The 54,520-nt window shown below is 67.7% G+C and carries 57 protein-coding genes (2 of these 57 cut by a window edge); 27 read left to right on the top strand and 30 right to left on the bottom strand.

The genetic code is table 11. The features are described from left to right. Positions 1-252: the 5' end (the start) of a 4-hydroxy-tetrahydrodipicolinate synthase gene (dapA, locus tag Sp245p_RS08755; RefSeq protein ID WP_014240389.1), read on the bottom strand. Its footprint begins 624 nt before the window's first position; the window shows 252 of its 876 coding nt (coding positions 1-252); it begins with the start codon at positions 250-252; the stop codon falls past the left edge of the window. 78 nt (positions 253-330) lie between these two features. Between dapA and Sp245p_RS08760 the strand changes: the two genes are divergently transcribed. Together Sp245p_RS08760 and Sp245p_RS08765 are read left to right on the top strand one after the other, a co-directional pair. After that, entirely contained in the window at positions 331-2,307 is a 1,977-nt protein-coding gene (locus tag Sp245p_RS08760; protein WP_014240388.1) for a lytic transglycosylase domain-containing protein, read from the top strand. Positions 2,308-2,570: 263 nt separating this feature from the next. Further along, entirely contained in the window at positions 2,571-2,798 is a 228-nt protein-coding gene (locus Sp245p_RS08765) for a hypothetical protein (protein ID WP_014240386.1), read from the top strand. A gap of 49 nt (positions 2,799-2,847) precedes the next feature. Here Sp245p_RS08765 and mltG read toward each other — a convergent pair whose 3' ends face one another. The 5 genes from mltG to fabD form a co-directional block, all read right to left on the bottom strand. Next, a complete protein-coding gene (gene mltG / locus Sp245p_RS08770; RefSeq protein ID WP_014240385.1) occupies positions 2,848-3,849 on the bottom strand; it encodes an endolytic transglycosylase MltG in 1,002 nt (333 codons plus the stop codon). A 26-nt stretch (positions 3,850-3,875) separates the two neighbouring features. Then, a complete protein-coding gene (gene fabF, locus Sp245p_RS08775; RefSeq protein WP_014240384.1) occupies positions 3,876-5,138 on the bottom strand; it encodes a beta-ketoacyl-ACP synthase II in 1,263 nt (420 codons plus the stop codon). Positions 5,139-5,224: 86 nt separating this feature from the next. Beyond that, the gene (locus tag Sp245p_RS08780) at positions 5,225-5,464 is read right to left on the bottom strand and encodes an acyl carrier protein (protein WP_014240383.1); all 240 of its coding nucleotides are present in this window, start codon (positions 5,462-5,464) and stop codon (positions 5,225-5,227) included. Positions 5,465-5,633: 169 nt separating this feature from the next. Next, positions 5,634-6,371, bottom strand: a complete 738-nt coding sequence (fabG, locus tag Sp245p_RS08785; protein ID WP_014240382.1) for a 3-oxoacyl-[acyl-carrier-protein] reductase — start codon at positions 6,369-6,371, stop codon at positions 5,634-5,636. 8 nt (positions 6,372-6,379) lie between these two features. Next, on the bottom strand, positions 6,380-7,336 hold the full coding sequence (gene fabD / locus Sp245p_RS08790) for an ACP S-malonyltransferase (protein ID WP_014240381.1): 957 nt from the start codon (positions 7,334-7,336) through the stop codon (positions 6,380-6,382). Positions 7,337-7,729: 393 nt separating this feature from the next. Here fabD and rpsF point away from each other — a divergent pair, with 393 nt between their 5' ends. The 10 genes from rpsF to Sp245p_RS08845 all read left to right on the top strand — a co-directional run bounded on the left by rpsF (position 7,730) and on the right by Sp245p_RS08845 (position 16,241). Further along, positions 7,730-8,167, top strand: coding sequence for a 30S ribosomal protein S6 (gene rpsF / locus Sp245p_RS08795; RefSeq protein ID WP_014240380.1), 438 nt, complete (start codon positions 7,730-7,732; stop codon positions 8,165-8,167). Further along, on the top strand, positions 8,168-8,440 hold the full coding sequence (rpsR, locus tag Sp245p_RS08800) for a 30S ribosomal protein S18 (protein ID WP_014240379.1): 273 nt from the start codon (positions 8,168-8,170) through the stop codon (positions 8,438-8,440). A gap of 33 nt (positions 8,441-8,473) precedes the next feature. Continuing rightward, positions 8,474-9,430 carry a DUF2232 domain-containing protein gene (locus Sp245p_RS08805; protein ID WP_014240378.1) on the top strand — a complete coding sequence of 319 codons (957 nt, stop codon included), beginning with the start codon at positions 8,474-8,476 and terminating at the stop codon, positions 9,428-9,430. Continuing rightward, positions 9,430-9,996 carry a 50S ribosomal protein L9 gene (gene rplI, locus Sp245p_RS08810; RefSeq protein WP_014240377.1) on the top strand — a complete coding sequence of 189 codons (567 nt, stop codon included), beginning with the start codon at positions 9,430-9,432 and terminating at the stop codon, positions 9,994-9,996. Before Sp245p_RS08805 ends, rplI begins: the two co-directional genes overlap by 1 nt. Positions 9,997-10,246: 250 nt before the next feature. Next, positions 10,247-11,500, top strand: coding sequence for a cyclopropane fatty acid synthase (locus Sp245p_RS08820; RefSeq protein WP_014240376.1), 1,254 nt, complete (start codon positions 10,247-10,249; stop codon positions 11,498-11,500). A 182-nt stretch (positions 11,501-11,682) separates the two neighbouring features. Next, positions 11,683-13,215, top strand: coding sequence for a replicative DNA helicase (locus Sp245p_RS08825; RefSeq protein ID WP_014240374.1), 1,533 nt, complete (start codon positions 11,683-11,685; stop codon positions 13,213-13,215). Further along, the gene (gene alr, locus Sp245p_RS08830) at positions 13,193-14,329 is read left to right on the top strand and encodes an alanine racemase (RefSeq protein ID WP_014240373.1); all 1,137 of its coding nucleotides are present in this window, start codon (positions 13,193-13,195) and stop codon (positions 14,327-14,329) included. The genes Sp245p_RS08825 and alr overlap by 23 nt, the downstream gene beginning before the upstream one ends. After that, a complete protein-coding gene (locus Sp245p_RS08835) occupies positions 14,329-15,105 on the top strand; it encodes an MlaE family ABC transporter permease (RefSeq protein ID WP_014240372.1) in 777 nt (258 codons plus the stop codon). Before alr ends, Sp245p_RS08835 begins: the two co-directional genes overlap by 1 nt. A 22-nt stretch (positions 15,106-15,127) precedes the next feature. Next, the gene (locus Sp245p_RS08840; RefSeq protein ID WP_035673597.1) at positions 15,128-15,919 is read left to right on the top strand and encodes an ABC transporter ATP-binding protein; all 792 of its coding nucleotides are present in this window, start codon (positions 15,128-15,130) and stop codon (positions 15,917-15,919) included. Positions 15,920-16,022: 103 nt separating this feature from the next. Then, positions 16,023-16,241: a hypothetical protein gene (locus Sp245p_RS08845; protein WP_014240370.1), complete on the top strand. Its 219-nt coding sequence runs from the start codon at positions 16,023-16,025 to the stop codon at positions 16,239-16,241. Positions 16,242-16,244: 3 nt separating this feature from the next. Here the strand turns inward: Sp245p_RS08845 and Sp245p_RS08850 are convergent, their stop codons facing one another. Both Sp245p_RS08850 and map read right to left on the bottom strand, forming a co-directional pair. After that, a complete protein-coding gene (locus Sp245p_RS08850) occupies positions 16,245-16,835 on the bottom strand; it encodes an NUDIX hydrolase (protein ID WP_014240369.1) in 591 nt (196 codons plus the stop codon). Then, the gene (gene map / locus Sp245p_RS08855) at positions 16,832-17,659 is read right to left on the bottom strand and encodes a type I methionyl aminopeptidase (protein WP_014240368.1); all 828 of its coding nucleotides are present in this window, start codon (positions 17,657-17,659) and stop codon (positions 16,832-16,834) included. The genes Sp245p_RS08850 and map overlap by 4 nt, the downstream gene beginning before the upstream one ends. 159 nt (positions 17,660-17,818) lie before the next feature. On the opposite strand from map, the gene radA reads away from it, so the two are divergent. The 5 genes from radA (at position 17,819) to Sp245p_RS08880 (ending at position 23,044) form a co-directional block, all read left to right on the top strand. Beyond that, positions 17,819-19,219 carry a DNA repair protein RadA gene (gene radA / locus Sp245p_RS08860; RefSeq protein ID WP_041811042.1) on the top strand — a complete coding sequence of 467 codons (1,401 nt, stop codon included), beginning with the start codon at positions 17,819-17,821 and terminating at the stop codon, positions 19,217-19,219. 56 nt (positions 19,220-19,275) lie between these two features. Next, the gene (locus tag Sp245p_RS08865; RefSeq protein ID WP_014240366.1) at positions 19,276-19,962 is read left to right on the top strand and encodes a CvpA family protein; all 687 of its coding nucleotides are present in this window, start codon (positions 19,276-19,278) and stop codon (positions 19,960-19,962) included. 100 nt (positions 19,963-20,062) lie between these two features. Continuing rightward, a complete protein-coding gene (purF, locus tag Sp245p_RS08870) occupies positions 20,063-21,511 on the top strand; it encodes an amidophosphoribosyltransferase (protein ID WP_014240365.1) in 1,449 nt (482 codons plus the stop codon). A gap of 90 nt (positions 21,512-21,601) precedes the next feature. Then, positions 21,602-22,312, top strand: coding sequence for an SDR family NAD(P)-dependent oxidoreductase (locus Sp245p_RS08875; protein WP_014240364.1), 711 nt, complete (start codon positions 21,602-21,604; stop codon positions 22,310-22,312). A gap of 42 nt (positions 22,313-22,354) precedes the next feature. Beyond that, on the top strand, positions 22,355-23,044 hold the full coding sequence (locus Sp245p_RS08880; RefSeq protein ID WP_014240363.1) for an RluA family pseudouridine synthase: 690 nt from the start codon (positions 22,355-22,357) through the stop codon (positions 23,042-23,044). 19 nt (positions 23,045-23,063) lie between these two features. Here Sp245p_RS08880 and Sp245p_RS08885 read toward each other — a convergent pair whose 3' ends face one another. Both Sp245p_RS08885 and Sp245p_RS08890 read right to left on the bottom strand, forming a co-directional pair. Continuing rightward, positions 23,064-23,504: a DUF4383 domain-containing protein gene (locus Sp245p_RS08885; RefSeq protein ID WP_014240362.1), complete on the bottom strand. Its 441-nt coding sequence runs from the start codon at positions 23,502-23,504 to the stop codon at positions 23,064-23,066. 85 nt (positions 23,505-23,589) lie between these two features. Further along, a complete protein-coding gene (locus Sp245p_RS08890) occupies positions 23,590-23,889 on the bottom strand; it encodes a 4Fe-4S dicluster domain-containing protein (protein ID WP_014240361.1) in 300 nt (99 codons plus the stop codon). A 151-nt stretch (positions 23,890-24,040) separates the two neighbouring features. Between Sp245p_RS08890 and Sp245p_RS08895 the strand changes: the two genes are divergently transcribed. Continuing rightward, positions 24,041-25,504 carry an ATP-binding protein gene (locus Sp245p_RS08895; RefSeq protein WP_014240360.1) on the top strand — a complete coding sequence of 488 codons (1,464 nt, stop codon included), beginning with the start codon at positions 24,041-24,043 and terminating at the stop codon, positions 25,502-25,504. Here the strand turns inward: Sp245p_RS08895 and Sp245p_RS08900 are convergent. The 3 genes from Sp245p_RS08900 to Sp245p_RS08910 all read right to left on the bottom strand — a co-directional run bounded on the left by Sp245p_RS08900 (position 25,481) and on the right by Sp245p_RS08910 (position 28,078). Further along, positions 25,481-26,125 (bottom strand): response regulator transcription factor, encoded by a 645-nt coding sequence (locus Sp245p_RS08900; RefSeq protein WP_014240359.1) that lies wholly within the window; start codon positions 26,123-26,125, stop codon positions 25,481-25,483. The genes Sp245p_RS08895 and Sp245p_RS08900 overlap by 24 nt on opposite strands. 274 nt (positions 26,126-26,399) lie before the next feature. Continuing rightward, positions 26,400-27,440, bottom strand: coding sequence for an OmpA family protein (locus tag Sp245p_RS08905; RefSeq protein WP_014240358.1), 1,041 nt, complete (start codon positions 27,438-27,440; stop codon positions 26,400-26,402). Between the two features lie 422 nt (positions 27,441-27,862). Continuing rightward, positions 27,863-28,078 carry a hypothetical protein gene (locus Sp245p_RS08910; RefSeq protein WP_041811040.1) on the bottom strand — a complete coding sequence of 72 codons (216 nt, stop codon included), beginning with the start codon at positions 28,076-28,078 and terminating at the stop codon, positions 27,863-27,865. 196 nt (positions 28,079-28,274) lie between these two features. Here Sp245p_RS08910 and Sp245p_RS08915 point away from each other — a divergent pair, with 196 nt between their 5' ends. Beyond that, the gene (locus Sp245p_RS08915) at positions 28,275-28,526 is read left to right on the top strand and encodes a hypothetical protein (RefSeq protein WP_014240355.1); all 252 of its coding nucleotides are present in this window, start codon (positions 28,275-28,277) and stop codon (positions 28,524-28,526) included. Between the two features lie 115 nt (positions 28,527-28,641). On the opposite strand, the gene Sp245p_RS08920 is transcribed toward Sp245p_RS08915, so the two are convergent. From Sp245p_RS08920 to Sp245p_RS08950, 7 genes are all read right to left on the bottom strand, one after another. Further along, positions 28,642-29,742, bottom strand: coding sequence for a branched-chain amino acid ABC transporter substrate-binding protein (locus Sp245p_RS08920; protein ID WP_014240354.1), 1,101 nt, complete (start codon positions 29,740-29,742; stop codon positions 28,642-28,644). A 173-nt stretch (positions 29,743-29,915) separates the two neighbouring features. Then, the gene (locus Sp245p_RS08925; protein ID WP_014240353.1) at positions 29,916-30,275 is read right to left on the bottom strand and encodes a DUF6867 family protein; all 360 of its coding nucleotides are present in this window, start codon (positions 30,273-30,275) and stop codon (positions 29,916-29,918) included. Then, positions 30,275-30,985 carry an ABC transporter ATP-binding protein gene (locus Sp245p_RS08930; RefSeq protein WP_014240352.1) on the bottom strand — a complete coding sequence of 237 codons (711 nt, stop codon included), beginning with the start codon at positions 30,983-30,985 and terminating at the stop codon, positions 30,275-30,277. Before Sp245p_RS08930 ends, Sp245p_RS08925 begins: the two co-directional genes overlap by 1 nt. A 3-nt stretch (positions 30,986-30,988) precedes the next feature. Continuing rightward, a complete protein-coding gene (locus Sp245p_RS08935; protein ID WP_014240351.1) occupies positions 30,989-31,873 on the bottom strand; it encodes an ABC transporter ATP-binding protein in 885 nt (294 codons plus the stop codon). Beyond that, a complete protein-coding gene (livM, locus tag Sp245p_RS08940) occupies positions 31,873-33,390 on the bottom strand; it encodes a high-affinity branched-chain amino acid ABC transporter permease LivM (RefSeq protein ID WP_014240350.1) in 1,518 nt (505 codons plus the stop codon). The genes Sp245p_RS08935 and livM overlap by 1 nt, the downstream gene beginning before the upstream one ends. A 4-nt stretch (positions 33,391-33,394) precedes the next feature. After that, on the bottom strand, positions 33,395-34,300 hold the full coding sequence (locus Sp245p_RS08945; RefSeq protein ID WP_014240349.1) for a branched-chain amino acid ABC transporter permease: 906 nt from the start codon (positions 34,298-34,300) through the stop codon (positions 33,395-33,397). Positions 34,301-34,701: 401 nt separating this feature from the next. Continuing rightward, positions 34,702-35,496 (bottom strand): hypothetical protein, encoded by a 795-nt coding sequence (locus tag Sp245p_RS08950; protein ID WP_014240348.1) that lies wholly within the window; start codon positions 35,494-35,496, stop codon positions 34,702-34,704. A gap of 257 nt (positions 35,497-35,753) precedes the next feature. Here Sp245p_RS08950 and Sp245p_RS08955 point away from each other — a divergent pair, with 257 nt between their 5' ends. After that, positions 35,754-36,722 (top strand): ROK family protein, encoded by a 969-nt coding sequence (locus tag Sp245p_RS08955; protein ID WP_109138463.1) that lies wholly within the window; start codon positions 35,754-35,756, stop codon positions 36,720-36,722. Here the strand turns inward: Sp245p_RS08955 and Sp245p_RS08960 are convergent. The 5 genes from Sp245p_RS08960 to Sp245p_RS08980 all read right to left on the bottom strand — a co-directional run bounded on the left by Sp245p_RS08960 (position 36,694) and on the right by Sp245p_RS08980 (position 41,665). Continuing rightward, a complete protein-coding gene (locus Sp245p_RS08960) occupies positions 36,694-37,077 on the bottom strand; it encodes a hypothetical protein (RefSeq protein ID WP_144019107.1) in 384 nt (127 codons plus the stop codon). The genes Sp245p_RS08955 and Sp245p_RS08960 overlap by 29 nt on opposite strands. A 141-nt stretch (positions 37,078-37,218) precedes the next feature. Then, complete coding sequence (locus tag Sp245p_RS08965) at positions 37,219-38,904, bottom strand: ArnT family glycosyltransferase (protein WP_014240343.1); 1,686 nt, start codon at positions 38,902-38,904, stop codon at positions 37,219-37,221. Continuing rightward, on the bottom strand, positions 38,901-39,236 hold the full coding sequence (locus tag Sp245p_RS08970) for a lipid-A-disaccharide synthase N-terminal domain-containing protein (RefSeq protein ID WP_014240342.1): 336 nt from the start codon (positions 39,234-39,236) through the stop codon (positions 38,901-38,903). Before Sp245p_RS08970 ends, Sp245p_RS08965 begins: the two co-directional genes overlap by 4 nt. Positions 39,237-39,267: 31 nt before the next feature. Further along, entirely contained in the window at positions 39,268-40,026 is a 759-nt protein-coding gene (locus Sp245p_RS08975) for a glycosyltransferase family 2 protein (protein ID WP_014240341.1), read from the bottom strand. Between the two features lie 103 nt (positions 40,027-40,129). Next, positions 40,130-41,665 (bottom strand): Do family serine endopeptidase, encoded by a 1,536-nt coding sequence (locus tag Sp245p_RS08980; RefSeq protein WP_014240340.1) that lies wholly within the window; start codon positions 41,663-41,665, stop codon positions 40,130-40,132. 548 nt (positions 41,666-42,213) lie between these two features. Here Sp245p_RS08980 and Sp245p_RS08985 point away from each other — a divergent pair. Then, positions 42,214-43,038: a helix-turn-helix domain-containing protein gene (locus Sp245p_RS08985; RefSeq protein ID WP_109138464.1), complete on the top strand. Its 825-nt coding sequence runs from the start codon at positions 42,214-42,216 to the stop codon at positions 43,036-43,038. Positions 43,039-43,258: 220 nt separating this feature from the next. Further along, positions 43,259-43,483 carry a ChaB family protein gene (locus Sp245p_RS08990; protein WP_014240339.1) on the top strand — a complete coding sequence of 75 codons (225 nt, stop codon included), beginning with the start codon at positions 43,259-43,261 and terminating at the stop codon, positions 43,481-43,483. Between the two features lie 39 nt (positions 43,484-43,522). On the opposite strand, the gene phoU is transcribed toward Sp245p_RS08990, so the two are convergent. Continuing rightward, entirely contained in the window at positions 43,523-44,233 is a 711-nt protein-coding gene (phoU, locus tag Sp245p_RS08995; RefSeq protein WP_014240338.1) for a phosphate signaling complex protein PhoU, read from the bottom strand. A gap of 182 nt (positions 44,234-44,415) precedes the next feature. On the opposite strand from phoU, the gene Sp245p_RS09000 reads away from it, so the two are divergent. Beyond that, positions 44,416-45,726 (top strand): pentapeptide repeat-containing protein, encoded by a 1,311-nt coding sequence (locus Sp245p_RS09000; protein WP_014240337.1) that lies wholly within the window; start codon positions 44,416-44,418, stop codon positions 45,724-45,726. 55 nt (positions 45,727-45,781) lie between these two features. On the opposite strand, the gene Sp245p_RS09005 is transcribed toward Sp245p_RS09000, so the two are convergent. Continuing rightward, positions 45,782-46,225: a MarR family winged helix-turn-helix transcriptional regulator gene (locus Sp245p_RS09005; protein WP_244439283.1), complete on the bottom strand. Its 444-nt coding sequence runs from the start codon at positions 46,223-46,225 to the stop codon at positions 45,782-45,784. 465 nt (positions 46,226-46,690) lie between these two features. Between Sp245p_RS09005 and aguB the strand changes: the two genes are divergently transcribed. Continuing rightward, positions 46,691-47,587 carry an N-carbamoylputrescine amidase gene (gene aguB, locus Sp245p_RS09010; RefSeq protein ID WP_014240334.1) on the top strand — a complete coding sequence of 299 codons (897 nt, stop codon included), beginning with the start codon at positions 46,691-46,693 and terminating at the stop codon, positions 47,585-47,587. Positions 47,588-47,611: 24 nt separating this feature from the next. Here the strand turns inward: aguB and Sp245p_RS09015 are convergent, their stop codons facing one another. Continuing rightward, positions 47,612-48,259 (bottom strand): putative metalloprotease CJM1_0395 family protein, encoded by a 648-nt coding sequence (locus Sp245p_RS09015; protein ID WP_014240333.1) that lies wholly within the window; start codon positions 48,257-48,259, stop codon positions 47,612-47,614. Between the two features lie 312 nt (positions 48,260-48,571). Between Sp245p_RS09015 and Sp245p_RS09020 the strand changes: the two genes are divergently transcribed. The 3 genes from Sp245p_RS09020 to Sp245p_RS09030 all read left to right on the top strand — a co-directional run bounded on the left by Sp245p_RS09020 (position 48,572) and on the right by Sp245p_RS09030 (position 52,875). Further along, complete coding sequence (locus Sp245p_RS09020) at positions 48,572-51,460, top strand: SLBB domain-containing protein (protein WP_244439282.1); 2,889 nt, start codon at positions 48,572-48,574, stop codon at positions 51,458-51,460. 29 nt (positions 51,461-51,489) lie between these two features. Next, on the top strand, positions 51,490-52,287 hold the full coding sequence (locus Sp245p_RS09025; protein ID WP_244439395.1) for a glycosyltransferase family protein: 798 nt from the start codon (positions 51,490-51,492) through the stop codon (positions 52,285-52,287). Between the two features lie 120 nt (positions 52,288-52,407). Then, positions 52,408-52,875, top strand: a complete 468-nt coding sequence (locus tag Sp245p_RS09030; RefSeq protein ID WP_014240329.1) for a helix-turn-helix domain-containing protein — start codon at positions 52,408-52,410, stop codon at positions 52,873-52,875. A 22-nt stretch (positions 52,876-52,897) separates the two neighbouring features. Here the strand turns inward: Sp245p_RS09030 and Sp245p_RS09035 are convergent, their stop codons facing one another. Then, entirely contained in the window at positions 52,898-53,749 is an 852-nt protein-coding gene (locus tag Sp245p_RS09035) for a glycosyltransferase family 2 protein (protein WP_014240328.1), read from the bottom strand. Next, on the bottom strand, positions 53,746-54,520 hold the 3' portion of the coding sequence (locus Sp245p_RS09040; RefSeq protein ID WP_109138466.1) for a hypothetical protein. Its footprint extends 197 nt past the window's final position; 775 of the gene's 972 nt are visible here — the last part of the coding sequence; the start codon falls outside the window, past its right edge; the stop codon is at positions 53,746-53,748. The genes Sp245p_RS09035 and Sp245p_RS09040 overlap by 4 nt, the downstream gene beginning before the upstream one ends.

Raw genomic sequence — 54,520 nt, forward strand, 5'->3', positions numbered from 1 at the left:
CGCCTCCTCGGTGGAGTTCGACCCGGTGCCGGCGACGACCGGAACCTTCCCGCCCGCGGCTTCGATGCACAGCTCGACGACCCGGTTGTGCTCCTCGTGGGAGAGGGTCGGCGACTCACCGGTGGTGCCGCAAGGCACGAGACCGTGGGTGCCCTGCGCAACCTGCCACTCGACGAAGGACTGGAAGGCGGCCTCGTCCACTTTCCCGTTTTTAAACGGGGTCAAAAGAGCGACGATGGAACCGTACAACATGCCTGCCACCTCCGACGGACTACAAGAAAAGTGTCGCGCACCTTAGCCGCACCCGTTCCCCCGAGCAAGAGCGCCCGGATGATCATCCGACATGCCACCCGTTCCGCCACCCGTTCCGCCATTGCCGCCGCCCTGCTGGGGCTGATCGTGCTGGCCCAGCCCGCCGGGGCGGCCAGCCTGACGGCGCAGGACCTCGCCGTCTACCGGCAGGCCTTCAAGGCCGCCGACAACGACCGCCACGACGAGGCGCTGCGCATCGCCGCCCAGGCGTCCAACAAGCTGCCGGCCAAGGTGATCCGCTGGATGGCCCTGGCGACTCCCGGCGGCGGCAGCTTCGACGAGATCGCCGCCTTCATCCGCGAGAACGGCGACTGGCCCAACCAGGCGCAGCTTCGCCGTCAGGCGGAGAAGGCGATGCCCATCGACCTGGACGAGGACCGGGTGCTCGCTTGGTTCAAGCAGTACCCGCCCCTGTCCAACGAAGGCTTCATGCGCCACGCCGACACGCTGCTGGCGACCGGCAACGCCGAGCGGGCGGTGCGGATGGTGCGCGACCGCTGGGTGGAGGCGAATTTCACCTCCGCGGACGAGGAGCAGTTCCTGGCCCGCTACCGCTCCCACCTGCGCCAGCAGGAGCACAAGGCGCGCATCGACCGGCTGCTGTGGGAGCGCCAGGAAGCCGCGGTGCGCCGCATGCTGCCCTTCTTCGACGAAGCCTACGACCTGCTGATCGAGGCGCGGATCGCGCTGGACGGCGACGCCAAGAACGCCGACGCGGCCCTCGCCCGTGTCCCCGCCTCCCTGCGCAATGACCCCGGCCTGCTGTTCGACCGCGCCCGCTACCGCCGCCGCAAGGGCGACGACGCAGGCGCGCTGGAGATCATCGCCCAGGCGCCCAAGGACATGGGCCGCCCGCAGGCTTGGTGGACGGAGCGCCACATCCTGGCCCGCCGCGCCATGGTGAACGGCGACCACAACCTCGCCTACCGTCTGGTGACGGCGCATGGGCAGACCGAGGGCAGCGGCGCGGCGGAGGCGGAATTCCTCGCCGGCTTCCTGGCGCTGCGCTTCCTCGACGATCCGTCGAGCGCCTTCAACCACTTCCACAAGCTCTACCGCTCCGTCGGCGCGCCGATCAGCAAGGCGCGCGGCGCCTATTGGTGCGGCCGCGCGGCCGAGGCGCTGGGCCAGACGGCGCAGGCCAAGGACTGGTACGCCAAGGCCGCCCAGTACGGGACGACCTTCTACGGCCAGTTGGCCGCCCGCCACGCCGGGAACGGGCGCATCGCCCTGCCCGCCGAGCCGCGCGTGTCCAACGCCGACGCCACCGCCTTCGAGCGGCGGGAGGTGGTCCGCGTGACCAAGCTGCTGGCGGAGATCGAGGGCAACACCGACGAGCGGGTGACCGCCTTCCTGCGCCGCATCAGCCTCGACGCCAAGGAGCCGGCGGATTACGTGCTGGCCGCCAAGCTGGCCCGCGAGGTCGGGCGCCGCGACCTCGCCGTCGCCGCCGCGAAGGACGCCGCGCAGAACGACGTGTTCCTGGTGGAAGCCGGCTACCCGATGATCGAGAGCCGGCCGGCCGCTCCGGAAATCGCCCTGGTGCACGCCATCATCCGGCAGGAGAGCACCTTCAACACCCGCGTGGTGTCGTCGGCCGGGGCGCGCGGCCTGATGCAGCTCATGCCCGGAACGGCGCAGCTGGTCGCCGGCAAGCTGGGCGTCAAGCACGACACCGCCAAGCTGATCAGCGACCCGGACTACAACGTGCGGCTCGGCTCGACCTATCTGGCGGACATGATCGACCGCTTCAACGGCTCCTACATCATGGCCATCGCCGCCTACAACGCCGGCCCGACCCGCGTGCGTCAATGGATCGACACCTACGGCGACCCGCGCGGCGAAGCCATCGACGCCGTGGACTGGCTGGAACTGATTCCGATTTACGAAACCCGCAACTACGTGCAGCGGGTCATGGAGGCCATGCTGGTCTACCGCGCGCGCATCCAGGGCGCCAAGGCGGAGCTGAATCTGGACAAGGAAATTCGACGATGAATTCCCGACGGTCCCTCGCCCATAACGGACGAGGGACCATCGCATCGATCAAAAACGAATATTCGAAAGTCACAAAAGCCGGCTTATCTCTGTCACATACCAAAATCGAAATCGTCCAATTTTTGACGTTTTCGTCTGAAGTGGTAACTCTTCTTCCTGCCCGGAAGATGAATTGCATTTAATGCTCTATTAACCACAACCCTACAGAATTCCCACGCACGGACGGACCGTGTTTCTCTTTATTCCGTGATTGGGAGCCTACCATGCCAGCACCGATGGTCGCCGATGAAGTCCGCCAGGCGTGCCGCATCCACGCGCGCCTTTTAGACGCCTTCATCTCCTTGACGGAACAGGAACTGGCGGAGCTCGCCCCTGGTTTCGCCGAGGAAAGCCTCATGGAATCGCTGGAGAAGATGCGCGCCGCCCGCAAGAGCTACGGCGCCCTGGGCGGTGTCGTCGCCCTGGAGGTGGTGGCGTCGAACGCCGCCTGACCAAGGGCGTTGCGTTCGGGTCGGCCTTCCGTTCGGGAACAGGGGACCGCTAATCCTGCGGCGTGTCCCCGTTGCCCGCACCGCCCGACTGCCGGCGCTGCACCTCGCGCCACTTGGCGACGTTGCGGTTGTGATCCGGCAAAGTCTTCGCAAAGACATGCCCGCCGGTGCCATCGGCGACGAAATACAGGAAGTCGTGCTTTTCCGGGTGCAAAGCCGCCTGGATGGACGCCCGCCCCGGGTTGGCGATCGGCCCCGGCGGAAGCCCTGCCGCGACGTAGGTGTTGTAGGGCGACTCGAATTTCCAGTCGTTGCGGGTCAAGGCCCGCCCCAACTCCCCGCTGCCATCGGTCAGCGCGTAGATCACCGTCGGGTCCGACTGGAGCTTCATGCCGGTCTCCAGGCGGTTGACGAAGACGCCTGCGACCTTGGCGCGCTCAGCCGCGACACCGGTTTCCTTCTCCACGATGGACGCCATGGTCAGCGCCTGCTGCGGAGTCTCGTAAGGCAGGTCCGGACCGCGGTTCTTCCAGGCGTCGTTCAGAGCCTGGGTCATGGCGTGCTGCATCCGCTCGACCAGGGCCGAGCGCGAATCGCCATAAGAATAGTGATAGGTTTCAGGCAGTACGGTCCCGTTCTTCGGAGCCGCCTTCACCTCGCCGGTCAACGCCGGCTCGGCGTCGAGCAGGGCAACCACCTGGGCGGAGGTCAACCCTTCCGGCACCGTGAAGCGGCGGACCACGGTCTTGCCCTGGCGCAGCATCTCCAGCACGCCATCGACGCTGATGCCCGCCGGGAACGCGTACTCGCCGGCCTTCAGCGGCCCCTGGAGCTTGGCGGCGAACAGGAAGAGAATTGGCGATTCGACGACCCCAGCGTCTTCGAGGGTCAGCGCAATGGCTTCCAGCCCGCTTCCACGTGGAATGACGACCGTCTCGGCGTGCTCAAGCGGTCCGGGGGCCATCACGCGGAGGGCACCCCAGAACACCAACCCGCTGCCCGCGGTGAGGACGGTCAACGCCCCCGCCGCGATTCGGAGGCCCCAACCCATCGGCGGTCTCCGCGATGCTTCGCCGCTCAGGCGAATTCCTTGAAGACCAGGGAGGCGTTGGTGCCGCCGAAGCCGAAGGAGTTCGACAGCGCGGCCCGCACGCGGCGCTCCTGCGCAACCTTCGGAACGAGGTTGACGCCGAGGCAGCTCTCCGAGGGATTCTCAAGGTTCAGCGTCGGCGGAACCAGGCTGTGGTTGATCGCCTTGATCGAGTAGATCGCCTCGACCGCACCGGCGGCTCCCAGCAGGTGGCCGATGGCCGACTTGGTGGAGGACATGGCGACGTTGTCCATCGCCGCGCCGAACAGCCGCTTCACCGCGCCCAGCTCGATCTCGTCACCCAGCGGCGTCGAGGTGCCGTGCGCGTTGACGTAGTCGATGTCCGACGGCTCCATCCCGGCCCGCTTCAGCGCGTTGCGCATGGCGCGGAAGCCGCCGTTGCCATCCTCCGCCGGGGCGGAGATGTGGTAGGCGTCGCCGGACATGCCGTAGCCGACCACTTCGGCGTAGATGTGGGCGCCACGCTTCTTGGCGTGCTCCAGCTCCTCAAGGACGACGACACCGGCGCCCTCGCCGATCACGAAGCCGTCACGGTCCTTGTCGTAGGGACGCGACGCCTTTTCCGGCGTGTCGTTGAAATTCGTGGACAGGGCGCGCATGGCGGCAAAACCGCCGACGCCCAGGCGGCTGACCGCCGCTTCCGTGCCGCCCGCGACCATCACGTCCGCGTCGCCCAGCATGATCAGGCGCGAAGCGTCGCCGATGGCGTGCGCGCCGGTCGAGCAGGCCGTGACCACCGCGTGGTTCGGTCCCTTGAAGCCATGCTGGATGGAGATGTGGCCGGACGCCAGATTGATGAGGCAGGCCGGAATGAAGAAGGGGGAGATGCGGCGCGGGCCTTTTTCGGCCAGGGTGACCGCACCATCGGCGATGCCCGGCAGGCCGCCGATGCCCGAGCCCACCATGACGCCGGTGAGTTCGCGCTCTTCCTCGGTCTGGGGAACCCAGCCGGAATCCTTGATCGCTTCGTGGGCGGCGGCGATGGCGAAGATGATGAAATCGTCCATCTTCCGCTGGTCCTTCGGCGGAACGAAGGCATCGGGGTTGAACAACCCGTCGCCATCCCCGCGCGGAACCTGCCCGGCAACTTTCGAGGCCAGATCGGAGGCGTCAAAACCCGTGATGGCGCGGATGCCCGATTGGCTGGCGGTCAGACGCTCCCAGTTGAGCTTGTGGCCGACACCGAGCGGCGTGACCAGACCAAGGCCGGTAACGACGACACGTCTCATGGGGTATTCCTTGACCTTTCCTCGGAAAACTCAGCGACGGCCAGGCCACTTTGGAAAGCTGCCTGGCCTTCTTGCGCCACGCCTGATCAGGCCGCGGCGTTCGCCTTGATGAAGTCGATGGCGTCCTTCACCGTCAGAATCTTCTCGGCGGCGTCGTCCGGAATCTCGCAGCCGAACTCTTCCTCGAAAGCCATAACCAGCTCGACCGTGTCGAGGCTGTCGGCGCCGAGATCGTCGATGAAGGAGGCGTTCTCCGTCACCTTCGACTCCTCGACCCCGAGGTGGTCCACAACGATCTTCTTAACGCGCTCGGCGACATCGCTCATTTTTTAAGACCTTCCAATCCTTGAGACCGCTCGGGCGAATTCGGCCGGCTCAACACGCGGCTGCGTGCCTTCCTGCCACAAAAAGCCCCGTCCGATAACACATTTTTACAGCCTTGACCAGCGCCCGCGGGAGCCGGTCCGAACCTGTGGTTCAGGCAGCGAATCCGCCTCAGATCATGGCCATGCCGCCGTTGATGTGCAGCGTCTGGCCGGTGACATAGGCGGCCTCATCGCTCGCCAGGTACACGACTCCGGCGGCGATTTCCCCCGGCTCGCCCATGCGGCCGGAAGGAATGGCGGTGAGCAGCTTGTCCTTCTGCTCGGAATTCAGGGCGTCGGTCATCGCCGTGGTGATGAAACCCGGCGCGACGCAGTTCACGGTGATGCCGCGCGACGCGACCTCCGCGGCCAGCGACTTCGACATGCCGATCATGCCGGCCTTGGAGGCGGCGTAGTTGGCCTGGCCGGGGTTGCCGGTGACGCCGACGATCGAGGTGATGCCGATGATGCGGCCCCAGCGGCGCTTCATCATGCCGCGCAGCACCGCGCGCGACAGGCGGAAGGCGGCGGTCAGGTTGACGTCCAGCACCGACTGCCAGTCGTCGTCCTTCATGCGCATGGCCAGCTGGTCGCGGGTCAGGCCGGCGTTGTTCACCAGGATGTCGATCTGGCCGAGGGCGGCCTCCGCGTCCTTGGCGAGCTGCTCGGTCCCGGCGGCATCGGCGAGGTTGCCGGGCACAACCAGGGCGCGCTCGCCCAGCTCGGCGGCGAGCGCCTCCAGCGGGGCGACGCGGGTGCCGGACAGGGCGACGGTGGCGCCCTGCGCGTGCAGCGCGCGGGCGATCTGCGCCCCGATGCCACCCGAGGCGCCGGTGACCAGCGCCTTCTTTCCGGTCAGGTCGAACATGGAATGCCTCACAGGGTCTTCAGGAACGATTCGACGTCGGCCGGGCCCTGAACGGAGGTTCCGGCCAATTCCTTGTCGATGCGCTTGGCGAGACCCGACAGCACCTTGCCCGAGCCGAGTTCGACCAGCGTGTCGATGCCCTGCTCCTTCATATAGAGCACGCTCTCGCGCCAGCGAACCATGCCGGTCACCTGCTCGACCAGAAGGCGGCGTATCTCGTTGGGGTCCGACACGGCCGACGCGGTCACGTTGGCGACCACCGGAACCGCCGGCGCGCCGATCGTCACGTTGGCCAGGGCTTCGGCCATGGCGTCGGCGGCGGGCTGCATCAGCGGGCAATGGAAGGGCGCGCTGACCGGCAGGCGCACGGTGCGCTTCAGCCCGCGCTCGGCCGCGATCACGATGGCGCGGTCGATGGCCTCGGCGTGGCCGGAGATCACCACCTGCCCCGACGAGTTGTCGTTGGCGACGGTGCAGACCTCGGTCTGGCCCGCCGGGGTCTTGGCGGCGTCTGCGGCGATGGCCTGGGCCTGCTCCAGCTCGGCGCCCAGCAGGGCGGCCATGGCGCCCTGCCCGACCGGCACGGCCTTCTGCATGGCCTGGCCGCGCAGCTTCAGCAGGCGCGCGGTATCGGCCAGCGTGAAGGCGCCGGCGGCGCACAGGGCCGAATACTCGCCGAGCGAATGACCGGCGACGAAGGCCGCGTGCCTGGTCAAGTCGAGCCCGCCCTGGTCCTTCAGCACCCGCAGAACGGCGACGCTGACGGCCATCAGGGCCGGCTGGGCGTTCTCGGTCAGCGTCAGGTCGGCCTCGGGGCCTTCGAACATCAGGCGGGACAGGCGCTGGTTCAGCGCGTCATCCACCTCTTCAAAGGTGAGCCGCGCGACCTCGAACGCCTCGGCCAGCTCACGGCCCATGCCGACGGCTTGGCTGCCCTGGCCCGGAAAGACGAACGCCCTGGTCATGCTGTCTGGGAACCCTAGTAAAAAGGCGCGCCACCCGCGGCACCGCCGTTGAATTCGGCGACAGTCATACCCGGCCTTTCGGGCAAGTCAAGCGATGCTCAACGTTGACGAGGTCGAATTGGTGCCTTTCTGTTGCTTTTTCGGCGTTTTTTCATTGCTGCGATGCAAAGGCGAACGGAGAAAAGGGCCATTCCAAGGCACGTCAAAGGCAGGGGCGCAGGAATCGTCGGCCGGCTCGTGTTTCCGCTTGTCGGAATAGGGCTTTTGTGCATACTGCGCCGCTTCATAACTCCTTGCCGGTGGCTCGCGTGCCGTCGGCTAGGCCCGGGCGGCTGATCCTGTCCATAGGGGATGGGGCGCAGCGCCGGACCATGAACAGCCATGGGGAGTACAATGGCTCTTTACGAGTGCGTGCTGATCGCGCGCCAGGACATCTCGGCCGCCCAGGCCGAGCAGCTCGGCGAGCAGTTCGCCCAGATCATTCGCGACAACGGCGGCCAGGTCGCCAAGACCGAATACTGGGGTCTGAAGACGCTCACCTACAAGATCAAGAAGAACCGCAAGGGTCACTACACCCTGTTCAACCTTGACGCCCCCGCCGCCGCCGTCCTCGAGATGGAGCGCAACATGGGCATCAACGAGGACGTGCTGCGCTTCATGACCGTCCGCGTCGATGCGCTGGACGCCAACCCGTCGGTGATGATGCAGAGCCGCGGCGAGCGTGGTGACCGCGGCGATCGCGGCGACCGCGGCCCGCGCCGCTTCGAGGATCGTGGCCCGCGCCCGCCGCGTCGCCAGGAGCCCACCGTTGCCGAAGGGGAGAACGCCTAAATGTCCGACAAGCAGACCTCGGGCGCTCCGGCCCGCACCGGTGGCGGTCCCCGCCGTCCGTTCTTCCGCCGCCGCAAGACCTGCCCGTTCTCGGGCGCGAACGCCCCGGCGATCGATTACAAGGACGTCAAGCTCCTGTCCCGCTTCATCTCCGAGCGTGGCAAGATCGTGCCGAGCCGCATCACCGCGGTTTCCGCGAAGAAGCAGCGCGAGCTCGCCCGCGCCATCAAGCGCGCCCGCTTCCTGGCCCTGCTTCCCTACGTGGTGAAGTAAGGACCGAAGCGGACAACAGGCAAAGGTAATCCCATGGCCTCGCCCCTGGCCGCCCCTCTGGCGGCTGCCATCGGTGTCGGCGTGGTCAGCGCATTCTTCTATCTCGCCGTTCTGTTCGGCGGGTTCGGGGCGCTGATCCTGGGCTATCTGGCGCCGCTGCCGCTGTTCCTCGCGGGACTGTGGCTCGGCTCCACCGCCTCCCTTCTCGCCGGTGCGGTGGGAACGGTGGCGGTCCTGGCGGTGTCGTCCAGCGTCCTGGTGTCTCTCGCCTATCTGGTGACCGCGGCTGTCCCGGTCATCCTGGTGGTGCGGCAGGCGCTGCTGGCGCGGGCGGCTCCCGACGGGAGTGTTGAATGGTATCCTCCGGGCCGGCTCCTGATGGCGCTGACCGGAATGGGACTGGCGGGCCTTCTGGGTGCCGCGGTTCTGACGCTCGATCAGCCCGGCGGGCTGGAGGGCGCGGTGCGGGAAACGCTGAGCCGCATGGCGGACCAGATGTTCTCCGCGCAGGGCCAACAGGCTCCGGACCCGCAGGACATCTGGATGGCCGAGGTGTTGCCGGGCTTCGCGGTGATCTCATGGCTCGTCATGACGATCGTCAACGGAGCCCTGGCACAGGGCGTCCTGATGCGGTTCGGCCGCAACCGGCGCCCCGCCATGCGGCTGGACGACGTGGAACTGCCCCGGTGGCTCGCCACCGCGTTCCTGCTGACCATGGTGGCCGCCTCGCTGGCGTCGGACCCGGTCGGGTTCCTCGCGGTCAACGCCGCGCTGATCCTGTCCCTGCCATTCGCCTTTGCCGGGCTTTCGGTGGTGCATGTGTTCGCCCGACGCCGATCGGCCAAGCTGCCGATCCTCATCGGGTTCTACATGTTCCTGTTTCTTTTCGGTTGGCCGATCGTGCTGATGGTCGGTCTGGGCATGATCGAGCAATGGATTGGGCTGCGTCGCCGTCTCCGGCCCGCCGGCCCCGATCAGGAGGACGAGTGATGGAAGTTATTCTGCTGGAGCGGGTCGAGAAGCTCGGCCAGATGGGCCAGGTCGTGAAGGTGCGTCCCGGCTTCGCCCGCAACTATCTGCTGCCGCAGAAGAAGGCCATGCGCGCCACCAAGGCGAACATGGCGTTCTTCGAGAAGCAGAAGGCCCACCTGGAGGCCGTCAACCTCGAGCGCCGCAAGGACGCCGAGCAGGTTGCCGCCAAGATGAACGACGTGACGGTCGTCGTGATCCGTCAGGCCGGCGAGACCGGCGTGCTGTACGGTTCGGTGACGCCGCGCGACGTCGCGGACGCCCTTGACGCTGCCGGCTACAAGGTCGACCGCAAGCAGGTGTCGATCGAGACCCCGATCAAGACGCTGGGCCTGTTCAAGCTGCGCGTCGTCCTGCACCCCGAGGTGAGCATCTCCGTCACGGTGAACGTCGCCCGCTCGCAGGAAGAGGCTGAACTGCAGCTCTCCCGCGGCGGCATGGTCACCGCGGCCGACCTGCGCGACGACGAGGACGAGATCGAGGAGGCCCCCGAGGCCGCCGAGGCCGAGGTTTCCGAGGAGGGCTGACCGCCCGCTCAACGAGACCAGTCCGCTCGTCCGGAAGCCGCCCGCCCCCGAAAGGGGCGAGGCGGCTTTTCCGTTTTCCGCACTTCGCCACATCCGGCCCCTCCCCCTTCCGGATGCGCCGGACGCCCCGCCCCCTGCCCCGTCCGGCGGGTTGCCTCCCCCCGCTCCGAACTCCGACTCTCGTTCCTGGTGATTCGCTCGTGGCGAAGGAACCGGACCGAGTCGTGTTCGACGGATGCGGAGATGCGCGATGCTGCTTGCCCGCCTGCTCAGCCCGGCCCTGACCGCCGGCGCTCTGGACATCGTCGGCGCCGATGGGCGGAGGCACCGCGTGGGAGTCGGCACGCCGTCTCTCACGCTGCGTCTGCACGACAAGACGCTGCACCGCGACCTCGTGATGAATCCGCGGCTGCGCTTCGGCGAAGCCTACATGGACGGCCGCCTGACCATCGAGGGTGGCTCGGTCTATGATTTACTGGCGCTGCTGAGCGCCGGGACGGACAATGTCCAGGGCGTCCTGGGCAGTTTGCGGGAAACCCTCTCACCCGCGTTGCGGCTTATCCAGCAGAGCAATCCCCTGCGGCGGTCGCGGCGCAACGTGGCCCATCATTACGACCTGTCGCGCTCCTTCTTCGAGCTGTTCCTCGACCGCGACCTGCAATATTCCTGCGCCTACTTCCCCACCCCCAACACCGGGCTGGACGAGGCGCAGGAGGCCAAGAAACGGCACATTGCCGCGAAGCTGCTGCTTCGGCCGGGCATGCGGGTGTTGGACATCGGTTGCGGCTGGGGCGGCATGGCGCTCTATCTCGCCCGCATGACCGGCGCCCAGGTTACCGGAATCACGCTGTCCAGCGAACAGCTCGCCGTGGCGCGGGAGCGGGCGGCCCATGCCGGGCTGGCCGGTCAGGTCCGCTTCGAGCTGCGCGACTACCGGGAGATGGAGGGACGTTTCGACCGCATCGTCTCGGTCGGCATGTTCGAGCATGTCGGGGTGCCCCATTATCCGGCCTTCTTCGCCAAGCTGCGCGACCTGCTGGCCGAGGACGGGGTCGCGTTGCTTCATGCCATCGGCCGGTCGGACGGGCCGGGTTCCACCAACCCATGGTTCCGGAAATACATCTTCCCAGGCGGCTACTCGCCCGCCCTGTCGGAGGTGATCCCGGCGGTGGAAAAGGCCGGGCTGTGGAACACCGACGTCGAAATTCTGCGCCTTCACTACGCCGAGACGCTGCGCCATTGGCGGGAGCGGTTCGCGACCCGGCGGGAGGACGCCCGCGCGATGTACGACGAACGCTTCTGCCGGATGTGGGAGTTCTATCTGGCGGGGGCGGAGATCAGCTTCCGCTACCAGGGGCACATGGTTTTCCAGATGCAGCTCGCCCGTTCCCTGGGCGCCGTCCCGCTCGTCCGCGATTACATGCAGCGCACCGAGGCGGCCTTGACCGAGGCAGTCCCGCCACCCTTGCGGACGGGTCGGAACGTCGGCGCCAACAACGCGTGACCCGAGGTGTCCGCGCCACATCGACCCACAGGTTTTGCTCTGATCCAAGCTCTTGATAGAACGTCTAAATTCCGCTTTACCCCCAGCTTTCACCGGCTGTGGGCAAAAGTTACTCACAGGAATGTGGGTATCCTTAACCCGATCGCACAGCTTTGCGTCCCGCCCTTTGCTAAAGTGCCGCCATGGATGACAAGACCACCCAGCTTTTCGAGCCGCGCCCCCTCGACGGCGGGCTGTCCCGTGCCGCTGCCGTGAAGCCGACGGCGGAATACCGCACGCCGCCGCACAACGAGGAGGCCGAACAGGCGCTGCTCGGCGCCATCCTGGTGAACAACAAGGCGTATGAGAAGGTCGGCGAGTTCCTGCGCGCCGAGCATTTCTACGACCCGGCGCACCAGCGCATCTTCTCGGCCATCGCCAAGATGGTGGAGCGTGGCCAGATCGCCAACCCGGTGACGCTGAAGGCCTATTTCGACAACGACGTCGAGCTGGCGCCGGACGGTGGCGCCGGCTATCTGGCGCAGCTCGCCGCCAACGTCGTGACGGTGGTCAACGCGGGCGATTACGGCAAGACGATCCACGACCTCTTCCTGCGCCGGCAGTTGATCGAGGTCGGCACGGACATGGTGAACGAGGCGTATCAGCACGACCTCGACATCGACGCCATGGACCAGATCGAGACGGCGGAAAAGCAGCTGTTCGACCTTGCCTCGACCGGCGACGTCCGCGGCGGCTTCATCGCCTTCTCCGAGTCGCTGAAGGCGGCCATCGCCACGGCGGAGACGGCCTTCCGCCGCTCCAGCCACGTCACCGGCGTGACCACCGGCCTGCGCGACATGGACCGCAAGCTGGGCGGCCTGCATCCGTCGGACCTCATCATCCTGGCCGGGCGCCCCTCCATGGGCAAGACGGCGCTGGCCACCAACATCGCGTTCAACGCCGCCAAGGCGCACATGCGCACCAACGGCGGCGAGGGCGCGCCGGTCGGCTTCTTCTCTCTGGAAATGTCGGCGGAGCAGCTCGCCACCCGTATCCTGGCCGGCGAGGCCGAGGTGTCGGGCGACAAGATCCGCCGCGGCGAGATCAAGGACAGCGACTTTCCCAAATTCGTGGCGGCCAGCCAGGAACTCAGCCGTGTCCCCTTCTTCGTGGACGACACGCCGGCCCTGACCATCGCCGCGGTCCGCACCCGCTGCCGCCGGCTGAAGCGCACGCACGGGCTGGGAATGGTGGTGGTGGACTATCTCCAGCTGCTGCGCGGCAGCTCGACCAAGGGCAACGAGAACCGCGTCCAGGAAATCTCGGAGATCACCCGCGGTCTGAAGGCCATCGCCAAGGAGCTGGAGGTGCCGGTGCTGGCGCTGTCCCAGCTCAGCCGCGCGGTGGAAATGCGCGAGGACAAACGACCGCAGCTCGCCGACCTGCGCGAATCGGGCTCCATCGAGCAGGATGCCGACGTGGTGATGTTCGTTTACCGCGAACAGTACTATCTTGAGCGCGGCGAGCCGGCCCGCCGGCCCGAGGAGTCGGAGGACAAGTACAACGACCGTTACGCCAACTGGCAGAGGCGCTACGCCGAGGTGCACAACACCGCGGAGGCGATCATCGCCAAGCAGCGCCACGGCCCGATCGGCAGCGTCCGCATGTTCTTCGACGGACAGTTCACGAAATTCGGCGACCTCGACACGACCCATGACTTCGGCCCCACTGAGTGATCCGCTGGCCCGCGCCGGCGCCGTCCTGACCATCGACCTCGGCGCCGTGGTCGCCAACTGGACGCAGCTCCGCGACCGGGTGGCCCCGGCGGAATGCGCCGCCGTCGTCAAGGCGAACGCCTATGGCCTGGGGGTGGGGCGCGTCGTTCCGGCGCTGGCCGCCGCCGGCTGCCGGACCTTCGTGGTCGCCCAGTTCGAGGAGGCGCTGGCCGTGCGCGCCGTGGCGCCGACCAACGCCCGTGTCCTGTCGCTGGGCGGCCTGCCCGCCGGCACTGCGCCCGACTTCACGGCCCAGCGCATCCTGCCGGTGCTGAACCATCTGGGCGACATCGCGGCGTGGCAGGCCCACGCCAGGGCGCAGGGAACGGCCCTGCCCGCCGTCGTTCACATCGACACCGGCATGAACCGACTCGGGCTTGGTCCGGACGAGCTGGACACGCTGGTCGGCGACCTCTCCCGGCTGGAGGGGGTGGATGTCCGGGTGTGGATGACCCACCTCGCCTGCGCCGACGAAGATTCGGTGATGAACAGCCAGCAGCTCGGGCGCTTCCGTTCGGCGATCGGGCGGCTGCCGGCGGCCGAGGCGAGTTTCGCCAATTCCTCCGGGATCTTTCACGGAACGGCCTTCCATTTCGACCTCGTGCGGCCCGGCTGCGCGCTCTACGGCGTCAATCCGACGCCCGCCGCGGAGAACCCGATGCGGGGCACGATCCGGCTCGACGCCCGGCTGCTTCAGGTGCGCAACGTTGACAGCCCTATGACCGTTGGCTACGGTGCCACGCACCGCGTTGCGGCGAGAGGAAAAATCGCAACCATCGCAGTGGGTTATGCCGACGGATATCTGCGCTCGCTCAGCGGGCGCGGCCATGTCTTCGTCAATGGCGTGGCCGCTCCGGTGGTTGGGCGTGTTTCGATGGATCTGGTGACGGTGGATGTCAGCCACCTTCCCGACGCGGCGGTGACGCCCGGCGGGCTGGTGGAGTTGATCGGCCCGAACCGCCCGGTGGACACCGTGGCGAGCGAGGGCGGAACCATCGGCTACGAGATCCTGACCTCGCTGGGCGCGCGTTACCACAGGGTCTACCGCGACCCGCCGCCGCCTGAGGTCGCTTGATGGGTTTCCTTGCCGCCACCGGACGGGCCTTCCTGATCTTTCTGGAAGCCACCGGAAAGCTCGCCATGTTCACCGGCGCCGCCTTGTCGCACTGCGTGCGTCCGCCGTTCTACCCGCGGCAGATCCTGCGGCAGATGATCGACATCGGCTACTACTCGCTGCCGGTGGTCGGGCTGACCGCGCTGTTCACCGGCATGGTGCTGGCGCTGCAGAGCTATTCCGGCTTCTCCCGCTTCCAGGCGGAGGGCGCCATTGCCACGGTGGTCGCTCTGTCGGTGACTCGCGAACTGGGGCCGGTGCTGGGCGGCCTGATGGTCGCCGGGCGCATCGGCGCCGCCATGGCCGCCGAGATCGGCACCATGCGCGTGACCGAGCAGATCGACGCGCTGTCGACCCTGTCGACCAACCCCTTCAAGTATCTGGTGGCGCCGCGTCTGATCGCCGGGCTGGCCATGCTGCCGCTGCTGGTGCTGGTGGCGGACATCATCGGCGTGTTCGGCGGCTTCCTGGTCGGCGTCTACCGGCTGGACTTCAACCCGGCCTCCTACATCGGCCGGACCTGGGAGTTCCTGGAGCCGGTCGACGTGATCTCCGGCCTCGTCAAGGCGGCGGTGTTCGGCTTCATGGTGTCGCTGATGGGCTGCTACCACGGCTACCATTCGCGCGGCGGTGCCCAGGGCGTGGGTGCGGCGACGACCAACGCCGTGGTCTCGGCCTCCATCCTGATCCTGGTGTGGAACTACCTCATCACCGGCATCTTCTTCTCGACGAAGTGAGCGCAGACCAATGAGCGAGTCCATGTCGCAGGTTCCCCCCGCTCATCCGCCGAAGATTTCGCTGAAGAACGTGCACAAGGCGTTCGGACCGAAGGTCGTGCTCAACGGCATCGATCTGGAGGTCGGGCGCGGCGAATCGCTGGTCGTCATCGGCGGGTCGGGCACCGGCAAGTCGGTCATGCTGAAGTGCATCCTCGGGCTGCTGTCGCCGGACAGCGGGTCCATCCGCGTCGACGGCGAGGAGACGACGAAGCTGCGCCCGCGCGAGCGGGAGAAGCTGCTGCACAAGTTCGGCATGCTGTTCCAGGGCGCCGCATTGTTCGACAGTCTGAAGGTTTGGGAAAACGTCGCCTTCGGCCTGATCCAGGGCGAGCACATGCCGCGCGCCAAGGCCAAGGATATCGCCATCGCCAAGATGGGCGCGGTCGGCCTCGGCCCGGAGGTGGGCGAGCTGTTCCCGTCGGAGCTGTCCGGCGGCATGCAGAAGCGCGTCGGCCTCGCCCGCGCTATCGCCGACGAGCCGGAGATCATCTTCTTCGACGAGCCGACAACCGGCCTCGACCCGATCATGGCCGACGTGATCAACGAGCTGATCGTGAAGTGCGTGAAGGATCTGGGCGCCACCGCCGTGACCATCACCCACGACATGGCCTCGGCTCGCAAGATCGCCGACCGCGTGGCGATGATCTACCAGGGCCGGATCATCTGGACCGGTCACGCCAACGACATCGACCATTCCGGCAACCCCTATGTGGACCAGTTCGTCCATGGCCGGGGCGAAGGGCCGATCAAGATGCAGGTGCGGGCGCTGTAAAGCGCCATAGCGCCGGTTCGTGCAAAATTAACCTGCCGCCCGGTAGGGTCGGCCAGAACGAACGCCGGCCACGACAGGCCGGCGTCCCATCGGAGAGACGAGCATGGCGGACATCACCACGAACGGACTGGCCTTCGCGAGCTTCATGCTGAGCGCCAAGATTCTGGAGACGCTCCAGGCCAAGGGGCTGCTGACCAACGAAGAGACGGTGCAGACCATCAAGAACGCCCACGAGCAACTCCTCAAGAACGACAACCAGCTGTCGCTCGAAGCGGCCGACGCGCTTGCCCATTTCTTCGCTGGCCCGACCGACGGACAGTGACCGTCACGGCGCCGGACGCGCCGCCGACCGCGCGAGGTTGTCGCGCAGGTCCGGCAGCAGGACGGCGCCCAGCATGGCGATGACCGGCAGCAGGGCGTAATCGCCCTCTGCCGCCGCGGCGATCAACTCCGCGCGGGTCAGCAACTCCAACCGCATCTCCTCCAGGTCCCCGGAGTCCGCCTCGGCCACCTTTCGGGCGTTGCGGGCGTGGAACATGTGGCAGACGCAGCCGCGCTGGTTGCCCTGCACCACGTAGGAGCCGAGCGCGGTCCAGTCTTCCGCGGCGTAGCCGGTTTCCTCCAGCAGCTCCCGCTTCGCCGCAGCCAGCGGCTCCTCACCGGGGTTCAGGGCCCCGGCGGGAAAGGTCTGGCTGACGCGCCGCGGGCCATGCTTGTAGGTGCGCAGCATCAGGACGCGCCCGTCCGCGTCCTCGACGAACATCTGGACGAAGTCCGTCTGCTCGACCTGATAGAAATTCTCCACCCGCCGGCCTTCCGGCGTCTCGACGGTCTCGGCGTGCACCTTCAGGAAAGGCCCGGCATCGAGCAGGGTCCGGCGCTCCAGGACCGTCCAGGGCTTCAAGTCCCCGCTCATGCCGCGACGGCCCCGGCAACGGTCCTGTAGGGCGGCTGGGTGAAGCCCGCCGGCGACAGCGTGAAGATCTCGCAGCCCGTCTCGGTGATGCCGACCTGATGCTCGAACTGGGCGGACAGGGAGCGGTCGCGGGTGACGGTGGTCCAGCCGTCCGACAGGATCTTCACGTCCGGCTTGCCGGCGTTGAGCATCGGCTCGATGGTGAAGACCATGCCCGGAACCAGCAGAACCCCGGTGCCGCGCTTGCCGAAGTGGTCGACGTGGGGCGCGTCGTGGAACACCCGCCCGATGCCGTGCCCGCCGAAGTCGCGCACCACGCCGTAGCGGTGGGATTCGGCCAGAGTCTGGATGGCGTGGCCGATGTCGCCCAGATGGTTGCCCGGCTTGGCCTGCGCGATGCCGGCCATCATCGCCTTGTAGGTGATGTCGACCAGCTTGCGCGCCTTCACCCCGATCTTGTCGCCGACGAAGAACATGCGGCTGGTGTCGCCGTACCAGCCGTCCAGGATCACCGTCACGTCGACGTTCACGATGTCGCCATCGACCAGCGTCTTGTCGTCGGACGGAATGCCGTGATTCACCACATGGTTCGGCGAGATGCAGCTCGCCGCCGGATAGCCGTGATAGCCGAGGGTCGCGGGGATGGCGCCGTTGTCCCGCATGAAGGTCTCGATCAGCCGGTTCAGATGGCCCGTGCTGACCCCCGGCACCACCTGGGGCGTGATGTGGTCGAGCGTCGCCGCGGCCAGCCGCCCGGCCTTGCGAATCGCCTCGAACTCCTCCGGGCCGTGCAGCGGGATCTTCCGCGCGTCCTTGTCCGCCACCGTGTCACCTCACATCCGTTGTTCATCGTGAATTCCGGGACAGAACCTACCACCGGAACAGCCGAGAAAAGCCCCAGCTTTTTATCACCTCTGCCATAGGATTTAGAACGTCAGCTTGCTATATGTGGGGCGCTGCCGCTCCAACCAATCGCTAGACCTTTGGCAAAGCCAACCACCCGCTACGTCTGTCAGGCTTGCGGCGCGTCCTTCCCGAAATGGGCGGGTCGCTGCGATGCCTGCGGCGAATGGAACACCCTCGTCGAGGAAGCCGCCCCGGAAGCCGCCCCCAAGGGATTGGGGGTGGCGCGCGGGCGCCGGCTGGACTTCGTGGGACTGGCCGGGTCCAGCGAGGCGCCGCCGCGCCGCATGACCCGCATCGAGGAATTCGACCGCGTCTGCGGCGGCGGCCTCGTCCCCGGATCGGCGATCCTGATCGGCGGCGACCCCGGCATCGGCAAGTCGACCCTTCTCCTCCAGGCCATGGCCCGGCTGTCGCAGGAACACCGCTGCGCCTATGTCTCCGGCGAAGAGGCGGTGGATCAGGTTCGGCTGCGCGCCGTCCGGCTGGGCTGCGCCGCCGCACCGGTCCAACTGGCCTCGGCGACCAGCGTGCGCGACATCGTCGCCTCGCTCGACGGCACGGACGGGCCGGAGGTCGTGGTGATCGACTCGATCCAGACCATGTATGTGGACAATCTGGACAGCGCCCCCGGCACCGTCGCCCAGGTCCGGGCAAGCGCGCAGGAGCTGATCCGCGTCGCCAAGCGGCGCGGCTGCGTCCTGCTGCTGGTCGGCCACGTCACCAAGGAAGGCACCATCGCCGGCCCCCGCGTGCTGGAGCACATGGTGGACACGGTGCTCTATTTCGAAGGCGAGCGCGGCCACCAGTTCCGCATCCTGCGCGCGGTGAAGAACCGCTTCGGCGCGACGGACGAGATCGGCGTGTTCGAGATGACCGACGGCGGGCTGGGCGAGGTCGCCAACCCCTCGGCCCTGTTCCTCGCGGAACGGCGCGGTGACGTGTCGGGCGCGGCGGTCTTCGCCGGCATGGAAGGCACCCGCCCCGTGCTGGTCGAGGTCCAGGCGCTGGTCGCCCCCTCCCCGCTCGGCACGCCGCGGCGCGCGGTGGTTGGCTGGGACTCGGCGCGTCTCGCCATGGTTCTGGCCGTTCTGGAGGCGCGCTGCGGCGTGCAGATCGGCGCCAACGACGTCTATCTCAACGTGGCCGGCGGGCTGCGCATCACCGAGCCGGCGGCGGACCTCGCGGTCGCCGCGGCGCTGGTCTCCTCCCTGACCGGGGAGCCGGTGCCCGCCGACGCCGTGGTCTTTGGCGAGATCGGCCTGTCGGGTGAGGTGCGCGCCGTGGGCCAGAGCGACGCCCGGCTGAAGGAAGCCGCGAAGCTGGGGTTTTCAACGGCAATCTTTCCAGCTAGACGGAACGGCAAGAAGCCGGGGCGCGGCGACACCGGCCTGAAATCGGTCGAGCTGCAGCAGCTCAGCGAACTGCTGCCGCTGTTCCAGGCCGGATCGGGACCCCGTCCGCCGCGCGGCCGGGATTGAAGCGTCTGATTTGACACGAGCATCTGAAGCGAAAGCGCACGAGGCGTAGCGGCGTTATGGACACCTTCCCGATCAACCCGGCGGATCTGGCCGTCATCGTGGTGCTTTTGCTGTCGGCCCTGCTGGCCTTCACCCGCGGCATGGTGGCCGAGGTGCTGTCGGTCGCCGCCTGGGTCGGCGCGGCTCTGATCACGCTGAACGCCCTGCCCCACGTTCTGCCCATCGCGCAGACCTACATTCATGTCGAGATGGCCGCCTACGCCGCGTCGGCGGTGGCGCTGTTCGTCGTCAGCCTTGTGGTTTTGACAATCCTGGGCCGCGTCGTGTCGCGCGGGGTGCAGAATTCCGGCCTTTCGGCGCTCGACCGCTCGCTGGGTTTCGTCTTCGGCCTGCTGAAGGGTGCAATCCTCGCCTCCGTCGCCTATCTCTTCTTCGCTTGGCTGGTGCCGAACCCGGCGGAACATCCGGCGTGGCTGCAAAGCGCCAAGACCCGGCCGATGCTGGTCTCCGGGGCCTCCATGATCTACGAGGTGATGCCGGAGTCGCTGCGCAAGGACGGGCTGGGCCAGATGGACATGGCGCGGGAGCGCGCGCGGCAGGCGGTGGAGGCCAAGGAAGCGCTGGACCGCCTGTCCACGCCGGTGCCCGGAGCGCCGAAGACCGGTGGTGCGTCGCAATCCGATACCGGCTATAAGGACCGGGACCGCGGCGACCTTGAGCGACTGATCCAGAACGCACGCTGAACGCCGCATGGTGCAGAGTGCCTGTGAGTAACGCCCCGCTGGCAAAGAGGCCGCCGGGGCAATGCCCTTTGGTGATGCTGTGTATGACGAGGATCTTCCGATGCTGACGACGCATCCGTTCGACGACGACAAGCTGCGCGAGGAGTGCGGCGTGTTCGGCATCCACAGCCATCCGCAGGCGGGGGCCATCACCGCGCTCGGCCTGCATGCGCTGCAGCATCGCGGCCAGGAAGCCTGCGGCATCGTCAGCCACGACGGCGACCGCTTCCATCTGGAGCACACGCTGGGCCTCGTCGGCGATCATTTCTCGTCGGAAGCCATCATCGGCAAGTTGAAGGGCCCGCAGGCCATCGGCCACGTCCGCTACGCCACGACGGGCGACACGACGATCCGCAACGTCCAGCCGCTCTACGCCGACTTCGAGTTCGGCGGCTTCGCGCTGGCCCACAACGGCAACCTGACCAACGCGCACACGCTGCGCCGCCAGCTCGTCCGCCGCGGCTGCCTGTTCCAGTCCACCACCGACACCGAGACCATCGTCCATCTGATGGCCATCGCCCGCGGCGGTTCGCCGGTCGACCGGCTGATCGAGGCGGTGCGGCAGGTCGAGGGCGCCTTCTCCCTGGTGGCGCTGACTCCGAACGAGGTGATCGGCGTGCGCGACCCGCTGGGCGTCCGCCCTCTGGTCCTGGGCAAGCTGGGCGACACCTACATCGTGACCAGCGAGACCTGCGCCTTGGACATCGTCGGCGCCGACTATGTGCGCGACGTCGAGCCGGGCGAGATGGTCGTGCTGAACGAGCAGGGCGTGCAGAGCCTGCGCCCCTTCCAGCCGCAGGGCCGCCGCTTCTGCATCTTCGAATACATCTACTTCGCGCGGCCCGACAGCGTGATGGAGGGATCCTCCGTCTACAACGCCCGCCAGCGGATCGGCGCCGAGCTGGCCCGCGAATCGGGAATCGAGGCCGACGTGGTGGTGCCGGTGCCCGACAGCGGCGTTCCGGCGGCCCTCGGCTACGCCACGCAGAGCGGCGTGCCCTTCGAGCTGGGCATCATCCGCAACCACTATGTCGGCCGCACCTTCATCGAGCCAACCGACCAGATCCGCCATCTGGGCGTGAAGCTGAAGCACAACGCCAACCGCGCCATGATCGAGGGCAAGCGGGTGGTGCTGGTGGATGACAGCATCGTGCGCGGCACGACCTCAAAGAAGATCGTCGAGATGGTGCGCGCCGCCGGGGCGAAGGAGGTGCACATGCGCATCTCCAGCCCGCCGACCTCGCACCCCTGCTTCTACGGCATCGACACGCCGGAGCAGAGCAAGCTGCTCGCCCACCGCATGTCGGTGGAGGAGATGCGCGACTTCATCCAGGCCGACAGCCTCGCCTTCATCTCCCTGGACGGTCTCTACCGCGCCATGGGCGCCGAGCGGCGCGACCCGCAGAAGCTGACCTTCTGCGACGCCTGTTTCACCGGCGACTACCCCATCGCGCTGACCGACGCGCTGGACCACCCGCCGGTCGAGGCGAACGTCCGCATCCGCGCCTGACCGCCTGACCGCCGCCGCGACGGGCCGGCCGCAACCCAGCGGACCGGCCCGTTTGCCAATCCCGCTACCGAACATCGTCGAGTCGCCGCCATGTCCCGTCTTTCCGGCCGCACCGCCCTCATCACCGGCGCCTCGCGCGGCATCGGCGCCGCCGTCGCCAAGCGCTTCGCCGCCGAAGGCGCCCACGTCATCCTCGCCGCCCGCACCGTCGGCGGCCTGGAGGAAACCGACGACGCGATCTTCCAGGCCACCGGCCGGAACGCCACGCTGGTCCCGCTGGACCTGCGGCAGTTCGACAAGATCGACCAGCTCGGCTATTCGATCTTCGAGCGGTTCGGGAAGCTCGATATCCTCGTCAGCAACGCCGGCGTCCTGGAAGCCCTAGGGCCAGTCGCCCATTACGATCCGAAACTGTGGCAGCGCGTGATGGACGTGAACGTCACGGCCAACTTCCGCCTGATCCGCTCCTTCGACCGCCTGCTGCGCGCGTCCGACGCGGGGCGCGCCATCTTCGTGACGTCAGGTGCCGCGAACGCGCCCTACCCCTACTGGAGCCCGTACGGGGCCAGCAAGGCGGCGCTGGAGATGATGGTGAAGACCTACGCGATGGAAATCGCCTCGTCGAACCTGCGCGTCAATCTGGTCGATCCCGGCATCGTGGCGACCAAGCTGCGCATGCAGGCCTTCCCCGGCGAGGACCAGACCAAGCTGGCCCAGCCGGACGACGTGGCCGAGGCCTTCGTGGCCCTGGCGGAGGCGTCCTGCACCCGCCACGGCGAGGTGGTGTCGGCGCAGGGGTGACTTGCGGTTCTCTCCTTTCACGCGCCCGAGGCTGCCCCCGGCATGACACCCGAACAAATCCAGGCCCGCGTGCTCTACCGCGATGGGCTCATGCTCATCATCGACAAGCCCGCCGGCCTGCCCGTCCACGCCGGGCCGGGCGGCGGTCCGAACCTGGAACGCCACTTCGACGCCCTGCGCTTCGGATTTCCAAAGCCGCCGGGCCTCGCCCACCGGCTGGACCGCGACACCTCCGGTTGCCTGATCCTGGGGCGGCACCCGAAGGCCCTGCGCAAGCTGGGCAAGTTGTTTCAGGACGGCAAGGTCGACAAGACCTATTGGGCGGTCGTTGCCGGCACCCCGCCGGAGGAGCAGGGGCGGATCGAACTGCCGTTGAAGAAGGTGACCAACAAGAGCGGCGGCTGGCGCATCGTCGTGGCCGATGACGGGCAGAGCGCCATTACCGATTACCGGGTCCTCGGTCGCGGCAACGGCACAACATGGCTGGAGTTGAAGCCGCACACCGGGCGCACGCACCAGATTCGCGTGCATTGCGCCACGGCGCTGGGCTGCCCGCTGCTGGGCGATCCGCAATATGGCGGTCCGGAGGGGCATCCGCTGCATCTGCAATCGCGGGCCATTTCGCTTCCCCTGTACCCCTCCCGCGAAGCGGTCGGCGCGGTGGCGCCGGTTCCGCTTCATATGCGCGCGGCGCTCGCCGCCTGCGGCTTTCAAGGAGACGACCCGGCCTGACGGCCGGGCCGCCGGGCTGTTACGCCCGCCACTCGGCGCGCTTCTCCGTGCCGGCCTCCGTCTCATGCACCATGAAGCCGACATAACCGGCAACGATGGCGAGGACGGCGTGCAGCCAGATGTCGTTGCCGTGCAGCGGCACCAGCCCGAACAGCGTGTTCAGGCCCGGAATGAAGCCGAGCACGGTCAGGACGGCGTAGGCCACGGCCACGCTGCGCAGATAGCTGCGCGAGGCCAGACGGCTGGAGAAGTAGGCGAAGAAGCCCCACAGGCCGAACAGGAGATGCACGACGTTGTGCAGCAGGTTCACCGGGAACAGCCCGAGCAGATAGCCGTGGAAGGATTCGACGGCGAGGGTCATGCCTTCCGGGGGCGGAGACAGGAAGGTCGGAATGAAGCCCAGTATGCCGATGGCCGTAAAGGCCGCGGCGTAGACCAGCGTTACGTTGCGCCACCACATGTGTCTCTCCGTTGGCAGACAGGGGATGAAACCGCCTTACCAACAGAGGGTTTAGAAGCAGCGTTCCCTTGATCAGGCCGCAAACTCAGGCGGCCACCGCCTCCATGGTCACGGCCTTGACCGGGCAAACGCCCGCGCAGTCGCCGCAGCCGGTGCAGCCCCCCTCCTCGATGATCGGCAACCAGCGTCCACGGCCCAGCGGCCGGAAGCGGATCGCACCGTGGTCGCAATGGTCGCCGCACATGCGGCAGTCGATTCCGGTGTAGGACAGGCAGCCCGCGCCAATGCGCGCTTCCAGCGCCTGGGAAGGCGCTGCCGGCGGCTGGGACGGCCTCGCTTCGGAGCGGAAGCGCCCCCGGAACAGATCCGCGCGACTGATCGCCATGACGGTCGCCCTCCCCCAATCCTATTCCATCGCAACGTCATTGCCGCATTCGCGAATGCCGGGCATCGGTGATGGCGGTACACTGACCTTTCGTTCACCACCCGACCTTGACCGTCGTCAAGGTCCGCACCGCACCGGAAGGACGGACGGCATGGTCCCCATCGGCAACACCACGGCGCGCTGGATGACCCTTCGCTACGGGCTGGCGCTCGGGGTGATCGCGCTGTGCACGCTGGCCGGTTTCGTCATGACCGAGCGCGTCATCGATCAGCACGCCGACATGCTGGAGGTTGTGAACATCTCAGGACGCCAGCGCATGCTGTCCCAGCGCACCGCCCTTCTGGTGGAGCAGCTCCGCAACGCCCCGACCGATGCCGAGCGGAGCGCCCTGACCGCCCGCTTGGCCGAGGCGACCGACATGTTCGAGCGCGCCCACCGTCGCCTGACCGGCGCCGATGAGGGGCCGGCCATGGGCAAGGACGTGCGACGCCTCTATTTCGACGGGCCGGAGCCGCTGAACGATCTTGTGCTCCGCCACATCGCCGCGCTCCGCGCGGTGATCGCCGCTGGCCCCGCCGGCCTGCCACCCGACATGCCTGAGGCCGACCTCGTCACCCACCAGGCGCTCGGCCCGCTTCTGGCGGGGCTGGAGGACATGGTGGCGCGCTACCAGGAAGCGGGCGAGCGCGGCTTCGCTACCCTGCACAATCTCGGCTTCGCCGCCCTGATCCTGACGCTGCTCACCCTGTGCGCCGAGGTTCTGGTGATCTTCCGCCCGATGGTCCGGCAGGTGCAGCACCAGTTCGCGGACATCACCCGCATGACCCAGGCGCTGGAGCAGACGAACGTCACGCTGGAAGCCCAGGTGCGCGCCCGCACCGCCGAGTTGCACACCGCCAAAGTGGCAGCGGAACAGGCCCATCTGGCGAAGTCGCGCTTCCTGGCCCACGCCGGACACGATCTGAAGCAGCCGCTTCAGGCCATCAACATGTTCACCGGCATGCTGGAACGGCAGCTCGACAAGCCCCGCTCCCTGGCGTTGGTGAAGGATCTGCGGCTCGCCCAGAGGTCGATGCACGATTTGCTGAACGCCATCCTGGACATCTCGAAGCTGGAATCCGGCGTGGTCGAGCCGAAAACCGCCAATGTCGCTTTGTTCGCTCTGTTCGATCAGCTCGAGGCGGAATTCACCGGGATCGCCGAGAACAAAGGGCTGCGGTTGCGCGTCGTGCCGACGGATCTGTCCGTGCGGACGGATCCCTTTCTCCTTGAGCGCATTCTGCGCAACCTGCTGACCAACGCGGTGCGCTACACCGAACAAGGCGGCGTTCTGATGGGCTGCCGACGCCGCGGCGACAGCGTGTGGATCGAGGTCTACGACACGGGCCGGGGCATCGCCGAGGCCGACCGACGCCGCATTTTCGAGGAGTTCGTCCAGCTCGACCGGCCAGACCGCGACCGCAGCGAGGGAATCGGGCTCGGTTTGGCCATCGTCGACCGGCTGGCCCGGCTGCTCGGCCACCCGCTGGAGCTTCGCTCCGTCGAAGGGCGCGGAACGGTGTTCGCCGTGGGGGTGCCCCTGGTCAGCAGCCTACAGGAGACGGTCGCGGCCTGATTCCTTGACCAGCAGCACCGCCTGGGTCCGGCTGCCCACACCGAGCGCCTTCAGCACGCCGGTGACATGGGTCTTGACGGTGGACAGGTTCAGGCCCAACCGCTCCCCGATCTCCTGGTTCGACAGGCCCTGGGCCAGCAGGTCGAGAACCTCCAGCTGGCGGCGGGTCATGCCGTCGAAGACGCTCGGCTCATGCGGCTTGGCGGCGGCCGGCGTCTGGGCGATCCCCGGCATACCGAGCACCGGCGGCACATAGGACCCGCCGGCCATGACCAGACGCAGGATGTTCACGACCAGAACGTCGTCGGTGGACTTCGGGATGAAGGCCCGCACCCCGCGCGACAGCACGGCGCGCATCTCGTCCGGCGAGTCGATCATCGAGAAGACGACGACCGGCACCGGCGCCACGCGCTTCACCACCGCCTCCACATCGTCCAGCCCACCGAGGCCCGGCATGCGCAGGTCCATGATGACGAGGTCGTAGGGCCCCTGGTCCAGCAGCTGCGTCAGCTGGCCGAAGCTGGTCGCCGCCGCCACGTTGGCCTGTTCATCCAGCTCACCGACCAGATGGGTCAGGCCACTGCGAACGATGGAGTGATCGTCGGCGATCAATACCTGCATGACAACCCTGCTTCGGCGAAGGCGGCTGGTGGGGACGACCCAATGGGACAGGGTCCGCTGGGACCGGACCGGACTCGGTCGTCTCAAACCAAAGTGCGGCTTCCGGTATGAACCTCATACGCCGACAGGAGGTTTCATGCCACAATTGATGCATGATTCCGCAATGCCGCGCGTGCTTCTGCCGCAGATGCGAAAAAGGCGCCGCGGAGGCGGCGCCCTTCTCCTGGTCCTGACCGTGCCGACCGGTCCCGAACGGGACCGGCGGCGCGCCGGATCACTGCACGCGGATGAGGATCTGCGCGCGGCGGTTCGACGGTTCGCGGACGTTCGCACCGGTGTTCACCAGGAGCTGGGTTTCGCCCTTGCCCTCGACGGTGATCTGGTTGGCGGCGACGCCCTTGCCGACCAGCGCGTTCTTGACCGCATCGGCGCGGCGCAGCGAGAGCCGCTGGTTGTAGGCCGGCGAGCCCGAGGTGTCGGTGTGGCCGACCACATGGATGCTGACCGCCCGCACCTGACCGGCGGAGGCGGCGGCATCGCCGATGATCTTGTCGGACGCCGCGGTGATGTTGGCCTTGTCCCAGTCGAAGAACACCAGATACTCCGACTGCGGCTGCGCCTGCACCGGAGCCGCCGGAGCGATGGGGGCCGCCGCGGGGGCGGCCGCCGGAGCGCCGAAGGTGTAGCGCAGGCCGGCCATGATGGTGTGATTCTGGTACTCGCCCTTCACGGTGGAGCTGGCGAGGCCGGCCGGGCCGCCCAGATCGAACTTCGGATCGAGCGTCGCGAAGTAGCGGTAATCCAGCGTCAGGGCCAGGTTGTGGCTCAGGGCGTAGGACACGCCGGCGATGCCCTGGTAGGCGAACACCCAGTCGCGGTCATCGAAACCGCCGAGATCCAGACGGACCTGGGCGATACCGGCGCCGACGCCGATGTAGGGCGTGAAGGCGGTGCCGGTGTTGATGTCGTACAGGACGTTGCCCATGAAGGCGAGCGAGCTGGCCTTGCCACCCAGACCGTTCACCGCCGCGTTGGAGCTGTCGGTGCTGTCGATCGCGTTGCGCCAGCGCCAGGCGAACTCCAGCTCGGCGCGCGGGCCGGCGGCGGTCGCGTAGCCGGCGGAGATGTCGCCGATGCCGCCCAGCTTGAAGCTGGTGCTGGCGTCCGTCGGGGTGTTCTCGAAGCGCAGATCGGCGTCGCGAGTCCAGTTCACGCCGGCGCCGGCGCCGACGTAGAAGCCCTCGGTCGCGGCCATGGCGGCGGTCGGCAGCATCGCCGCGAGCGCCGTTCCGAGCAGAATCCCACGCAGAGTCATTTTCTTCTTTCCTTTGTGCACGGCGTTGCCGGGGCTGTCGAAGCGAACCGTTCGAAGGGCGGGTGTCTGGTGACTCCCGCCTTCATCGGGCGAGCCCGCCGCATTCCGTCGGCGGTTGAAACGTCATGACTTCGAGATATCAGCTACCACCCACCGTCACAAGTCCTCTGCGACAAGATGCACAGAGATGTTGCATTTCTGCATTACCCGAACGTTCGTCGCGTTCTTCATATTCCTTCGAGAACGAAGCAATCGCGCGCCGAATTCTTCCTAATCCCATTGGATGGGGCGCATGACCTTCGGGGTATGTTTGCGGTTAGCACAAACAAACCAGACACACAAAAGCACCCCGCCTTCGGCAGGGGCAACACATCCATGGAGTCACCGGTAAGAGGCCGGCGGAACCGGCGCCGGCGTCCGGTTCAGTCCTGCGGTTCGGCGACCGTTTCGAACTGGGTGGGGTCGAGAAGGGTGGAAACCGCCAGGGTTTTCAGGGTCTTGTGGTCGTCGGACCGTTGAAGTTGGGCGTGCTGTGTGCCCAACCCATCCTTGCGGATGGCGATCACCTGCCAGATGCCACCGCCGGGACCCAGTTTGCGGAACATCTGGCCTTCAACGACTTCGCGCTTTCTGCGCATATCCAATCTCCAAAACCCAAAAACGTCAAACCCGCCAACCTTGCGGACACGGCGGACCATTCAAACACCAAACCGCCCCCGGTTGGCGAGTGTCCGTTGTGCGCGCCACGCATACCGAAGCCGTGATGTAGCGGTGCTGCAACAACCGTCTTCGCACCTGCGGAACAAACCGCCGATCCGGCGTGTTGATGCCGTCATGAAAATCGATCACGACGTGCTCCTGTTCGCGACCCGCCTCGTGGAAGAACTGGGCGAGTCCGCCATCCGCATCAGCCGCGTCCGCCTCGTCGAACTCACGGCTGCGAACAACCTGCGCGCCGCCGCCTTCTGGCGGGACGTGATGCACACCTCGGAGAGGCTTCTGGCGGAGCGCTCCCCCGCCCTGGCGCCGCCGCCCACATCGCCCCCGCTGGCCCCCGCCATGTCGGCTCAGCCGGCCACCCTCTGAACCACACCGCAGTCACCACACCAAGCAAAAGGCCCGGCGGTTTCCCGCCGGGCCTTTGCGCGACTTCATTTCCTTTCCGGAAACAAGATCGTACGTCCTGAACATCGACCCCGGTTTACTTGACCTGGGCGTACTGGCCGTTGTTCCAGCGGTACCAGACGTAGGCCGGCGAGGTCACGTCGCCCTTGGCGTCGAAGCCGATCTTGCCGATCACCGTGTTGTAGCTGTTCTTGCGCAGCACGTCGGCGATCTTGGCCGAGTCGGTCGAGTTGGCCTGCTTGGCCGCCTCCGCCCATATCTGCAGGGCGGCGTAGGTGTAGAGGGTGTAGCCCTCCGGCTCATAGCCGGCCTTGCGGAACTTCTCCACGGCTTCCTTGGCTTCCGGCATCTCGCGCGGGTCAGGACCGAAGGTCATCATGGTGTTCTCGCCGGCCGGACCGGTGATCGCCCAGTACTCGTTGGTCACCAGCGCGTCGCCCGACACGATCGGGGCGTTCAGGCCCTGATCCTTCATCTGGCGGGCCAGCAGGCCGGCCTCGGTGTGGTAGCCGCCGACATAGACGACGTCGACCGCTTCCTGCTTCAGCTTGGACACCAGAGCCGAGTAGTCCTTCTCACCCGCCGTATAGGCTTCGTAGATCTTCTCCTTCTGGCCGCCGGCGTTCAGCGCCTTCTGCGTCTCGTCGGCCAGACCCTTACCGTAGGCCGACTTGTCGTGCAGGATGGCGACGTTCTTGCCCTTGTAATTCTCCAGCAGATACTTGCCGGCGATCTGGCCCTGCTGGTCGTCGCGGCCGCAAACGCGGAAGACGTTCTTCAGGTTCTGTTCGGTCAGCTTCGGGTTGGTCGAGGCCGGAGAGATCTGCAGGACGCCTTCCTCGGCATAGACCTGCGAGGCCGGGATCGAGGAGCCCGAGCAGAAGTGGCCGGCGACGAACTTGACGCCCGCCTTGGCGAGCTGGTTCGCCACGGCGACGGCCTGCTTCGGGTCGCAGGCGTCGTCGCCCACTTCCAGCTTCAGCTTCTGGCCCAGGACACCACCGGCGGCGTTGATGTCGGCGACCGCCTGCTCGATGCCCTTCTTCATCTGCTCGCCGAAGGTGGCGTACTGGCCGGTGATCGGGCCGGCGGTCGCCACCGCGATGTCGGCCTTCGCCACCGAGGCGGTCATAGCGGTCGCCGCAACCGCAACGAGGAGGGAAAGCTTGTAGTTCATAGTTTCGTTGGCTCCCTGTTATGAGTCGTACGCCGGCCCCGCCGGGGCCTTTTCACCGGTCCCCCAAGGGCTGGGGGCGCCGGTGCCGACAAGGTTCCACTATAGTCCGATCATCGCCAAGTGCGACAGTTTCACCCGCGTCCTTGTCGCGATCGGAGCCATGGATTTCGCAATCACTGGGCGAGCGTTCCACCGACGCGCTCGCGCCAGCCGAAGGGCCCCGAACGCTCGTACAGCCAAGGATACTGGGACACCATCCGGCGCGCTATCGAAATGCGGTACGTGGTCAGGGTGATCGCGCCGATCACCAGGGTGTGCACCACGAATCCATACACCGACAAGAGCTGGCCGCCGAACAGGCCCCAGACCAGGAACCGGTCGCCCAAGCCGAGCAGGATGGAGTAGGCGATGGCGCTCGACAGCGGCTTCCAGCCTTCGGCCAGGGTCTGGCCGGTCAAAACGCCGCAGCCGCCGAACACCAGGACCGTCAGGCCCAGGAAGACCGGCAGAGAGGACCCGAGAACGCCGTCCATCAGTGACCTCCCTCCAGATAGGCCGAGCGAACTTCCTCGTTCGCCAGCAGTTCCGCACCGGTCCCTGACATGGTGACCTTGCCGTTGACCATCACATAGCCACGGTGGGCGAGCTTCAGCGCGTGGAAGGCGTTCTGCTCGACCATGAACACCGTCATCTTCTGTTCGCGGTTGATGTCCTTCACCGCCTGGAAGATCTGCTTCACCACCAGCGGAGCAAGGCCCAGCGACGGCTCGTCGAGGAGCAGCAGCCGCGGCTGGCTCATCAGCGCGCGGCCGATGGCCAGCATCTGCTGCTCGCCGCCCGACATGGTGCCGGCGCGCTGGCTGATGCGTTCCTTCAGGCGCGGGAACAGGGTCAGGACCCGCTCCAGCTCGTTGGCGAAGCTGCCCGGCTTGGCAGTGATGGAGCCCATCTGCAGGTTCTCCAGCACGCTCATGCGCGGGAAGATCCGGCGGCCCTCCGGCGACTGGGCGATGCCCAGGCGGACCAGCTCGTAGGTGGGCATCTGCGTGATGTCCTGCCCCTCGAAGGTGATCCGGCCCATGCGGGCCCGCGGACTGCCGCAGATGGTCATGAGAAGCGTGGACTTTCCGGCGCCGTTGGCGCCGATCAGCGAGACGATCTCGCCGGCCCCGATCTCGATATCGACCCCCTTCAGCGCCTCGATGGCGCCGTAGAAGGTGTGGACGCCCGATACCTTCAGCATGGCTCAGGCCCCCTCCTCGGCTCGCTTGGCGACCTCCGGCAGGTCGGCCTTGATCTCCGGCGGCAGTTCCTCGTCCTCTTCCTCGCCCAGATAGGCGCGGATCACCGCCGGGTCGTTCTTCACGAAGGCCGGATCGCCGTCGGAAATCTTCCGCCCGTAATCCAGCACCACGACATGGTCGGAAATGGTCATCACCACGCTCATGTCATGCTCGATCAGCAGGACGCCGATCTTGTGCTCGTCGCGGATGTAGGTGAGCAGATCGGCCAGTTCGCCCGACTCGCGCGGGTTGAGGCCCGCCGCCGGCTCGTCCAGGCAGAGCATCACCGGCTCCGTGCACATGGCCCGGGCGATCTCCAGCCGGCGCTGGGCGCCGTAGGGGAGATTGCCCGCTTCCCAGTCCGCGAACTCCAGAAGGCGGACGCGGTCCAGCCAGTATTTGGCCAGATCGACCGCCTCCCGCTCCGTCCTGGTGTAGGACGGCAGGCCGAGCAGGCCGGCGATGGAGAAGCCCGAGGCGCGGATCAGCTTGTTGTGCTGGGCGACGATCAGGTTCTCCAGAACGCTCATGCCGCCGAACAGGCGGATGTTCTGGAAGGTGCGGGCGACGCTGGCCTTCTGCGAGATGCGGTAGCCCGGCATCCGCTCCAGCAGGAACTCCTTCCCGTCGGCGTGGCGCAGAGTCAGCCGGCCCACCGTGGGGGTGTAGAAGCCGGTGATGCAGTTGAACAGCGTGGTCTTGCCGGCGCCGTTCGGGCCGATGATCGCGGTGATCTCGCCGTTGTTGGCCGAGAAGGAGACGTCGTTGACCGCCACCAGCCCGCCGAAGCGCATGGTGAGGTGTTCGACCGTCAGCAGGGGCGTGGTGGTCATGGATTGGGTCGTCATCACTTCGCGCTCCCCCCGGCGATGCCCTGGCCGCCGGCGGCGGCGGAGCCCGCGGCGGGGCCGCCGGCTCCACCCTTGGGGCGGCCGTGCAGGAGGATGGTCGGGTCGCGGTGGGCCAGCAGGCCGCGCGGACGCCACAGCATGATCAGCACCATGCCCATGCCGAACGCCAGCATGCGGTAGTCGGCCAGCTCACGGAAGGCTTCCGGCAGGCCGATGACCAGGAAGGCGGCCACGACGACGCCGATCTGGCTGCCCATGCCGCCCAGCACCACGATGGCGAGGATGATCGCCGATTCGATGAAGGTGAAGCTCTCCGGGCTGATGAAGCCCTGGCGGGTGGCGAAGAAGGACCCGGCGAAGCCGCCGAACATCGCCGCGATGGCGAAGGCCGCCAGCTTCATGTTCGTGCGGTTGATGCCCAGCGAGGCGCAGGCGATGTCGTCCTCGCGCAGCGCTTCCCAGGCGCGGCCCAGCGGCAGCTTGCGGACGCGCATGGTGAACAGGTTCACCACCAGGGCAAGCACCAGGATCAGGTAATAGAGGAAGATGATCCGGTGCAGCGGGCTGAACTCCAGGCCGAACATCTCGTGGAAGGCCGCCGTGCCCTCCGCCGGGGTCCGCGTGAAGTCGGCGATGCCGAAGAAGCTCGGGCGCGGAATGCCGGAGATGCCGTTGGGGCCGCCGGTGAACTGGTACCAGTTGATCAGGATGATGCGGATGATCTCGCCGAAGCCCAGCGTCACGATGGCGAAGTAGTCGCCGCGCAGCCGCAGGACCGGGAAGCCCAGCAGAACGCCCGACATCGCCGCCAGGAAGCCGGCCAGCGGCAGGCAGACCCAGAAGCTGAAGCCGAAGTAATGAGCCAGCAGCGCGTAGGAGTAGGCGCCCACCGCGTAGAAGGCCACATAGCCGAGGTCGAGCAGGCCGGCGAGGCCGACCACGATGTTCAGACCCCAGCCCAGCATGATGTAGGTCAGCAGCAGGATGCCGATGTCCAGCAGCTGGCGGTCGGCCAGCGGCGTGAACGGAAAGGCCAGCGCGACGACGACGGCGATCGGACCGAGCCAGCGCGAGGCGTGCTGCACCTGCGCCGCGATGTGGTCCATCCGCTTGTCGCGCTCCGCCTGCGACAGCTTGGAGCGGCCGGTGCGGATCGCCAGGACGGCACGGATCGCGATGACCGCGCCACCGGCGATCAGGATGACCCGCAGCGCCTCCGTCGGCATGGCGATGAAGAAGCCGGCGGCGGTGGCGGCGGCCGCCAGGACCAGCACGGTGACGGCGTGGCCCTCGCGGATCAGGCAGAGGCCGAGACGGCCGAGGAAGACCAGACCGACGGCGGCGGCCACCTCGTTCCAGCGGGTCTCCAGCCCGAGGCCGGTGGGACGGTCCACCGTGCGCAGGCCGACCAGCGGGATCGTCAGGAGAAGGGCGACGAAGGCGGTCATCGCCGCCTCCTTCAGGATCGAGGGCCAGGCGATGGCCCGCGGCGAAGACATGGAAATCGCGGTCATGGCCTCACACCTTCTCGATTTCCGGACGGCCCAGCAGGCCGGTCGGACGGAAGATCAGGACGAGCACGAGAATCGTGAAGGTCGCCACGTCTTTCCATTCGCTGCCCATATAGCCCGACCAGAAGGCTTCGATCAGGCCGATGACCACGCCGCCCAGCATCGCACCCGGCAGCGAGCCGATGCCGCCGAGGACCGCGGCGGTGAAGGCCTTAACGCCGGCCAGGAAGCCGATGTAGAAGTCGATCACGCCGTAGATCAGCAGGACCATCATGCCCGCCACGGCGGCCAGGGCGGCGCCCATGACGAAGGTCAGCGAGATGACGCGGTCGACGTTGACGCCCAGCAGGCCGGCCATCTTCTTGTCCTGCTCGCACGCGCGCTGGGCGCGGCCGAGCGAGGTGCGGGTGATGAGCTGGGTGAAGCCGTACATCAGCGCGATCGTGATGACGATCGTCGCCAGACGCACGTAGCTGACCGACACCGCCCCGTCCATCAGAGTCAGGTTGCCCGGCAGGATCGGCTGCAGCGGCTTGCTGCGGGCGCCCTGCAGGATCTGGACGTAGTTCTGCAGGAAGATCGACATGCCGATCGCCGAGATCAGCGGCGCCAGACGCGGCGAGCTGCGCAGCGGGCGATAGGCGATGCGCTCCACTGTCCATCCGTAGACGGCTGTGAACAGCATCGATGCGACCAGCATGACGAGAAGGGCCAGCGGAACCCAGGTGATCCCCAGGCTCCCAATGGCCAGAAAGGTGATGAGGGCCACGAAGGCGCCGATCATGTAGATCTCGCCGTGGGCGAAATTGATCATGCCGATGATGCCGTACACCATCGTGTATCCGATCGCGATGAGGCCATAGATGGCACCCAGCGACAGACCGTTGATCAACTGCTGAAGAAAATATTCCATTGTCTTACCTCGCCTCGGCGCGATGCGCAGGCTTCGGCGAGCGAGACAAGCGCGCTCGTACACCAGTCACGTGAAGTGCCACTCCCCGAATTGGCTTACCCATGCTCTTGAGCGCGGGGCCAAGATTGTTGTGTGAGCGGAACGTTAGCCCAGCGGCTCTCAACAGAGCAAGAGGGCAAACCCGCACTCTATCTGCGGTAATACCAATTTTCCGAGAATTTGCAATATCGATTCATGTCAGTTCCGTGAACTTTGCGCTTGCCTTCTACCATAGCGAATGCACCGCATGAAAAAAGCCCTCTTCACTGTGGTGAAGAGGGCTTCGCAACAACTGTGCCACTGCTGCGATGCATGATGCCGGTCCGCCTATGACCTCCGGCATCACCATCGATACTGGCCGGTCAGCGCTTGGCGGAGACCACCTGCGCCTTTGCGGGGTCCTTGGGTTTTCCAGGGGCCTTGGCCGTCGCCTTGCCGGTCGACTTTGAGGCGGCGGCCGCGCTGCCGCTGCGCGAGGCCGGGGCCTGGGCCACATCGTAGTTCACGTCGGGGTTGCTGACGACCTGGACATCGCACAGCGGCTTTGACGACAAATGCATCAGGCCGGCGCTTTTTTCATCGCCGGTCAGGACACGGAGGTCGTCCGCCGTCAGGTCCATCGCCGCCTTGGAGCGATCCACGAAGTTGGCGCAATAGAGGCCGGTGCCGATCACCGCGGCGCGGCGGCTGACCTCGTTCGCCAGCTCGGTGCGGAACATGTCGAACTGCCGCGTCGCGTTGCCGCCGCCCTTCTTGCGGAAGTGGTCGATCATCGACGCTTCCGAGTTGGAGATCAGCGAGCGGTTCTTGACCGTGAAGTCCTGATACAGGTTGAACGGCTTCTTGTCCGGATTCACCTGCTGGCAGGTCAGCCCGACCACCATCATCTCGGTGTGCATGCGAATGGTCTGCTCCGCGGCGTGCTCCGCACGGCTGTAGCAGGCGCCGGGCTTGGTCGCGGTGCCCTTGGCGGCAGTGCTTTTGGCGGCGGCCGGTTTCGCGGTGGCCTTCGCAGCCGTTTTTTCAGCCGCCGGCTTCGCCGCCTCCTTGGCGACGGCCGGCAGCGCGGTGCCGGCGAACAGCACGGCAAGGCCGATGGCGGCGGCGCTGCGCAAGGTGAAGGAAGGAATGCGATGGGCGGCGCGCTGGCGATTCATCGTTGGTCCGGCTCCGGTGGCCCTGATTGACGGGCGGAATCCGACGGATCACGCCCTCTCCTTCGCTGGTTCTACAAGATCCCGACAGACGGTCAACCCATATCGCCCGAGCAAAGACCATTTGTCCCAGCCTGTGGCGCGGGAGTCGCCGGAGAGGTCGGGTGGTTGCTTGGCTTGCGGGTTGCCGGTCTTTCCCAGTATTTCAACAGCCTCCACGCCCGTCTGTGACGCGGGCCACACATCGGGACAATTTGCTCATGAAGCGCACCGCCTCTCCCTCTTCGCTCATCCGCGTCGGCATCGACCTCGGCGGCACGAAGACGGAGGGGATCGCACTCGGCGCGGCCGGCGAGGAGCGCGCCCGCGTCCGCGTCCCCACCCCCCGTGGCGACTACGGCGCGACGGTGCGGACCATCGCCGATCTGGTGGCGCGGCTGGAAAGCGCGACGGGGTCGGCGGGAGCCACCGTCGGGATCGGCATTCCCGGCGCCGTCTCCCCGGCGACCGGGCTGGTGAAGAACGCCAACTCGACCTGGCTGATCGGCAAGCCGTTCGACCAGGATATGGCCGAAGCGCTCAAGCGGCCGGTGCGGATCGAAAACGACGCCAACTGTCTGGCCGTGTCGGAGGCGGCGGATGGGGCGGGCGCCGGCTGCGGCGTGGTCTTCGCGGCGATCCTCGGCACCGGCTGCGGGGCGGGAATCGTCGTGGACGGCCGTCCGCTGCGCGGCCGCAACGCCATCGGCGGCGAGTGGGGGCACAATCCCCTGCCCTGGCCCACCGACGAGGAGCGGCCGGGAGCGGCCTGCTATTGCGGCAAATCCGGCTGCCTGGAAACCTTCGTGTCCGGCCCCGCGGTCGCCGCCGACCACCGACGGATCACCGGGGCGCACCTGACCGCGGAGGCCATCGCGGCGCTGGCGGAGCGCGGCGACGCCGCGGCCGGCGACACGCTCGGCCGGCTGGTGGACCGGCTCGCGCGCGGGCTGGCGGGGATCGTCAATGTCCTGGACCCGGACGTGATCGTGCTGGGCGGCGGCCTGTCGAACCTGGAGTTCCTTTACGACGCCTTACCCCCGGCGATCGCCCGCTGGGCCTTCACGGACAGCCTGGACACGCCGATCCGCCGCGCCGTCCATGGCGATTCGAGCGGGGTCCGCGGGGCCGCCTGGCTGTGGCGGCCCGAGGAGGCCGCGGTCAACGCTCGAAGTTATACTCCGGATTGAGCATCACCTCGCGCGGAGTGCCCGGCACGTTGTCGCCGCCACCGCCACGACGAGCCGCCGTTGCCGCGCCGCGCCCGTCGCGGACCGGCGGAGTCAGCGAATTGGTCCGCGAGTAGGAGGGGGTGGCGCGGGCCGGATCTGTGCCGTAGCCGCGCGAGCCGGCGCGGAACTGCTCGCCGTTGCCCATGGCGCCCCAATGGGACGGCCGCGCTCCGGGAATCGGTTGGGCCTCCTCCATGCGGCGCATATGAGGGCCGGTCGGGACCATCTCCTCATACACCCAGGAGGGGTATTCCTGCCTCTGCGCTTCGGCGGGTGCGGCAAAGGCCAGCACCGCGAGGGTCGCTACAGTCATCGTTCGAAGCATGACACGGCGGCCTTCCATCCTTTTGCGTGTGGAAGACCGATTCCGCCGGACGCGGCCGCTCATGTCCAGGGGGGAGGCGGGTTACTCAGCCCGCAACCCCCATCCGGTGAACACCCCATTCCGGTTCGTTCAGGGTCGTGCCGCACCGTAGAGCGTCAGGGTCAGCCGCTTGCCGGTGTTGTAGTTGAAGCCGGTGAAGCGGCCGAGCGGCAGCGGCTCCACCCCCGTCAGGGCGGAGCGGAACTCCGCCTCCTCCCGGTCGGTCACCAGGGCCAGCCCGCAGGACGGGCTTTCCGCCAGATGGGCGGCGGCGCCCGCCCCATGGGTCAGGCGCGTGTCGGTGCCGAGCAGGAAGACGAGGCTCGGCTCCGAATATCCGGCGGAAGCGACCACGCTGTCGGCGCAGGGGCGCACCGCCGCGACCGTCCGCGCCGCCTGACGGCTGATCCACACGCCGTCGATCCCCGGCAGGACCGCGCCGTAGGTGCCCGCGTACAGCACCGCCGCCGCCGCAAGACCCGCCGCGAATCCCGGTGTCTCCCGGCGCTGGGCGAACAGGCGCACGGCCAGAGCGTACAGCACCAGAACCACCGGCAGCATGGCGACGGCCACCGGGTCGACGCGCCCATCGACCAGATAGGGGATCACCGCGACCGCGACCGTCAGGGCACCGAAGCCGACGGCCCCGAAAACGGTGGCGACCGAGAACAGCCCCCACCGCGGCGTCTCGGCGCGGCGCAGGAAATGCTCGTGCGCCGCGGCGGCGGTCAGGATGGCGATGGCCGGGAAGACCGGCAGCGTGTAGTGCAGCAGCTTGGTCGGCACCGCCTCGAAGACCAGCCAGCTCGGGATGATCCAGGCAACGCAGAAGCGCACGGCGTCCACCACCGGCCCCGTGCCCTTGCGGTGGCGCCACGCCCAGGGAACGGCCAGAAGCGCCAGGAAGGACCAGGGCGCGAAGGTCACCCAGAAGGTGCCCAGGTAATAGCCGGGCGGCAGGCCCTTCGCCTCCTGCCCGCTCACCACCTTGCCCATCATGTCGTGGCCGACCGACTCGGCGAAGAAGGCACCCTTGGTCTTCACCGTGATAGCGATCAGCCAGGGCGCCGCGATGGCGACCACGATGGCGAGGCCGACCAGCGGGCGCAGCCGCTTCAGCCAGCCGGCCCGGCGCTCCAGCACCGCCAGCACCAGCGCCGTGGTGCCGGACACCAGGAGGACGATCGGTCCCTTGATGAGGATGCCGATCCCCGCGGCGATCCAGAAGGCGAGCGGCGCCGCCCAGCCGGACCGCTCCGCATGGCGGTTCAGATAAAGGCTGGCCAACGCCGCCTGCCCGATCACGATGGTCGAGAGCAGAACCGCGTCGGTCTTCGCCATGCGGGCCTCGACGCCCAGCACGACGCAGGAGGCCATCATCAGCCCGGCGAGGAACCCGACCGTCCCGCCGAACATCCGGGCCCCGGTCCAGGCCGTCACCAGAACCGCCAGCACCGCCCCGATCAACGACGGGATCCGGAAGGTCCAGATCTCCTTCGGCACTCCGCCCGGCCCCTCGACCAGCCGGGTCGCCGCGGTCTGCAGCCAATAGATGCCCACCGGCTTCTTGTGGCGCGCCTCGTCCTGGAAGCGGATGTCGACATAGTCGCCGCTTTCCAGCATCTGGTGCGACGCCTGGGCGAAGCGCGCCTCGTCGCGGTCGAAGGGCGGCAGATCGAAGAAGCCGGGCAGGAACAGCAGGACGCTGATCGCCGCTAGGGCCAGATAGGCCAGGACCGGCAAGCGGCCGGCCGCGGCGTTCGGCACCGCGCTCACGGCGTGCCCGCCGCGTTGCCGTCCGCTCCGCCGTTCCGTCGGTTGTTCAAGACGAAATAGAGGTTCCGGAAATAGATGATGAGGCCCAGCCCCTGCCCGAACATGAACACCGGATCACCCCGTTGGATCGAATAGGCCAAGAGAAGAACCCCGCCGCCGATCGAGAAATACCAGAAGAGGTCCGGCACGATGCTGCGCCGGGCGCGCTCGCTGGCGATCCACTGGACGACGAAGCGCATCATGAAGAGCGCCTGCGCAAAAAAGCCGACGCCGACCCAGATCAGGTCGGCGGTGCTTTGACTCTGGTACCAGGCGATGGCGCGTTCGAGCATCGGGCGGCGACCGGTCCGAAGGAAGGGAGGGTTAGCGGTCTTCGACCGCGGGCGACAGCGCGGTGCGCCGCTTCAGCCAATAGACGCCCAGCAGATCGACCACGCCGATCAGCCCGCGGCGCCAGTTGGTGTATTTGGAAACTCCGCGTTCCCGCGGGCGGTGGTTGACCGGCACATAGGCCACCGGATGGCCGTGCGACCGGAACAGGGCGGGCAGGAAGCGGTGCATCGCCCCGAAGAAGGGCAGATCGAGGAAGGCGTCGCGGCGGAACAGCTTCAGCCCGCAGCCGCTGTCAGTGCAGCCGTCCTGGAGGAAGGACTGCCGCACAGCGTTCGCGAAACGCGAGGCCAGACGCTTGGACAGCGTGTCCTGCCGTTTCTTGCGCAGGCCGCCGACCAGAACCGGCGCGTCCGGACCACCCTTGGCGGCCAGGGCGAACAGGGCGGGAATATCGGCGGGGTCGTTCTGGCCGTCGCCGTCGAGGGTGGCGATCCACTCCCCGCGCGCCGCCTTGACCCCGGTGCGCACGGCCGCGCTCTGCCCGGACCGGCGGACATGGCGGACCAGCCGCAGGCGGCCCGCGGCGACCACGGGGGCGAGGCGCGTCAACGTGTCGTCGCTGGAGCCGTCGTCCACATAGATCACCTCGAAGGCACCGCCCAGCACGCCGGCGGGCGACAGCGCGCGCTCGATCTCTTCGAGAAGGGGAAGGACGTTTTCGGCCTCGTTGAAGACCGGAACCACGACCGACAGCCGCACGGGCGGACGGCCCTCGGAATCTACGCTCACTGGATTAATCCCATTCGCCAAGTGGCGGGCAAATTACTCCCGCCGCCCGGCAAACGGTAGAGGAAAAGGTTAGGACAGCCCTGGGGACGGCCTCTGGCCGCCCTCAGCCCTTGCGGTCTTCGATGGGCATCGGCACGTAGCGCAGATCGCCGTCGCGGCTGAGCAGCATCAGCACGGTCTTGCGGCCCTGGCTGCGCGCGTCGTCGACCAGACGGTTCAGGTCCTCCGGCGTCTTCACCGGCTCCTGCCCGGCCTCCACGATGACGTCGCCGGCCTCGATGCCGCGCTCGCTGGCGGCGCTGGCATCGCCGACCTCGGTCACCACCACGCCCTCGACGTCGGGGTTGATGGAGAAGCTGTCGCGCAGGCCGGGGGTCAGTTGCGACAGGGTCAGCCCGAGCACCTGCTTGCTGTCGACCGTCGTTTCCGGGCGCGGCGCTCCGCTCGACCCGGACAGGGCAACCTGCTCCTGCGGCTCCAACTCGCCCACCGTCACGGTCAGGGTTTCGGCCTTGCCCTCGCGCACCAGTTCCAGCGGCACGGCGGACCCGATCTTGGTCGCGGCGACGATGCGCGGCAGTTCGCGCATGTGCTCGATGGACTCACCGTTGAAGCGGGTGATGACGTCGCCCTGCCGGACGCCGCCCTTCCCCGCCGGACCTTCCGGCGACACGCTGGTCACCAGGGCGCCCGCCGGCTCCTGCATGCCCAGGCTTTCGGCGATGTCGGGAGTCACGCTCTGCACCTGGACGCCCAGCCAGCCGCGGCGCACCTGCCCATGGTCGCGCAACTGCTCGACGACCGGCCGCGCGACGGAGGACGGAATGGCGAAACCGATGCCCACCGAGCCGCCGGTCGGCGAATAGATGGCCGTGTTGATGCCGATCACCTCGCCGTTGAGGTTGTAGAGCGGACCGCCGGAATTGCCCCGGTTGATCGAGGCGTCGGTCTGCAGATAGTCGTCGTAGGGTCCCTGCTGGATGTCGCGCTGCCGCGCCGACAGGATTCCCGCGGTCACCGACCCGCCGAGGCCGAAGGGGTTGCCGATGGCAACCACCCAGTCGCCGACCCGCAGCGCCTCGCTGTCGCCCCAGGGGGCGGCGACCAGCGGCTTCTTGCTCTCCACTTTCAAAACGGCGAGGTCGGTCGGCCCGTCCACGCCGACGAGCTTCGCCGGCAGTTTCGTGCCGTCGTGCATGGTGACGGAAATCTCCGTCGCTTCGGACACCACATGGCTGTTGGTGACGACGAAGCCCGCCGGGTCGATGATGAAGCCGGAACCCAACGCCGCCGTCGGGCGCGGCGCCTGCTGCTGTTGCGGCTGGCCGCGCTGGCGGTCGCGAAACTCGCGGAAGAACTCTTCGAACGGTGAACCGGGCGGAAAGCCGGGAACCTCCGGTCCGCGCGGTCCCGCCTGCGGACCACCTTGTGGAGGCGCCTGCGTGGTGGATATGAAAACCACCGCGTCCACCTGCTTCTCCGCCAGATCGGCGAAGGTCGGGGGTGCGTTGGGCGGCAGGGCGGACGCCAGCGGCGGCGCGGCCGGGGCCGGAGGCGCTCCCCCCGCATCCTGCGCAAACGCCGGAGCCGCCAGGACGAGAAGGGCGGCGACAAGACCCGCGGGCGCGGACGCCGCCAATCGTGATGCGGATCCAAACGTCAATCCGGACGTCAATCCGGCTTGACGCGGGACGGAGCCGGACAAGGGCCGGAATCGATCGATGGAATGCGGCATGAAGGAAACTCCGCCAGTCGAACAGCGCGCGCCTTGCGATGGGCGCCTCATGTCAACAGAACGCTCTGCAACGCATTCCGGACCGCCGTGGTTTTTCAAACCCCTTTGCAACCGGTCCCTGCACGACCGATTCGTGAAATACAGTTTTTAAAATTCTCGTCAGCGGATGTTCCTATGCGCTTCGCGCAAACAGCGACCACAAGGCAATCCAGCCTTCGGACTAAGGCTCCGGCAACCAGCCTAAGCGCAATTTTTCCATGCGGCGCAAAGTTCTTCTGGCATTTTCCCAGCAAGTTCCCGATATTCATCCGTACCGACAACATCGCACGCAAAAACGGCTCCTGACGTGATGCTCGTGCACGCGCCCGCGTGCCGCGGCGTCAGAAGGCGCGCGATACGGCCCAAGCAGCGTACGCATGACTCAAAATTCACTTTGGCAACCGAGCGACATAATGAACGCAGAAACCGGGTCCGAACCGGAGGCTCCGAAGAAGCGCGGACGAATCCCCCAGTCGGCGTGGCCGCAGATTCTTGAGCGTTACCGTTCCGGCGCAACCCTGTCGGCAATCGCGCGTGAATTCGAATGCACGCCGAGCGCCATTTCCTACATCATCCGCAAGGCCGAGGCTGCCGGCGAGAAGGACGCGCCGGTCGTTGAGGAAGGCGCGGCCATCGACTCCGCCGACGCCGCGGCGGAAGCGCCGGCCGGCGACGCGATGGCGGAAGAGCCGCCGCCCGCTCCGGTTGTCGCTCCGGAAGCTCCGGCACCGGTCAAGCCGGCGCGGCGCGCCGCTGCCCCCGCCCCGGTCCAGGCCCCTCAGACCGCGGCTCCGGCGGCTCCTCCGGCGGCAGCGGCTCCCCAGCCCACCCCGGCCCAGCCGTCCGCTCCGGCTCAGACCGAGACGCTGCGTCTCAACCGTCCGGAGCCGCAGCCGGCTCCCCAGCCCGCTCCGGTCCAGCCGGCGGCGGCTCCCTCTCCCCAGCCCGCCTCCCAGCCCGCTGCGGCCGATGGAAGCCGCCCCGCCGGTGCCAACCCACCGCCGGTCGATGCCGTCGAGGCGCGGCTGCGCGACACCGCGCGCGGCTGCCTGAACGCCTACCGCGGCTGGCGCCAGCAGCCGGGCGAAGCATCGATCCAGACGCTGTCGGAAGCGGTGCACGAGCTGCGCAAGGCCTTGGCCCGCATCGAGATCGACATGTCGGCCAGCCGTCGCGAAGAGCAGGCGATCCGGCCCATTCCGATCCCGGCGCATCGCACAGCACGCCGTACGCCGTAAGTCAGGGCCATCAGAACGGGTCTTCACGACGCTGCTTGAGTTATTGAAAAAGCCCTTCCCCGCCGATCGGGGAAGGGCTTTTTCATGCCCCCACCCTTCGGTCTAGGCCGTCCGACGGCACCGCCTACCTCCAACGCCGCAGGAAAAAGCCCTACGGACTCCAGTGGAATAGCGGTTATAATAAGCGCAACAAAGCAATCATAAGCCGGAGGAACGCCCGATGACCTTCCGCAGAAACGCCGAGCTGCCCGAATCGGTGAAGCGATGCCTGCCGCCGCCCGCTCAGGACATTTACCGGTCAGCCTTCAATCACACTTGGCAGGGCTGCCGGTCGCCGGAGGCTCGCCACGCCATGCAGCGCGAACTGCTGGCTCATAAGGTCGCCTGGGCCGCGGTCCGGCGGCGTTATGAACCGGACGGCAGCGGTTGGCGCCCCAAGCATTGAGGCGCCAGAACCCAAGGGTTCTCTTCCCCCCGGTGCGTGTTATTCCTTCTCCACCACCGTGTAGCTGCTGAGGTCGCCCTTGGCCCGTTCCTCGGACGGCAGGCGCCCCTGAACGATGTAGCAGATGTTTTCGGCCACGTTCGTGGCGTGGTCTCCGGCCCGCTCGATGGACTTCGCCACGAACAGCAGATGGGTGCAGCCGGTGATCTGTGCCGGCGACTCCATCATGTAGGTCAGAAATTCGCGGAACAGGCTGGTGTAGGCCGCATCCACCTGCCCATCCCGATTGCGGACGGCCATCGCGCGCTCGGCATCCTGGCCGTCATAGGCGGCCACCACGTCGCGGATCATGCCGAGCACCGTCTCGCCCATCCAGGACAGCGAGGCGACGGGCGGTTCCACCGGCAGGCCCGCCAGCGTGACCGCGCGCTTGGCGACCGAACTCGCGAAATCGCCCATGCGTTCCAGGTTCGAGGCGATCTTGAGCGCCGACACGATGTCGCGCAAATCCTTCGCCATCGGCTGACGCAGCGCCAGCAACCGCACGCTCAGCGCTTCCAACTCAAGTTCCAGCCGGTCGATCTCGGCGTCTGCTTCGATCACCTGCGCGGCCTTGCCGGCATCACGCTCCGCGATGGCTTCCAGCGCGGCGGCGAACTGCTCCTCCACGAGCCGCCCCATGGTCACGACGATCTGGTGCAGGCGCGCCAGTTCGGCGTCGAAGGCCGCCACCGTATGTCCGCCGGTCATTCCGAGCCTCTTTCCCTTGTTCCTTTGCCACGCCGCACCGGTCCGGCGTCGCATCGCGTCCGGCAACGGAACAGCATGTTAACAATTAAACCAGATTATCTTATGACACTGCTAACGCGCTGGAGTAACCGCGCCCATCCCCCTGCACCGCGCCGGGAACGGGCCGATTGTCGGACGGGGTCATGACGCCACATGAGTTGGTCGCCGTGCTGGAAAAGCACGAGCGTTGGCTGAAGAACCGGTCGGGCGGCAATCGCGCCAACCTGACCATGACCAACCTGGAGGGATCGAATCTCGCCGGGGTGGAACTGACGCAGGGCAAGCTGTCCGGGGCCAACATGGCCCACTGCGACCTTTCCAACGCGAATCTCAGCCACGCCGACCTGTTCGCCGCCCACCTGACCAAGGCCGACCTGACCGGCTGCAACCTCTACCGGGCGGATCTGCGCGGCGCCCACCTGCGCGGCGCCAAGCTGAAGCGGGCGATCCTGAAGGAGGCGGACCTGCGCGGCGGCGCGCTGCTGTATGGCGGGAACGGCGCCAACGGCAGCAAGGGCCTGGATTTCGTGCGGTCGGACCTGTCCGGCAGCGACATGGACGACGCGATGATGTCGAACGCCAACCTGTCCGGCGCCGACCTGACCGACGTGTCGATGAACGGGGCGGATTGCGAGGGCGCGCTGATGGCGGGAGCGACGCTGATGCGCTCCACCATGAAGAACTGCAACCTTGCCCGCGCCGACCTGCGCGGCTGCAATCTGTCCGGCGTCAACCTCCAGGGCGCCATCCTGCGCGACGCCAACCTGAACGGTGCGGTTCTGGCCGGCGCCAACCTGCGCAACGCCGACCTCCAGGGCGCGAAGATGGAAGGGGCCGACCTTGCCGGTGCGGACACCACCGGTGCCAACATGGCACGCTCCGCCGAGAATTTCTCGATCCAGATCCAGGAAGCGCTTCACAATCATTACACCTGGATCAACACCAACGGCGCCATGGGATCGCGCGCCGACCTCAGCGGGGCGGACCTGTCGCACATCGACCTTCACGGCGTGAATCTGTCCGGCGCGAACCTGCGCGGCGTGCGGCTGGTCGGCGCCAAGATGCGCGATTCGCTGCTCATCATGTGCGACATCTCCGCCGCCGACCTGACCGACAGCGACTTCAGCGGCGCCATCCTCGACGGGGCGACTCTTCGCGGCACCAACCTGTCCGGCGCCCGGTTCGACGGGGCGGGAATCGGCTGGGTCGACATAAAGGGACCGGACGGCCGGCCGACCGGGCGGCTGTGGGCGGCCAATCTGACCGGCAGCAACTTCACCGGAGCCTCCTGCATCCGCACCAACATGCGCGGAGCGAATCTGGCGGGCTGCGATTTCTCCAGCGCCGACCTGACCGGAGCGATTCTCAGCGACGCGAACATCCGCGACGCGCGCTTCACCGGCGCCAACCTGACCGGGGCCAGCCTGCCACCGCCGCCCGATCTGGACGACTGACCGGAACGGCCGGTGCGGGACCCGGTCGGTCGCCCCCGTTCGATCGCCGCGCCCCCTATCCCAGATCGTCGTCCCCGCCGACAGGCGGCAATCCGCCGAGATTGGCGGACACCCGGCGCAGCACGCTGACGGTCAGTTCCAGTTCGCGCGGCGCGATTCCCTGGGTGGCGGCTTCCTCGATCTCCTCCGCACCCGGCAGGATGTCGGCGCGCAACGCCTTGCCCTTCGGCGTCAGGTAGATGTTCACCTTGCGGCGGTCGTGGGGGTTGCGCACCCGCTGGACGAGATCGCAGCGCTCCAGGTTGTTCAGCGCCGTCACCGTGGTGGGTTCCATCATGCCGACCCGCTGGCTCAACTCGCGCTGGGTCAACCCGTCCTCTTCCCACAGGGCGCGAAGAAAATACCATTGCCCCATGCTGACGCCGTGGTCGGCGATGCGGATCTGCAGCGCACGCGTGATGGCGCGATGCACCTCCCGCACGGCACGCGGCAAGGTCATGACGGACGGGGGGACCGCGTCGGCATCCTCTCCTTGCGGCTCAGCGACGATGGGTTCCTGTCTCTTGAAACGCCCAACCATGACGACGATCTCTCGGCAGACGTCCGTCAGGCCGTGGTGCGGTGCAGCGGACGAAATCAACTTGCCCGATCATATCTGCTCTCGGAAAAATCGCAAAGCATTTGCGGATTTAAATTTCTCATGCATGCAATAATATGCCTCATAACCGTCGCGCGATCTTTCATCGACGTTTTCATATTTATGCGTATGACTGCCGAGTTCTACGCCCGACACGCGGCAATGGCGGGGTTTCCCGGCCTCCGAACCTGCCGGCCCTGAAACGTGCCGGCCCTGAAACGCAAATGAGTCTGAAACGTTTGTGACAGGGCGGAGATTGGGTTGCGCGCCCGGCCATCCGCCCACTAACACGGCACAGCACACGCAAGAGCACAGGAGCACCAGCTTATGCGCCCCACCACCGGACGCACCGTCACCGTCGCGGCGACCCAGATGGCCTGCGGCTGGGACCGCGACGCCAATGTGAATGGCGTCGAGCGCCTCGTGCGCGACGCGGCGGCGCGCGGCGCCCAGATCATCCTGCCGCAGGAACTGTTCGAAACGCCTTATTTCTGCAAGGACCAGAAGCAGGATTTGTTCGCCCTCGCCCACCCGGTCGAGGATCACCCGGTGATCGCGCGGATGAGCGCGCTTGCCCGTGAACTGTCCGTGGTCATCCCCACCAGCTTCTTCGAGCGGGCCCGGAACGCCTATTACAATTCGCTGGCAATGATCGACGCGGACGGCACGGTCCTGGGCGTCTACCGCAAGTCCCACATCCCGGACGGTCCCGGCTATCAGGAAAAATACTACTTCAACCCCGGCGACACCGGCTTCCAGGTCTACAAGACCCGCTACGCCGCCATCGGCTGCGCGATCTGCTGGGACCAGTGGTTCCCGGAATCGGCCCGCGCCATGGCGCTGAAGGGGGCGGAGATCCTGTTCTACCCCACCGCCATCGGGTCCGAGCCGCAGGACGGCGCGCTGGACAGCCAGGCCCACTGGACGCGGGTCATGCAGGGCCATGCCGGAGCCAACCTGATGCCCCTGGTCGCCTCCAACCGCATCGGCCGGGAAGAGGGTGACACCTGCGGGATCACCTTCTACGGTTCCTCCTTCATCGCCGGACCGACCGGGGAGTTGGTCGCGCAGGCCGACCGCGACAGCGAGACGGTCCTGACCGCCAGCTTCGATCTCGACCGCATCGCCGCGCAGCGCGCGTCCTGGGGCATCTTCCGCGACCGCCGGCCGGAGCTTTACGGCCCGCTGCTGACCCTTGACGGCGAGTCCCCTGTCCGCCGCTGAGACCCGGAACCGGCCCGCCCGGCATCACACCATGATGCCGGCGGTGCCGCTCCGCTGGCCGATGCCAAAGGCCGACGCGTAGGCCGACGCGCCACGCGCCGCCAGGGCTGGCGCGGCGGTGTCGCTTGGCCTCGCACCGTCATCTCCGCTGTCTTGCCCGTCGAGTGAGCCGCCGCTCCGCGCGCCCGGCTCCGAACCCTTCCGCCGCAATTCCTGCTGCGCCTGCATTTTCGCGGCGTCGGCCTGCTGGGCCACGCGAAGGTCCTGGGCCGAGGGGTCGGACGGCGCCAAGGCCGCCGCCTTGACCGTGTCCATCTTGCGCACGGTGGCTTCGGGATCGCTCTCCGCACCGGCGTCCACCTGCACTTCGCCGGCGGTCGCGTAGTTCTTGCCGTCCGGCCCGCGGGTAAAGGTGAAGGAGGCACCGCCCGCATGAGGGCCGCCCGCCGCCTGATGCGCCGCCTCGTGCTGGCGGACGCTGGCGTCGATGCGCTTGAGTTCCTGGACCTGCCGCTCCTGATCGTCGGTCAGCGTCCCAGGCTGGCCCGCGCTTGTCCGGGCGGTGTCCTGATCGGCGGTCCCGGCACCGTCCGGGCTCCGGTCGCGCGACGGCTGACCGGACCGCAGGGGCGGCCAGCCATGAATCCCACTCGACGACACACCGGCAACCATGGGCCGCGGCTCCTGCGCGTTCCACGCGATGCCCCCAGTCTACACGCAGCATGACAGCGCGGCAACGCAGCTTGGCCGTTGCCTTTTTCGCGTTATGCACGCATTAGTATTCATTGCGTCGGAATTTTACGGCCAATATGGAACCGGAACACGGTGCCAAAACCATCGATGAGTGATATTTCCCGAAGAATATTCGCCCTTTTGGGGCCGCTGGCCGCGCTGACGGTCTGGGGGTTCGCCGCATCGGCCGGCGAACCGGCCTCGCCGGCACCTCGCGCGGGCGTTGCCCGTCCCGTTCCCCGCCCGGACTCCTTGTCGCCGATCGAGGCCGCCTACAGCGAGCGGGCCGGCTCCGTCCTTTTCCAGTTCGGCTACGACCAGTTCGGCCAGGATCCACCGCGTCGGGACGGAGCGGGCGGTGTGCAGGCAGACTACACGCTGGGCCCGGGCGACGAGCTTCTGGTGTCCCTGCGTGGCCAGAAATCCTTCAGCAAGCGCCACATCATCGATGGAGCGGGGCTGCTGACCGTCGACGACGTGCGGCCCGTCGTGGCCCAGGGACTGACCCTGGCGGAGCTGCGCGCCCAACTGGCCGACGCCGTGACGGCCTCCTTTCCGAACACCGAGGTGTACGTCTCGGTGACGGAAATCCGGCGGATCGGCGTCCTGGTGACCGGCGCCGTGGCCCGTCCGGGCCGCCAGGAAATCGGTGCCTTCGCCACCCTGATCGACGCGCTGACCGCCGCCGGCGGCGTCACCCGCGGCGGCTCGCTCCGCCGCATCCGCCTGTATCACGCGCACGCCGCGGCCGCCGCTTCGACCGGGTTGCCCATCGATCTGTACGACCTGTTCATGACCGGGGACGGCGCGAACGCTGGCATGCGGCTGCGCGACGGTGACCGCGTCTTCGTGCCGCCGCTCGGCCCGACGGTGGCGCTTGCCGGACCGCTGAAGCGTCCCGGTGTCTACGAGCTTCCCCCCGGCGGGGACCGCCTGCCCGTCGCCGTCGCGACGGCGATGGCCGGAGGCCTGCTGCGCCCCGGCGCGCATCGGGCGCTTCGCTACGCCATCGGCCCGAACGGCGAGGAGCGGGCGGAGGAGCTGTCCGACACGGACGGCGCCCAACTGAGCGACGGCGACCTGCTGCTGCTGGCTCCCCGCCGGGAAGACCGCCGCGGCGACCTGCGGCTGGACGGTCATGTCCTGCGGCCCGGCGCCCGGGCGCTGGAGCGGACCCCGACCATCGGGGCGCTGGTTTCGCCAGCCGATCTGGGACCGGCCCCCTATCTTCCCTTCGCGGTTCTCGCCTCCATCCACCGGGGCAGCCGCGCACGCGTCCTGCAGCCGGTCGACCTGGAGGCGGTGCTCAGCGGTCGCGACCGCCGCCCCCTGGCCGAGAGCGACGTTCTCTATGTGCTGGGGGCGGACGATGTGGACTTCCTGACCTCCGAACCGGTGCTGGAGCTGCTGCGCGGCACGCGCGAGCCGGCCCCGGACGCGTGCCGCGGCCTGGTGGTCCTGGCCCGTGCCCTGACGGCGCAGCCGGACGGGCCGCTTGCCAACGGTCCGCAGGCACGGGCGGCGGCGCGGCTGACCGGCGGACGCAGCCCCTGTCCGCCCCTGTTCGAAGCCGTCCCCGACCTGCTCGTCTTCGCGCTGGAGCATTCCGCCCTGCTGATGGGCGGCGTCCCCCGCCCCGGCTTCTACCCCTCGGCCGGACGGGGCGCCGCCGCGGAACTGGCGCTTGCCGCAGGCGGTCCGGAGTCCGTCCCTTACGAGCCCCCGGTCGGCGGCGCGTCGCAGCGCCGGCCGGCAACGGCGGGGTCCATCATGGAACCGGACGAGCCCGTCTACGAACTGACCGGCCATGCCCGCCGCCCCGGCGTCCGCCCTCTGGCCGGGGGCGCGACGCTGCGCGATGCCTTGACCGGCGGCGATGCGCTGAAGCGGGACGTCTACCCCCTGATCGGCGTCATCGAGCGCTTCGACCGCCGCACCCTCGCCCATCGTCTGCTTCCCTTCTCACCGCAGGAGGTGGCCTCTGGGCAGGCCAACCGCGCGCTCGCCGACGGTGATCGGGTGCGCCTGCTCTCCATCGCTGAAGTCCGTTCGCTGACCGCCCGCCCGGACAAGGACGGCAAGCCCGAGACACCGCCGGCCGACGCCGGGCCAACCGACGGCGAACCGGCCCTCCCCGACGACGTAGCGGCGCTGGTGCGCGAACGCGGGGTGCAGGTGCGTGGCGCCGTACGCGCGCCCGGCACCTATCCGGTGGCGGAAACGGCGACCATCGATGCCCTTCTGGCGACCGCCGGCGGCCCCGCCGCGACCGCCGATCTCACCAGCCTGGAAATCACCACCGCCACCGGCCAGCGCCGCCGCCTGGACCTGCGCGACGGCGCGTCGGCCCGGACGGCGCTGCATCCGGGCGACAGCCTGCGCGTCAACCCCAAACCCCAGGCGCTGGAGGCGCGGGCCGTCACCATTTCCGGCGCGGTGCGCCGTCCCGGCGCTTACGATGTCGCGCGCGGCGAGACGCTGTCGTCGCTGATCGACCGGGCCGGCGGCCTGACGGAGGAAGCCTACCCCGCCGGGACCAGCTTCCTGCGCGACAGCGAGCGCAAACGCGAGCGTGCCTGGTTCGACCAGCAGGCCCGCGACCTGGAGCGCTGGATGGTGCAGGAGGTCGAGAAGGGCGAAGCCGCGCGCTCGGACGTGGTCGGGCTGGCCCGGCAGCTGGCGACCCAGCTGCGCGGCGTGGAACCACTGGGCCGCATCGTCGTCGAGGCCGACCCCCTGGTGCTGCGCCAGCGACCGGAACTGGACGTGCTTCTGGAGCCGGACGACCGCATCCTGATTCCGAAACGTCCCCTCACCGTCACCGTAACCGGCGAGGTGCTTCATCCGACCGCCGCTCAGTTCGTCAGCGGCAAAACCGCCGAAGCCTATCTCCGGGAGGCGGGTGGTGCGAGCCGCAACGCCGACGACGGCCGCATCTTCCTGGTTCTGCCGGACGGGCGGGCGCAGCCGCTGTCCCTTTCCTCCTGGAACCACACCATCACGGCGATCCCGCCCGGCTCCGCCATCGTCGTGCCGCGCGACCCGAAGCCGTTCGATCTGATGGAGTTCTCCAAGAACATGGGCACCATCCTCGGCCAGCTGGCCATTTCGGCGGCGGCCATCGCGGTGATCTCCGAGTGACGGGAGGCGCGGGAACGGTACGCTTGGCCGTGGTCACCGTGGTGCGCGACGATCTGCCCGGCCTGCTCGCCACCCGCGCCAGCCTGCGCGCCCAGACCGTGGCGGCCTACGACTGGTTCGTCGTGGACGGCGCCTCCACCGACGGGACAGCCGACTGGTTGTCCCGCCATGGGCAGGAGGCGGCCTGGTGGCGCTCCGCGCCCGACAGCGGCCTTTACGACGCCATGAACGTTGCCCTGGATGCCATCGCCGAGCGATCCCCCTCCGGCGGCCCCCCTTGCAGCCATGTCCTGTTCCTCAACGCCGGCGACCGGCTGGCCGACGGGCGGGTTCTGGAACGGCTGCTTCCCATCCTGGCAGCAAGCCCGGATGCCGGGCTGTTCTACGGGGATGCGCTGGAGGAGCGCCCCGGGGGAGGCCTGGTCGTGAAGACGGCGCGCTCGCACCGCCGCGCCCTGCTGGGCATGTTCACGCATCATCAAGCCATGGTCTACCGGCTGGCCGCGCTACCCTGCGTCCGATTCGATCTGCGCCACGCGTTGGCCGCCGATTACGCGTTCACCCTGATGGTCCTCAAGCATGGGCTCCCGGCGCGGCGCTTGCCACTTTCGGTTTGCATTTTCGCCACCGGCGGGCGGTCGCAGAGGGACCCGGCGCGTGGCCGGCGGGAGCAGGCGATCATCCGCCGCGAGCTGCTTGGGCTGGGCCGAACGGCCAACGCAACAATATGGGGATTACAATGGCTTGCCATTACCTTGCGCCAGACAATTCCATGGCTTTACGCGAAATATCGTTTCTCATCAAATGAACGATCGTTTCTTTCATAAGCTTTGACGACTGTTTCACGCATCTAGCTGTTGATGCGCACGAAAAGTTGCATAGAATTTACTTTCTGAACTAACCAATTTCCCTGGTGGCGACGACCACCTCCATACTGAGGGTCTATTATGAGTGCCACGAAATCCAAGCTATCACCCGCCCACACGCTGTCACGCCGTGGCGAAGGTCCCAACCCCATCGACATCCATGTCGGCGCCCGGCTCCGGCTGCGCAGGACCCTGCTCGGCCTGAGCCAGGAGAAACTGGGCGAGGCGGTCGGCATCACCTTCCAGCAGCTCCAGAAATACGAGCGCGGGTCCAACCGCATCAGCGCCAGCCGCCTGTTCAACCTGTCGCAGGTTCTGGGCGTCCCGGTCAGCTACTTCTTCGAAGACATGCCGTCGCCGGAGCACATCGCCACCCCGTCGCCCGACGTTCCGCCGTCCGAAACGGAAGAGTTCGAGTCGATGGCCCGCCGTGAAACCCTGGAACTGGTCCGGGCCTATTACCGCATCGAGGACTCTTCCGTGCGCAAGCGCACCTTCGACCTTCTCAAGGCCCTGGGCGGCGAGCGCGCCCTGGACGAGGCGGTGTAAGGCACGCACCATCGTTCGACCCTCAGTCATCGGTGGACGCGGGAGGCCCGGCACGCCGCCTCGCGTCCGCGATCTTCAGGCCGATCTGCCAATAGTAGAAGGCCCGCGCCAGCGCATGCTGGAATCCCGGACCGCCGTCCAGGAACCCCAAACGCCAAACATACCCATACAGAAAGACCAGGAGCGGGCGGGCCGGCACCACGCCGAACCAAGCCTTCAGCCAACGACGCGCTCCGGATTCCCGCTGAATCAGGTCCGCCATCCGTCCATCCGACCGCAGCGCCGCCTCCCAATCGGCGTAACGGGCATGCCGGTCGAACCACGCCGCGATCGGCTTGTCGTCGGAATGGGTCAGGCTGTGGCGCAGCCGTCCGACGGTGCCGGCGATCACCGGCTGATAATGGCCCTCGACCTCCCACATGGTGGCGACGTCGAGGTCGGGAACGGTCGGGAAGTGCGCCTTCCGGCGGTCGAACAGCATGAGTTTCCGGTTGCGCGCGCCAAAGCGCAGGCGCCGGCCAAGAAACACCGGATGGCCGTCGACGAAGTAGCCGGAATGCCGCGGCCCCGCGGTCATCAGCGCCGTGATCTCCTCCACCAGCGCGCCGCCGAGCCGCTCGTCGGCATCGACGAACAGCACCCAGTCCTGGCGGAACGACAGTTGGTCCAGGCACCATTGCTTTTTCTTCGGATACCGCCCGTCCCACCGGAAGGGAACAACCCGTGCGCCCGCCGCCTCGGCGATGGCCGGCGTTCCGTCGGTGCTGCCGCTGTCCACGACGAAGCGCTCGGCGAAACTCCCCAATGCGGACAGACAGTGGGGAAGGTTGACCGCCTCGTTGCGGGTCATCACCACGACCGACACGGGGATCATGGAACCACCTCGCCCCCGGCCCGCCACAGGCGCCGCAGGCTGACGGCGACCGCCCCGGCCACCAGCCCCGCCAGCGCCGCCATGGGAACCACGCGCAGGGGATTCGGCCAATCCGGGCGCTGCGCCGCGGCCGGCGGTTCGATGGCGTCCGCCGCCAGCGGCAGATCGACCTCGATCATCATGGCGATCCGTTCCTGCTCCGACAGCAGGTCGGCAAGGGCCTGCCGGTGCTCCGCCACGGTGATCCCGGCCAGACGGGCACGCGCGTGGGCGATCTGGGCGGCGCTGCGCCGTGACGCCTCCGCCCGCAGATGGGCGTCGGTCGCCTGGGAGGCAGCGGACAGAATCCGCAACGCCATGGCGCGGTCGGCGTGGCGAAGACGCAGCCGCCGCATCGGCCCGCTGCCCACCATGTCGATGGTGAGCCGGTCCTGAAGGGCGCTCGCCACCCGCTCCGCGTCGGGCTCCACCCAGTCCGACCGGCCGACGAGCGCGAGGAACATCCGCTTGGCGGACGCCACGGGACCGGGCGCGGGGCGCCAGGCCTCCGCCTCCCCGTCCCAACGGTCGGGAAACAGACCACGCAGCAGCAGCGGATCCGCCATCATCCGCTCCGCCACCGGGATGGAGGTGAACAGTTGGAGGTAACGCGCGAAATCCGAGAGGATTTCGTCCCCCGGACCGGGTTCCGAGGCGGCGGCGGCGGTTTCCCGGCCGATCAGAACCGGCAACCGCGCGCCCATGGCCGCCGCACCGACGCGCGCGGTCGGC

Origin of the sequence: Azospirillum baldaniorum, assembly GCF_003119195.2 — a bacterium.
Lineage (GTDB): Bacteria > Pseudomonadota > Alphaproteobacteria > Azospirillales > Azospirillaceae > Azospirillum > Azospirillum baldaniorum.

Excerpts from the sequence above, each read along its gene's own strand:
- Sp245p_RS08760 (WP_014240388.1), top strand. The coding sequence starts at position 331 with ATGATCATCCGACATGCCACCCGTTCCGCCACCCGTTCCGCCATTGCC.
- Sp245p_RS08765 (WP_014240386.1), top strand. The coding sequence starts at position 2,571 with ATGCCAGCACCGATGGTCGCCGATGAAGTCCGCCAGGCGTGCCGCATC.
- mltG (WP_014240385.1), bottom strand. The coding sequence starts at position 3,849 with ATGGGTTGGGGCCTCCGAATCGCGGCGGGGGCGTTGACCGTCCTCACC.
- fabF (WP_014240384.1), bottom strand. The coding sequence starts at position 5,138 with ATGAGACGTGTCGTCGTTACCGGCCTTGGTCTGGTCACGCCGCTCGGT.
- Sp245p_RS08780 (WP_014240383.1), bottom strand. The coding sequence starts at position 5,464 with ATGAGCGATGTCGCCGAGCGCGTTAAGAAGATCGTTGTGGACCACCTC.
- fabG (WP_014240382.1), bottom strand. The coding sequence starts at position 6,371 with ATGTTCGACCTGACCGGAAAGAAGGCGCTGGTCACCGGCGCCTCGGGT.
- fabD (WP_014240381.1), bottom strand. The coding sequence starts at position 7,336 with ATGACCAGGGCGTTCGTCTTTCCGGGCCAGGGCAGCCAAGCCGTCGGC.
- rpsF (WP_014240380.1), top strand. The coding sequence starts at position 7,730 with ATGGCTCTTTACGAGTGCGTGCTGATCGCGCGCCAGGACATCTCGGCC.
- rpsR (WP_014240379.1), top strand. The coding sequence starts at position 8,168 with ATGTCCGACAAGCAGACCTCGGGCGCTCCGGCCCGCACCGGTGGCGGT.
- Sp245p_RS08805 (WP_014240378.1), top strand. The coding sequence starts at position 8,474 with ATGGCCTCGCCCCTGGCCGCCCCTCTGGCGGCTGCCATCGGTGTCGGC.
- rplI (WP_014240377.1), top strand. The coding sequence starts at position 9,430 with ATGGAAGTTATTCTGCTGGAGCGGGTCGAGAAGCTCGGCCAGATGGGC.
- Sp245p_RS08820 (WP_014240376.1), top strand. The coding sequence starts at position 10,247 with ATGCTGCTTGCCCGCCTGCTCAGCCCGGCCCTGACCGCCGGCGCTCTG.
- Sp245p_RS08825 (WP_014240374.1), top strand. The coding sequence starts at position 11,683 with ATGGATGACAAGACCACCCAGCTTTTCGAGCCGCGCCCCCTCGACGGC.
- alr (WP_014240373.1), top strand. The coding sequence starts at position 13,193 with ATGACTTCGGCCCCACTGAGTGATCCGCTGGCCCGCGCCGGCGCCGTC.
- Sp245p_RS08835 (WP_014240372.1), top strand. The coding sequence starts at position 14,329 with ATGGGTTTCCTTGCCGCCACCGGACGGGCCTTCCTGATCTTTCTGGAA.
- Sp245p_RS08840 (WP_035673597.1), top strand. The coding sequence starts at position 15,128 with ATGTCGCAGGTTCCCCCCGCTCATCCGCCGAAGATTTCGCTGAAGAAC.
- Sp245p_RS08845 (WP_014240370.1), top strand. The coding sequence starts at position 16,023 with ATGGCGGACATCACCACGAACGGACTGGCCTTCGCGAGCTTCATGCTG.
- Sp245p_RS08850 (WP_014240369.1), bottom strand. The coding sequence starts at position 16,835 with ATGAGCGGGGACTTGAAGCCCTGGACGGTCCTGGAGCGCCGGACCCTG.
- Sp245p_RS08865 (WP_014240366.1), top strand. The coding sequence starts at position 19,276 with ATGGACACCTTCCCGATCAACCCGGCGGATCTGGCCGTCATCGTGGTG.
- purF (WP_014240365.1), top strand. The coding sequence starts at position 20,063 with ATGCTGACGACGCATCCGTTCGACGACGACAAGCTGCGCGAGGAGTGC.
- Sp245p_RS08875 (WP_014240364.1), top strand. The coding sequence starts at position 21,602 with ATGTCCCGTCTTTCCGGCCGCACCGCCCTCATCACCGGCGCCTCGCGC.
- Sp245p_RS08880 (WP_014240363.1), top strand. The coding sequence starts at position 22,355 with ATGACACCCGAACAAATCCAGGCCCGCGTGCTCTACCGCGATGGGCTC.
- Sp245p_RS08885 (WP_014240362.1), bottom strand. The coding sequence starts at position 23,504 with ATGTGGTGGCGCAACGTAACGCTGGTCTACGCCGCGGCCTTTACGGCC.
- Sp245p_RS08890 (WP_014240361.1), bottom strand. The coding sequence starts at position 23,889 with ATGGCGATCAGTCGCGCGGATCTGTTCCGGGGGCGCTTCCGCTCCGAA.
- Sp245p_RS08895 (WP_014240360.1), top strand. The coding sequence starts at position 24,041 with ATGGTCCCCATCGGCAACACCACGGCGCGCTGGATGACCCTTCGCTAC.
- Sp245p_RS08900 (WP_014240359.1), bottom strand. The coding sequence starts at position 26,125 with ATGCAGGTATTGATCGCCGACGATCACTCCATCGTTCGCAGTGGCCTG.
- Sp245p_RS08905 (WP_014240358.1), bottom strand. The coding sequence starts at position 27,440 with ATGACTCTGCGTGGGATTCTGCTCGGAACGGCGCTCGCGGCGATGCTG.
- Sp245p_RS08910 (WP_041811040.1), bottom strand. The coding sequence starts at position 28,078 with ATGCGCAGAAAGCGCGAAGTCGTTGAAGGCCAGATGTTCCGCAAACTG.
- Sp245p_RS08915 (WP_014240355.1), top strand. The coding sequence starts at position 28,275 with ATGAAAATCGATCACGACGTGCTCCTGTTCGCGACCCGCCTCGTGGAA.
- Sp245p_RS08920 (WP_014240354.1), bottom strand. The coding sequence starts at position 29,742 with ATGAACTACAAGCTTTCCCTCCTCGTTGCGGTTGCGGCGACCGCTATG.
- Sp245p_RS08925 (WP_014240353.1), bottom strand. The coding sequence starts at position 30,275 with ATGGACGGCGTTCTCGGGTCCTCTCTGCCGGTCTTCCTGGGCCTGACG.
- Sp245p_RS08930 (WP_014240352.1), bottom strand. The coding sequence starts at position 30,985 with ATGCTGAAGGTATCGGGCGTCCACACCTTCTACGGCGCCATCGAGGCG.
- Sp245p_RS08935 (WP_014240351.1), bottom strand. The coding sequence starts at position 31,873 with ATGACGACCCAATCCATGACCACCACGCCCCTGCTGACGGTCGAACAC.
- livM (WP_014240350.1), bottom strand. The coding sequence starts at position 33,390 with ATGACCGCGATTTCCATGTCTTCGCCGCGGGCCATCGCCTGGCCCTCG.
- Sp245p_RS08945 (WP_014240349.1), bottom strand. The coding sequence starts at position 34,300 with ATGGAATATTTTCTTCAGCAGTTGATCAACGGTCTGTCGCTGGGTGCC.
- Sp245p_RS08950 (WP_014240348.1), bottom strand. The coding sequence starts at position 35,496 with ATGAATCGCCAGCGCGCCGCCCATCGCATTCCTTCCTTCACCTTGCGC.
- Sp245p_RS08955 (WP_109138463.1), top strand. The coding sequence starts at position 35,754 with ATGAAGCGCACCGCCTCTCCCTCTTCGCTCATCCGCGTCGGCATCGAC.
- Sp245p_RS08960 (WP_144019107.1), bottom strand. The coding sequence starts at position 37,077 with ATGACTGTAGCGACCCTCGCGGTGCTGGCCTTTGCCGCACCCGCCGAA.
- Sp245p_RS08970 (WP_014240342.1), bottom strand. The coding sequence starts at position 39,236 with ATGCTCGAACGCGCCATCGCCTGGTACCAGAGTCAAAGCACCGCCGAC.
- Sp245p_RS08985 (WP_109138464.1), top strand. The coding sequence starts at position 42,214 with ATGAACGCAGAAACCGGGTCCGAACCGGAGGCTCCGAAGAAGCGCGGA.
- Sp245p_RS08990 (WP_014240339.1), top strand. The coding sequence starts at position 43,259 with ATGACCTTCCGCAGAAACGCCGAGCTGCCCGAATCGGTGAAGCGATGC.
- phoU (WP_014240338.1), bottom strand. The coding sequence starts at position 44,233 with ATGACCGGCGGACATACGGTGGCGGCCTTCGACGCCGAACTGGCGCGC.
- Sp245p_RS09000 (WP_014240337.1), top strand. The coding sequence starts at position 44,416 with ATGACGCCACATGAGTTGGTCGCCGTGCTGGAAAAGCACGAGCGTTGG.
- Sp245p_RS09005 (WP_244439283.1), bottom strand. The coding sequence starts at position 46,225 with ATGACCTTGCCGCGTGCCGTGCGGGAGGTGCATCGCGCCATCACGCGT.
- aguB (WP_014240334.1), top strand. The coding sequence starts at position 46,691 with ATGCGCCCCACCACCGGACGCACCGTCACCGTCGCGGCGACCCAGATG.
- Sp245p_RS09015 (WP_014240333.1), bottom strand. The coding sequence starts at position 48,259 with ATGGTTGCCGGTGTGTCGTCGAGTGGGATTCATGGCTGGCCGCCCCTG.
- Sp245p_RS09030 (WP_014240329.1), top strand. The coding sequence starts at position 52,408 with ATGAGTGCCACGAAATCCAAGCTATCACCCGCCCACACGCTGTCACGC.
- Sp245p_RS09035 (WP_014240328.1), bottom strand. The coding sequence starts at position 53,749 with ATGATCCCCGTGTCGGTCGTGGTGATGACCCGCAACGAGGCGGTCAAC.